47 protein-coding genes, 6 tRNA genes and 1 rRNA gene (1 of these 54 running past the window's edge) are annotated in these 57,671 nt (G+C 49.6%); 7 read left to right on the top strand and 47 right to left on the bottom strand.

Annotated features, from left to right (window positions below; translation table 11 throughout):
• The 12 genes from LIZ87_RS07125 to LIZ87_RS07070 all read right to left on the bottom strand — a co-directional run.
• On the bottom strand, positions 1-431 hold the 5' portion of the coding sequence (locus tag LIZ87_RS07125) for a MerR family transcriptional regulator (RefSeq protein ID WP_227146017.1). The gene continues 463 nt to the left of window position 1, outside the view; 431 of the gene's 894 nt are visible here — the first part of the coding sequence; the start codon lies at positions 429-431; its stop codon lies off the left edge, out of view.
• A 226-nt stretch (positions 432-657) separates the two neighbouring features.
• Positions 658-1,797 carry an NAD(P)H-dependent flavin oxidoreductase gene (locus LIZ87_RS07120; RefSeq protein ID WP_178316277.1) on the bottom strand — a complete coding sequence of 380 codons (1,140 nt, stop codon included), beginning with the start codon at positions 1,795-1,797 and terminating at the stop codon, positions 658-660.
• Complete coding sequence (locus LIZ87_RS07115) at positions 1,797-3,659, bottom strand: acetyl-CoA carboxylase carboxyltransferase subunit alpha (protein ID WP_178316276.1); 1,863 nt, start codon at positions 3,657-3,659, stop codon at positions 1,797-1,799. The genes LIZ87_RS07120 and LIZ87_RS07115 overlap by 1 nt, the downstream gene beginning before the upstream one ends.
• Before the next feature lie 37 nt (positions 3,660-3,696).
• Entirely contained in the window at positions 3,697-5,049 is a 1,353-nt protein-coding gene (locus LIZ87_RS07110; RefSeq protein WP_178316275.1) for an acetyl-CoA carboxylase biotin carboxylase subunit, read from the bottom strand.
• 9 nt (positions 5,050-5,058) lie between these two features.
• Entirely contained in the window at positions 5,059-5,484 is a 426-nt protein-coding gene (gene fabZ / locus LIZ87_RS07105; RefSeq protein ID WP_178316274.1) for a 3-hydroxyacyl-ACP dehydratase FabZ, read from the bottom strand.
• 29 nt (positions 5,485-5,513) lie between these two features.
• On the bottom strand, positions 5,514-6,050 hold the full coding sequence (gene accB, locus LIZ87_RS07100; RefSeq protein ID WP_178316279.1) for an acetyl-CoA carboxylase biotin carboxyl carrier protein: 537 nt from the start codon (positions 6,048-6,050) through the stop codon (positions 5,514-5,516).
• 89 nt (positions 6,051-6,139) lie between these two features.
• The gene (gene fabF / locus LIZ87_RS07095) at positions 6,140-7,375 is read right to left on the bottom strand and encodes a beta-ketoacyl-ACP synthase II (RefSeq protein WP_178316273.1); all 1,236 of its coding nucleotides are present in this window, start codon (positions 7,373-7,375) and stop codon (positions 6,140-6,142) included.
• Positions 7,376-7,419: 44 nt separating this feature from the next.
• Positions 7,420-8,160, bottom strand: a complete 741-nt coding sequence (gene fabG, locus LIZ87_RS07090) for a 3-oxoacyl-[acyl-carrier-protein] reductase (RefSeq protein WP_178316272.1) — start codon at positions 8,158-8,160, stop codon at positions 7,420-7,422.
• Between the two features lie 52 nt (positions 8,161-8,212).
• Positions 8,213-9,136: an ACP S-malonyltransferase gene (fabD, locus tag LIZ87_RS07085; RefSeq protein ID WP_178316271.1), complete on the bottom strand. Its 924-nt coding sequence runs from the start codon at positions 9,134-9,136 to the stop codon at positions 8,213-8,215.
• A 21-nt stretch (positions 9,137-9,157) separates the two neighbouring features.
• Entirely contained in the window at positions 9,158-10,084 is a 927-nt protein-coding gene (fabK, locus tag LIZ87_RS07080; RefSeq protein WP_178316270.1) for an enoyl-[acyl-carrier-protein] reductase FabK, read from the bottom strand.
• A 124-nt stretch (positions 10,085-10,208) separates the two neighbouring features.
• On the bottom strand, positions 10,209-10,442 hold the full coding sequence (gene acpP, locus LIZ87_RS07075) for an acyl carrier protein (protein ID WP_178316269.1): 234 nt from the start codon (positions 10,440-10,442) through the stop codon (positions 10,209-10,211).
• 85 nt (positions 10,443-10,527) lie between these two features.
• Positions 10,528-11,490 carry a beta-ketoacyl-ACP synthase III gene (locus LIZ87_RS07070; protein WP_227146015.1) on the bottom strand — a complete coding sequence of 321 codons (963 nt, stop codon included), beginning with the start codon at positions 11,488-11,490 and terminating at the stop codon, positions 10,528-10,530.
• Between the two features lie 232 nt (positions 11,491-11,722).
• Here LIZ87_RS07070 and LIZ87_RS07065 point away from each other — a divergent pair, with 232 nt between their 5' ends.
• Entirely contained in the window at positions 11,723-11,986 is a 264-nt protein-coding gene (locus tag LIZ87_RS07065; protein WP_178315827.1) for an AbrB/MazE/SpoVT family DNA-binding domain-containing protein, read from the top strand.
• 169 nt (positions 11,987-12,155) lie between these two features.
• Here the strand turns inward: LIZ87_RS07065 and rsmI are convergent, their stop codons facing one another.
• From rsmI to LIZ87_RS07030, 7 genes are all read right to left on the bottom strand, one after another.
• The gene (gene rsmI, locus LIZ87_RS07060; RefSeq protein WP_178315826.1) at positions 12,156-13,001 is read right to left on the bottom strand and encodes a 16S rRNA (cytidine(1402)-2'-O)-methyltransferase; all 846 of its coding nucleotides are present in this window, start codon (positions 12,999-13,001) and stop codon (positions 12,156-12,158) included.
• 46 nt (positions 13,002-13,047) lie between these two features.
• A complete protein-coding gene (locus LIZ87_RS07055) occupies positions 13,048-13,845 on the bottom strand; it encodes a tRNA1(Val) (adenine(37)-N6)-methyltransferase (protein ID WP_178315828.1) in 798 nt (265 codons plus the stop codon).
• 76 nt (positions 13,846-13,921) lie between these two features.
• Positions 13,922-14,854, bottom strand: coding sequence for a PSP1 domain-containing protein (locus LIZ87_RS07050; protein ID WP_227146013.1), 933 nt, complete (start codon positions 14,852-14,854; stop codon positions 13,922-13,924).
• A gap of 98 nt (positions 14,855-14,952) precedes the next feature.
• Positions 14,953-15,942, bottom strand: a complete 990-nt coding sequence (holB, locus tag LIZ87_RS07045) for a DNA polymerase III subunit delta' (protein ID WP_178315824.1) — start codon at positions 15,940-15,942, stop codon at positions 14,953-14,955.
• Positions 15,943-16,067: 125 nt separating this feature from the next.
• On the bottom strand, positions 16,068-16,832 hold the full coding sequence (locus LIZ87_RS07040) for a response regulator transcription factor (RefSeq protein WP_178315823.1): 765 nt from the start codon (positions 16,830-16,832) through the stop codon (positions 16,068-16,070).
• 40 nt (positions 16,833-16,872) lie between these two features.
• Positions 16,873-18,591 carry a histidine kinase gene (locus LIZ87_RS07035; protein WP_178315822.1) on the bottom strand — a complete coding sequence of 573 codons (1,719 nt, stop codon included), beginning with the start codon at positions 18,589-18,591 and terminating at the stop codon, positions 16,873-16,875.
• Positions 18,588-19,658: an extracellular solute-binding protein gene (locus tag LIZ87_RS07030; protein ID WP_227146011.1), complete on the bottom strand. Its 1,071-nt coding sequence runs from the start codon at positions 19,656-19,658 to the stop codon at positions 18,588-18,590. Before LIZ87_RS07030 ends, LIZ87_RS07035 begins: the two co-directional genes overlap by 4 nt.
• Positions 19,659-19,852: 194 nt before the next feature.
• Between LIZ87_RS07030 and LIZ87_RS07025 the strand changes: the two genes are divergently transcribed.
• Positions 19,853-20,707 (top strand): hypothetical protein, encoded by an 855-nt coding sequence (locus tag LIZ87_RS07025; protein ID WP_227146009.1) that lies wholly within the window; start codon positions 19,853-19,855, stop codon positions 20,705-20,707.
• A gap of 15 nt (positions 20,708-20,722) precedes the next feature.
• Here LIZ87_RS07025 and LIZ87_RS07020 read toward each other — a convergent pair whose 3' ends face one another.
• The 4 genes from LIZ87_RS07020 to LIZ87_RS07005 all read right to left on the bottom strand — a co-directional run bounded on the left by LIZ87_RS07020 (position 20,723) and on the right by LIZ87_RS07005 (position 26,262).
• Positions 20,723-22,162 (bottom strand): phosphoglucomutase/phosphomannomutase family protein, encoded by a 1,440-nt coding sequence (locus LIZ87_RS07020; RefSeq protein ID WP_178316237.1) that lies wholly within the window; start codon positions 22,160-22,162, stop codon positions 20,723-20,725.
• A 95-nt stretch (positions 22,163-22,257) separates the two neighbouring features.
• Positions 22,258-23,910, bottom strand: coding sequence for an ABC transporter permease (locus LIZ87_RS07015; protein WP_178316236.1), 1,653 nt, complete (start codon positions 23,908-23,910; stop codon positions 22,258-22,260).
• Positions 23,904-24,983: an ABC transporter ATP-binding protein gene (locus tag LIZ87_RS07010; RefSeq protein WP_178316235.1), complete on the bottom strand. Its 1,080-nt coding sequence runs from the start codon at positions 24,981-24,983 to the stop codon at positions 23,904-23,906. The genes LIZ87_RS07015 and LIZ87_RS07010 overlap by 7 nt, the downstream gene beginning before the upstream one ends.
• Positions 24,984-25,128: 145 nt before the next feature.
• Positions 25,129-26,262 carry an ABC transporter substrate-binding protein gene (locus LIZ87_RS07005; RefSeq protein ID WP_227146007.1) on the bottom strand — a complete coding sequence of 378 codons (1,134 nt, stop codon included), beginning with the start codon at positions 26,260-26,262 and terminating at the stop codon, positions 25,129-25,131.
• Positions 26,263-26,528: 266 nt separating this feature from the next.
• On the opposite strand from LIZ87_RS07005, the gene LIZ87_RS07000 reads away from it, so the two are divergent.
• A complete protein-coding gene (locus LIZ87_RS07000; RefSeq protein WP_227146005.1) occupies positions 26,529-28,661 on the top strand; it encodes a glycogen debranching protein in 2,133 nt (710 codons plus the stop codon).
• 119 nt (positions 28,662-28,780) lie between these two features.
• Here the strand turns inward: LIZ87_RS07000 and LIZ87_RS06995 are convergent, their stop codons facing one another.
• From LIZ87_RS06995 to LIZ87_RS06985, 3 genes are all read right to left on the bottom strand, one after another.
• On the bottom strand, positions 28,781-29,368 hold the full coding sequence (locus LIZ87_RS06995) for a guanylate kinase (protein ID WP_178316232.1): 588 nt from the start codon (positions 29,366-29,368) through the stop codon (positions 28,781-28,783).
• A gap of 32 nt (positions 29,369-29,400) precedes the next feature.
• Positions 29,401-30,915 carry an aminotransferase class I/II-fold pyridoxal phosphate-dependent enzyme gene (locus LIZ87_RS06990; protein ID WP_227146093.1) on the bottom strand — a complete coding sequence of 505 codons (1,515 nt, stop codon included), beginning with the start codon at positions 30,913-30,915 and terminating at the stop codon, positions 29,401-29,403.
• 138 nt (positions 30,916-31,053) lie between these two features.
• The gene (locus tag LIZ87_RS06985; RefSeq protein WP_227146003.1) at positions 31,054-31,704 is read right to left on the bottom strand and encodes a GntR family transcriptional regulator; all 651 of its coding nucleotides are present in this window, start codon (positions 31,702-31,704) and stop codon (positions 31,054-31,056) included.
• Positions 31,705-32,058: 354 nt separating this feature from the next.
• Here LIZ87_RS06985 and LIZ87_RS06980 point away from each other — a divergent pair, with 354 nt between their 5' ends.
• Positions 32,059-33,576, top strand: a complete 1,518-nt coding sequence (locus LIZ87_RS06980; RefSeq protein ID WP_227146002.1) for an alanine/glycine:cation symporter family protein — start codon at positions 32,059-32,061, stop codon at positions 33,574-33,576.
• A gap of 45 nt (positions 33,577-33,621) precedes the next feature.
• A complete protein-coding gene (locus LIZ87_RS06975) occupies positions 33,622-35,028 on the top strand; it encodes a tyrosine phenol-lyase (RefSeq protein WP_227146000.1) in 1,407 nt (468 codons plus the stop codon).
• Between the two features lie 84 nt (positions 35,029-35,112).
• On the opposite strand, the gene LIZ87_RS06970 is transcribed toward LIZ87_RS06975, so the two are convergent.
• From LIZ87_RS06970 to thrS, 13 genes are all read right to left on the bottom strand, one after another.
• Positions 35,113-35,580, bottom strand: coding sequence for a RidA family protein (locus LIZ87_RS06970; protein ID WP_178315584.1), 468 nt, complete (start codon positions 35,578-35,580; stop codon positions 35,113-35,115).
• A gap of 27 nt (positions 35,581-35,607) precedes the next feature.
• Positions 35,608-36,513: a lipoate--protein ligase gene (locus LIZ87_RS06965; RefSeq protein ID WP_227145998.1), complete on the bottom strand. Its 906-nt coding sequence runs from the start codon at positions 36,511-36,513 to the stop codon at positions 35,608-35,610.
• 4 nt (positions 36,514-36,517) lie between these two features.
• Positions 36,518-38,179 (bottom strand): dihydrolipoyl dehydrogenase, encoded by a 1,662-nt coding sequence (lpdA, locus tag LIZ87_RS06960; RefSeq protein WP_227145997.1) that lies wholly within the window; start codon positions 38,177-38,179, stop codon positions 36,518-36,520.
• Positions 38,180-38,200: 21 nt separating this feature from the next.
• The gene (locus LIZ87_RS06955; protein ID WP_227145995.1) at positions 38,201-38,644 is read right to left on the bottom strand and encodes an OsmC family protein; all 444 of its coding nucleotides are present in this window, start codon (positions 38,642-38,644) and stop codon (positions 38,201-38,203) included.
• Positions 38,645-38,658: 14 nt separating this feature from the next.
• The gene (locus LIZ87_RS06950; protein WP_178315575.1) at positions 38,659-39,042 is read right to left on the bottom strand and encodes a cupin domain-containing protein; all 384 of its coding nucleotides are present in this window, start codon (positions 39,040-39,042) and stop codon (positions 38,659-38,661) included.
• 9 nt (positions 39,043-39,051) lie between these two features.
• Complete coding sequence (locus LIZ87_RS06945; protein WP_227145993.1) at positions 39,052-40,218, bottom strand: aminotransferase class V-fold PLP-dependent enzyme; 1,167 nt, start codon at positions 40,216-40,218, stop codon at positions 39,052-39,054.
• Between the two features lie 18 nt (positions 40,219-40,236).
• Positions 40,237-41,487: a dicarboxylate/amino acid:cation symporter gene (locus tag LIZ87_RS06940; RefSeq protein WP_178316631.1), complete on the bottom strand. Its 1,251-nt coding sequence runs from the start codon at positions 41,485-41,487 to the stop codon at positions 40,237-40,239.
• 311 nt (positions 41,488-41,798) lie between these two features.
• On the bottom strand, positions 41,799-43,880 hold the full coding sequence (locus LIZ87_RS06935) for a sigma-54 interaction domain-containing protein (RefSeq protein ID WP_227145991.1): 2,082 nt from the start codon (positions 43,878-43,880) through the stop codon (positions 41,799-41,801).
• Between the two features lie 401 nt (positions 43,881-44,281).
• Complete coding sequence (locus LIZ87_RS06930; protein ID WP_178316628.1) at positions 44,282-45,574, bottom strand: TRAP transporter large permease; 1,293 nt, start codon at positions 45,572-45,574, stop codon at positions 44,282-44,284.
• Positions 45,574-46,056 (bottom strand): TRAP transporter small permease, encoded by a 483-nt coding sequence (locus tag LIZ87_RS06925; protein WP_178316627.1) that lies wholly within the window; start codon positions 46,054-46,056, stop codon positions 45,574-45,576. Before LIZ87_RS06925 ends, LIZ87_RS06930 begins: the two co-directional genes overlap by 1 nt.
• 116 nt (positions 46,057-46,172) lie before the next feature.
• Entirely contained in the window at positions 46,173-47,246 is a 1,074-nt protein-coding gene (locus LIZ87_RS06920) for a C4-dicarboxylate TRAP transporter substrate-binding protein (RefSeq protein WP_227145989.1), read from the bottom strand.
• Between the two features lie 298 nt (positions 47,247-47,544).
• Positions 47,545-48,630 (bottom strand): type I phosphomannose isomerase catalytic subunit, encoded by a 1,086-nt coding sequence (locus tag LIZ87_RS06915; protein ID WP_178316969.1) that lies wholly within the window; start codon positions 48,628-48,630, stop codon positions 47,545-47,547.
• Positions 48,631-48,883: 253 nt separating this feature from the next.
• A complete protein-coding gene (gene thrS / locus LIZ87_RS06910; RefSeq protein ID WP_178316970.1) occupies positions 48,884-50,638 on the bottom strand; it encodes a threonine--tRNA ligase in 1,755 nt (584 codons plus the stop codon).
• A gap of 480 nt (positions 50,639-51,118) precedes the next feature.
• On the opposite strand from thrS, the gene LIZ87_RS06905 reads away from it, so the two are divergent.
• Together LIZ87_RS06905 and LIZ87_RS06900 are read left to right on the top strand one after the other, a co-directional pair.
• Positions 51,119-51,541, top strand: a complete 423-nt coding sequence (locus tag LIZ87_RS06905; RefSeq protein WP_227145987.1) for a DUF3842 family protein — start codon at positions 51,119-51,121, stop codon at positions 51,539-51,541.
• Positions 51,528-51,770 (top strand): hypothetical protein, encoded by a 243-nt coding sequence (locus tag LIZ87_RS06900; protein ID WP_227145985.1) that lies wholly within the window; start codon positions 51,528-51,530, stop codon positions 51,768-51,770. Before LIZ87_RS06905 ends, LIZ87_RS06900 begins: the two co-directional genes overlap by 14 nt.
• 241 nt (positions 51,771-52,011) lie before the next feature.
• Here LIZ87_RS06900 and LIZ87_RS06895 read toward each other — a convergent pair whose 3' ends face one another.
• The 8 genes from LIZ87_RS06895 to LIZ87_RS06860 all read right to left on the bottom strand — a co-directional run bounded on the left by LIZ87_RS06895 (position 52,012) and on the right by LIZ87_RS06860 (position 57,525).
• On the bottom strand, positions 52,012-53,865 hold the full coding sequence (locus LIZ87_RS06895) for a DUF5050 domain-containing protein (protein ID WP_227145983.1): 1,854 nt from the start codon (positions 53,863-53,865) through the stop codon (positions 52,012-52,014).
• A gap of 82 nt (positions 53,866-53,947) precedes the next feature.
• Positions 53,948-54,020 (bottom strand) — tRNA-Lys (locus tag LIZ87_RS06890).
• A 13-nt stretch (positions 54,021-54,033) separates the two neighbouring features.
• A tRNA-Phe gene (locus tag LIZ87_RS06885) sits at positions 54,034-54,106 on the bottom strand.
• A gap of 31 nt (positions 54,107-54,137) precedes the next feature.
• Positions 54,138-54,211 (bottom strand) — tRNA-Met (locus LIZ87_RS06880).
• Positions 54,212-54,263: 52 nt separating this feature from the next.
• A tRNA-Tyr gene (locus tag LIZ87_RS06875) sits at positions 54,264-54,345 on the bottom strand.
• A gap of 42 nt (positions 54,346-54,387) precedes the next feature.
• Positions 54,388-54,460, bottom strand: a tRNA-Val gene (locus LIZ87_RS06870).
• A 38-nt stretch (positions 54,461-54,498) separates the two neighbouring features.
• Positions 54,499-54,572, bottom strand: a tRNA-Asp gene (locus LIZ87_RS06865).
• 62 nt (positions 54,573-54,634) lie between these two features.
• Positions 54,635-57,525 (bottom strand): 23S ribosomal RNA (locus LIZ87_RS06860).
• Positions 57,526-57,671: the final 146 nt, after the last annotated feature.

The raw sequence follows: 57,671 nt of genomic DNA, 5'->3' as shown, positions 1-57,671 counted from the left end.
AGATAGCATTTTCCCGCGGTTCTTTCCACCTGCTCTATATCGCGGCTTACCAGCTTCAGCCTAAGGATCGCCCGCCTATGCTGCCTGATCGCCGCCTCCTCCTCTGCAATACGCCTGGAAAGATGGTCCTGTATGCCTTGGCTCCTTCCTTTTATCAGGCCTTCTATTTCTTCCAGACTGGTATTCATTTTTCTGTGATAGATGATATACATCAGTCTGTAAATATCATTTTCAGAATAATAGCGGTATCCATTTTCCTTTTTCTTCGCAGTGATGATCCCCTTTTTCTCATAAAACCGCAGGGTATCCCTGCTTAAGCCCACCATACGGGCCACATCCCCGATCAGGTATTCTGCCTTTTCCTCCTGCATAAGCTTCCCACCTGAAGCAGCTCCCATAATGACACTTCCTTTTCCATATGCTTTTACCACATCATCTTAATTCCATCTCTCCAAAGAGTCAATGGACCGCAGGAAGCTGACAGGGAATCGTAATAAAAAAGAAAGGTAAGTTATCCACAATCAAAATCTTGTATTTTCCCGATTTCAAACCGCATATCTTGTGTGGACGGTGGATAATGTGGATAACTTTGTGGATAAGCATGTTAATAATATGGGGAAAAAGAATCCGTCGGCATACACCGGCGGATTTTGTTTTCTATATTCCCATCAAGGCATCCATCACCTCATCCACAGTCTCCATCCGCTCCGCCCTGTAGGCATTGCTTCCGCAGAACAGCAGGGCGTTATCCACATCGCCTGTGGCCGCATTTACAAGGGCCTGGGTGATGCAGTAGGGGATGGTGCGGATATCGCATTTTTCCAGGCACTGGAAGCAGGACTTGATGGCTGGGCGTATCCCTTCCTTTATCTGACTTAAGAAGGGGTTTAAGATCGCCCTTCCCGGCATTCCAACCGGACTCTGGGTGATGACGATATCCTCCTTGCAGGCCTTGATGTAGGACTCCTTGTAGGCCTCTGAAGCATCGCACTCCTTCGTTGTCACAAAGCGGGTGGCTACCTGGACGCCCTCGGCCCCCAGCTCAAGCTGGTGGAGTACATCCTCGTGGGTGTAAATACCTCCGGCTGTCACCACCGGGATATGCTTTCCATATTTTTCCCCATACTCCTTTACCACCTGGATAATCTTCTTTATCTCTTCATCGTATTCATCCTTGTGGTAGGTAGCGGGCACATCCTCTGTGTCAGCACCGTAGGCTGTCAGCTGCTCCTTGGAAAAGCCTAAATGGCCTCCGGCTAAGGGGCCCTCTATTACGACCAGGTCCGGTGCAGTATGGGCCTTTCTGTCCCACATGCGGCAGATAACAGATGCGGACTTTGCAGATGATACAATGGGAGCCATCTTGATGCGGCGCTTGGGAAGAGGAAGGCCGGCTGCCTTCATCTCCTCGTAGGCTGCTTTCACATGATCCGGCAGGGAAACAGGAAGCCCGGCTCCTGAGATAATGATATCTGCACCAGCCTTAACAGCCTCCTTCACCCACATATCGTAGTGCCTGGAGGCAACCATGATATTAAACCCGATGGCCCCTTCCGGCGAGATCTCCCTGGCTGCCTTCATCTCCCTGCGGATGGCTCTTAAATTGGCTTCCACAAAGTTGGTGGTAAAATCCGGCTCCATGAACCCGATCTGGGCAGAGGAGATGATTCCCATTCCCCCTGCCTTTGCAACTGCGCCAGCCAGCTTGTGAAGGCTGATGCCTACGCCCATTCCACCCTGGATGATGGGCTTTACTATCTCTAAATCACCTATGACCAATGGTTTTAATTTGTTCATCACATTCTCCTGAATCTCTCATATCTGTGCTCTGCCAATTCTTCCTTTGTCATAGCAAGATAGGTTTCAAAGAACTCTGCCATGGCGTTGTCCATATATTCTGTAAGTCGGTAGAGATTATCTGTGCAGGCAGGCTCCTCCTCAGGCACGATCCGTTCGATCAGGCCCAGTTTCTTTAGATCTCCTGCCGTTACCTTCATTACTTTTGCAGCCTCAGGGGCCTTTTTGCTGTCCTTATAAAGAATGGAAGCAAAGCCCTCCGGTGAAAGGATGGAGTAGATCGCATTTTCCAGCATCCAAACCTCGTCTGCCACAGCCATTGCCAGGGCTCCGCCGCTTCCGCCCTCACCGATGACAACAGACAGCACAGGAACACTCAGATCTGACATTTCAAACAGGTTTCTTGCAATAGCCTCTCCCTGGCCCCTCTCCTCAGCCTCCAAGCCGCAGAAGGCTCCAGGGGTATCCACAAAGCAGATAACGGGGCGTCCGAAGGTCTCCGCCTGCTTCATCAGGCGCAGGGCCTTGCGGTAGCCGTCCGGGGAAGGCATACCGAAATTGCGTTTGATATTGTCCTTTGTATTCTTTCCCTTCTGCTGCCCAATGACAGTGACAGGCATGCCGTGGAACATGGCGATACCGCCTACAATGGCTCCATCGTCCTTAAAGTATCTGTCTCCGTGGAACTCGATAAATTCGTCAAAGATCGCTTCGATGTAATCTGTGGCAACGGGGCGGTCCGCCTTTCTGGACAGAAGGACGGTGTCCCAGGCTGTTTTCTCTGCCGTGCCCTGAGGAACCGGTGCTTCCCCGGAAGTCTCTGTCCCTCCGGCTTCTGCGGCAGCTCCATTCTCTGACATATCTGCCCCGGCAGCTTCTTCCATCGTCCTGGTCTCCCGGACTTCTCCTGACGGCATCGCCTCCGCCGTTCCCAGGCCCTCCCGCCTGGCCTTCAGGGCCTCGGCAAAGTCCTCCGGCATTTTCCGCTCCACATTCATCTTGTGGCTGCGGTGCATATACAATATCTGGCCTATTACCCGCTTCTGGTCACGGCGCTCCACGATCTTATCCACAAAACCATGCTCCAGCAGAAACTCCGCTCTCTGGAACCCCTCCGGCAGCTTCTGACCAATGGTCTGCTCGATCACCCTGGGGCCTGCAAAGCCGATCAGGGCATGGGGCTCTGCCAGGATAATATCTCCCAGCATGGCAAAGCTGGCAGTGACGCCTCCCGTAGTGGGGTCTGTGAGAACGCTGATAAACAGCTGCCCGGCCTCGTGGTGACGCTTTAAGGCAGCGGAGGTCTTTGCCATCTGCATCAGGGAAACGATCCCCTCCTGCATCCTGGCTCCGCCGGAACAGGCAAAAAGGATAACGGGAAGCTTCTCCCTTGTTGCCCGCTCCACGGCCTCTGTGATCTTCTCTCCGACCACATGGCCCATACTGCTCATGATAAAGCGTGCATCGCAGACGCCAATGACCGCAGGATTACCTTCGATCTTTCCCTTTCCGGTGACAATGGCCTCATTCAGATGGCTTTTTTCCCTTGCGGCCATTACCTTTTTCTCATATCCCGGGAAATCCAGCGGATTGGAGAAGTTCATTTCCTTATTCCACTCCTCAAAGGTCCCCTCATCCACCAGCATCTCGATCCGGCGGTAGGCATGGACACGGAAATAACCATCGCATTTTGGGCAGACGTAATAGTTGTTCATTACGTCCTCCACGTATATGGGCTGGCCGCATTTGTTGCACTTGCGCCACATTCCCTGTGGGATCGCCGGTTCCTCCCCGGCTTTGGTCTGGGGCCTGAACTTTGTATCGATTTTTGTATACGTTTTCTTGAACATGTTACGCAGCATAAATCATTTCCTTTCCCTTGCTCATCCGCCTTGCTTGCTACTTTACATAATCCGGAAAATATTTCTCAATAAATCCCGTATCCGTGTCGCCCTTCTGGAAGGCCTCATTTTCCAGGATCTCATACTGGAAGTCAATGTTTGTCTCGATCCCCTCGATGATGACCTCGCCCAATGCACTGCGCATTTTGGCGATGGCTCCTTCCCTGTCCTTGTCATGGACAATGAGCTTCATCAGCATGGAATCGTAATTGGCAGGAACCTTATAGTCCCCGTAAATATGGCTGTCCACACGGACACCGTTGCCTCCCGGGATATGCACCGTGGTGATCCGTCCGGGACAGGGCATGAAATTCTTTGCCGGATTCTCCGCATTGATGCGGCACTCTATGGCATGGCCCTGGATCTTTACATCCTCCTGGGTAACGCTTAAGGGCTCCCCGGCTGCCACACGGATCTGCTCCTTGATCAGGTCAAGGCCTGTCACCATCTCGGTTACCGGATGCTCTACCTGGATCCTCGTGTTCATTTCCATAAAATAGAAATGCTTATCCTTATCTAATAAAAACTCAATGGTGCCTGCATTTTCATATCCAACGGCCTTGGCCGCACGAACGGCAGTCTCGCCCATCTGCTTTCTTAACTCCGGGGAGATAACCTCGCAGGGAGCCTCCTCCAATACCTTCTGGTGGCGCCTCTGGATGGAGCAGTCCCTCTCTCCTAAGTGGACCACATTGCCATATTTGTCTGCCATGATCTGAAATTCCACATGGCGTGGCGTTTCAATGTATTTCTCGATATACATGGTATCATCGGAAAAGCCCTTGACAGATTCCATCTGGGCTGCATTGAAGTGCTCGGTAAAATCCTCCCTGCTCCTTGAAATGCGCATGCCCTTTCCGCCGCCTCCGGAGGAAGCCTTGATCATGACCGGGAAGCCGATCTCCTCTGCCATGGCAAGTCCGTCCTCTGCTGTATGTACCGGCTCCTTGCTGCCCGGCACCACGGGAACGCCTGCCTCCATCATGGTCTTCCTGGCCTCTGATTTATTGCCCATCTTTGCAATAATATCAGCGGAAGGACCGATAAAGGTGATATTGCACTCTGCGCACAGCTTTGCAAAACGTGTATTTTCAGAAAGAAAGCCAAATCCCGGATGGATGGCATCCGCCTTCACAGCTACCGTGGCTGCCAGGATACGCTCCATGTTCAGGTAACTCTGGGAAGAAGCCGCAGGACCGATACAGATTGCCTCATCTGCCAGCAGAGTGTGAAGGCAGTCCTTGTCTGCCTCAGAATATACTGCCACTGTCTGGATGCCCATCTCACGGCAGGCCCTGATGATGCGGACAGCGATTTCTCCTCTGTTGGCGATCAAAATCTTGTTAAACATCCTTTTCTCCTAACCGATCATAAAAGTCAGCTCCGCAGAAACTGCCAGCTTTCCGTCAACCGTAGCGGTAGCCTTTCCAACGCCTACCGGTCCCTTCTGCTTGATGATCTCACATTCCAGCTTTAAACGCTCGCCCGGAACGACCTTGTGTTTGAATTTTGCCTTGTCAATGCCGCCGAAGTAAGCGATCTTTCCCTGAAAGCCCTCCTGGGAAAGGATGGCCACTGCCCCTGTCTGGGCAAGAGCTTCAATGATCAGCACTCCCGGCATTACGGGCTCCTGTGGAAAATGACCCTTGAAAAAGGACTCGTCAAAGGTCACACATTTATAACCCACAGCCCTCACTCCCGGCTCCAGCTCTTCAATGCAGTCCACTAAGAGGAACGGATGCCTGTGGGGGATGATTTCCTGGATTTCCTTTACTCCCATTAACATAGCTTTTCTCCTTTCTCGTCCGAGAGCGCCTATTTGATCCTGAACAGCGGCTGGCCGTATTCCACCACATCCTCGTTATTCACAAGGATTGCCTCGATCACACCGTCATATTCACTCTCGATCTCATTCATCAGCTTCATAGCCTCGATGATTCCCAAAACCTGGCCCTTCTTTACGGTATCTCCTACCTTTACAAAGCTCTCCGCATCCGGTGAGGAGGAGGAATAGAAGGTTCCCACCAGCGGGGATACGATCACCTTGTCAGAGCCAATGTCCGCGGCGGCTCCTGAGGAAGCTGCCTGGTCCTCAGCTGCTCCTGCCTCCTGAGGTACTGCCTGCATAAGCTGGGCTGCGCCGGAAGCCCCCTGGGCCGCCATACCGGCTGCCGCCTGCATAAGCTGGGCCGCAACCGCAGAGTCCATGGACGGAGCTGCCGCTGCAACGATCTTCGTCTTCTCCTTCTCCCTCTTTAAAGAAAGCTTTGTATCGCCTTCCTCCAGCTCAAAGCTGGTAAGGGTGGAGTCAGAAACTGCCTGAATCAGTGTCATGATCTCATCTATATTCATTGCGTTTTCCTTTCTTTCTATATCCAACTAAGGCTCCTGCTCTCCAGGCCTTTCTGCCCATGGCAGGCTCCCTGGAGGGTATCCCTCACTTACGCAAACTTTTTCACCACCAGGCTGGCATTGTGTCCGCCAAAGCCCAGGGAATTGCTGATGGCATAATTTACATCCATAGAAACACCCTCGCCCGGCGTGTAATCCAGATCGCACTCCTCATCCGGGATCTCCAGACCAGCAGTTGCATGGACATATCCGTCCTGAATGGACTTTACGCAGGTAATGAACTCCACACCGCCTGCTGCGCCCAGAAGATGGCCGATCATGGATTTGGTGGAGTTGATCTTTACTTCCTTTGCGTGCTCGCCCAGAGCCAGCTTGATGGCCTTTGTCTCAAACAGGTCATTGTGATGTGTGCTGGTGCCGTGTGCATTTACATAATCAATGGCCTCAGGCTCGATGCCCGCATCCTTAATGGCAAATTCCATGGCCTTTGCTGCGCCGCTTCCGTCCTCTGCCGGGGAGGTGATGTGGTATGCATCGCAGGTTGCGCCGTAGCCGGCCACTTCTGCCAGGATCTTAGCCCCTCTGGCCTGTGCATGCTCTAAGGACTCCAGGACAACAACGCCAGCTCCCTCGCCCATGATGAAGCCGTTTCTCTCCTTATCAAAAGGAATCGATGCGCGCTTTGGATCGTCTGTGGTGTTCAGGGCGGTCAGGGCCGTAAAGCCTGCCACACCGATAGGTGTAATGCTGGCCTCTGTTCCTCCTGCTACCATCACGTCAGCCTCGCCGTACTGGATGGAACGGAAGGCCTCACCGATGGAGTGTGTTCCTGTTGCGCAGGCCGTTACCACATTGAAGCATTTTCCCTTTAAGCCAAACTGGATGGCAACGTTCCCTGCTGCCATGTTGGAGATCATAAGAGGCACCAGAAGGGGATTTACACGGCTTGGGCCCTTGTCCAAAAGCTTCTTCTCATCGCGCTCTATGGCCTGAAGGGAACCGATGCCGGAGCCTACGCACACGCCTACGCGGTAGGGATCCTCCTTCTCCATATCAATGCCAGCCTGCTTTAATGCCTGGGAGGCTGCTGCCACTGCAAACTGAGAAAATGCCTCCATACGGCGTGCTGCCTTTGGATCCATGTACTGCTTGGGATCAAAATCCTTTACTTCTGCAGCCAGCTTGCATTTATAATCCGTGGTATCAAAATAGGTGATGGGGCCAATTCCCACAGTCTTATTTTTAAGGGACTGCCAGAAGCTCTCCACGTCATTGCCAATAGGAGTGATGGCACCCATGCCAGTTACAACTACTCTTGTTCTCATATATCTTCTCTCCTGCTTTGTTCTTCCAATTATTTCCATGTCTGCTACATTGCCATTCCGCCGTCCACGCTGATCACCTGGCCTGTGATATATCTGGCCTCGTCAGATGCCAGGAATGCTACGGTGTTAGCGATGTCCTCCGGCTCTCCGAAGGTCTTCATGGGAATGCCTGCAATGATGGCTTCCTTGATGCTGTCCTTTAACACATCGGTCATGTCAGTCTTGATAAAGCCCGGGGCAACTGCATTGACCGTAATGCCCCTGCTCGCCATCTCTCTTGCAACGCCCTTTGTGATGCCGATGACTCCGGCCTTTGCCGCACAGTAGTTGGCCTGTCCTGCATTTCCCAGAACGCCGGATACGGAGGAGATGTTGATGATCCTTCCTGCTCTCTGCTTTACCATCTGGCGGGATACATGCTTGATGCAGTTAAATACGCCCTTTAAGTTGGTCTGGATGACTGCGTCAAAGTCCTCCTCTGACATCTTCATCACAAGGCCGTCTCTGGTGATCCCTGCATTGTTCACAAGAATGTCCAGCCTTCCGTATCTGGAAATGACATCCTCCATCATTTTCCCGCAGCTCTCATACTCAGAAACATTGCACTGCAGGGCCTCTGCCTTGCCTCCGGCTGCTTCGATCTCCTTTACCACTTCCTCTGCCTTTGCAGCAGAGCCATTATAATTTACAATTACTACTGCGCCCTTTGCTCCCAATGTCAGGGCGATCTGGCGTCCGATTCCGCGGCTTGCGCCTGTTACCAGTGCAATCTTTCCTTCCAGCATAGGTTTCTCCTTTTCTACTAATGGGTTATGGCTGCGCAAGTGCTTCTGCCTCTCAGGCCTTAAGCGCCTCCGTTACCTTTTCAATGTCTTCCAGCTTTTCTACATTCAGTGTCTTCACAGAGCGGTCGATCTTTCTCATGAAGCCGGCCAGTGTCTTGCCTGGTCCGATCTCGATGAACGTGTCAACGCCGTCTGCCAGCATGGCCTCCACACTCTGCTGCCATCTCACAGAGGAGGATACCTGCTTTGTCAGAAGCTCCTTTACCTGGGAAGCCTCTGTCACATACTGTGCGGTCACATTTGCCACATAAGGGATGACAGGCTCATGGATCTCTACCTGGGAGAGCACCTCTCCCAGCTTCTGTCCTGCTCCTGTTAAAAGGCCGGAATGGAATGGGCCGCTTACGTTTAACATAAGGGCTCTCTTAGCACCTGCCTCCTTTAGCTTCCCGCAGGCCTCCTCCACAGCTGCCTTTTTGCCGGAGATCACAATCTGTCCGGGGCAGTTGTAGTTGGCCACCCACACGCCCTCCATGGGACCTGTGATCTCCTCGATCTTTGCTGCATCCAGAGCCAGAATGGCGGCCATAGCGCCCTCTCCCACCGGAACAGCCTCCTGCATCAGGATGCCTCTCTGGCGGACCGTGGTAATGGCGTTCTCCTCACTCATGACGCCTGCTGCTGCCAGGGCGCAGTACTCGCCCAGGCTTAAGCCTGCTGCCACATCAGGCTTTACGCCCTTTTCCTCAAGCACCTTCATCATGGCAATGCTGGTCGTCACCATAGCTGCCTGTGTGTATTCTGTAATGTCCAGCCTGTCATTTTCCTCAAAGCAGAGCTCCGGCATGGAAAATCCCAGAAGCTCTGATGCCTTGTCAAATACGGCCTTCGCTGTCTCAGACTGCTCATAGAAATCCTTTCCCATGCCGCAGACCTGAGCTCCCTGGCCCGGAAAAATAAATGCGATCTTGCTCATATCCTCGTCCTCCCGGCTTTCCTAATTCCAATGCATAAGCTTTGTTGCCTGTTCCATCATTTCCTCGATCATTTCTTTGCAGGTCTGCTCCTTGGAAACCATACCTGCGATCTGTCCTGCCATGACGGTGCCGTTCTTCACATCGCCCTCCTGGACTGCCTTGCGCAGGGCTCCTAAGGTCAGGTACTCCAGCTCCTCAAAGGATTTTCCTTCCTGCTCCAGCTTGATGTACTCTCTTGTCATCTGGTTCCTCAAGCAGCGGACCGGATGGCCATGAGACATTCCTGTTACCGTGGAATCAATGTCCTTTGCCTTAATAATGCGGTCCTTGTAGTTCTGGTGCACGATGGACTCTTTGGAAACCACAAAGCGGGTTCCCATCTGCACGGCCTCTGCACCCAGCATGAAAGCTGCCGCAATGCCTCTGCCGTCTCCGATGCCGCCTGCTGCGATCACCGGGATGGACACTGCATCTGCTACCTGGGGAACTAAGGACATGGTGGTCTGCTCACCGATATGCCCGCCGGACTCCATTCCCTCTGCCACTACTGCGTCAGCGCCGTACTTTTCCATGCGGCGTGCCAGGGCTACGGAGGCAACCACCGGAATTACCCTGATCCCGGCAGCCTTCCACATGTCCATGTATTTCTCAGGGTTTCCGGCTCCGGTAGTAACTACCTTTATGCCTTCCTCCACAACGACCTTTGCCACATCCTCGGCATAGGGACTTAAGAGCATGACATTGACGCCAAATGGCTTCTTTGTAAGCTCTCTTGCCTTGCGGATCTCCTCGCGCACCACTTCACCGGGTGCATTGGCTCCGCCGATCAGACCCAGTCCTCCTGCTTCCGATACTGCAGCAGCCAGGTTATGCTCTGCCACCCAGGCCATGCCGCCCTGAATAATCGGGTATTCAATTCCCAACATTTCTGTTACTCTTGTTTTCATTGCTGTCCTTCCTCCGGTTTTTACATAGCCTGGGGCCTGTATTGCTTTCCTGCCCTCTATAGAGTAAACAGCGTGCTTCAGATATCCACACGCCGTCCTCTTTCCGTATCTATGCTTTTCTTTCTTATGCCTCTACGCCCTTGTCCTTTAAGTAGTTCATAACTGCTCCAACAGTTGTGAGCTGCTCTAAGTCCTCAGCCGGGATCTCTACGGAATACTCATCCTCCAGAGCCATAACTAACTCAAAGAGGTCTAAGGAATCTGCTCCTAAATCTTCCTTGAAGGAAGAAGCCTCTGTAATGGTCTCTGCGTCAACGCTTAACTGGTCTGCAATGATTTCCTGCATTTTTTCTAACATGATCTTTTCTCCTTTTTCATTTCCATTTTTTATTTAAATTATGATTTTATTATAATGCTCTAAAGTCAGTGCTTTCGGGCATTGCCTACCACTCAATAAGGGCTGCTCCCCAGGTCAGTCCTGCGCCAAAGCCTGCAAGAATGATCTTGTCTCCACGCTTCAATTTTCCGCTCCTGTTCAGCTCATCCAGAAGCAGCGGTACCGAAGCGCCGGAGGTGTTTCCGTAATGCTCCATATTGGCCGGGAATCTGTCCATGCTCACCTTCATCCGCTTTGCAATGGACTCGATGATCCGGTAGTTGGCCTGGTGGATCACGTAGTAGTCAATGTCGTCCTTGTCTGTCCCTGTCTCCTCCAGTACCTGGATGATGCACTCCGGAACCTTTTTTACTGCAAACTTGAAGACCTCCTGGCCTTCCATGGTCATATAGCCCAGCTCCGGCTTTTTGCCTAACAGGAAGTTTCCGTTGGATCGTGCGCCGCAGGTGAGTACATTTCCCTTCTGTCCATTGGAATGCATATTCAGTCCCAGAACGCCGGTCTCATCTGCTCTCACGACCACTGCCCCCGCTCCGTCCCCAAAGAGAACGCAGGTGCTTCTGTCTGTCCAGTCTATTAATTTACTTAATACATCTGCTCCTATGACAAGGGCCGTCTTATAAATTCCGGCACGGATAAATGCATGGGCCGTGTTTAATGCAAACACGAAGCCTGTACAGGCTGCGCTGATATCATAGCAGGCTGCATTCACTGCACCTGTCTTTTCCTGAACCTCGCAGGCTCCATTGGGGAAGCAGTAATCCGGAGATGAGGTTGCCAGTAAAATGAGGTCAATCTCTTCGGGACTGATGCCTGCCTGCTCGATCGCCCTTGCTGCTGCGGCCGCCGCCATATCAGATGTTCTGTCATCCGTTGCAATCCTTCTCTCACCGATCCCGGACCGGCTGCGTATCCAATCATCGCTGGTTTCTACGATCTTTGAGAGATCATCATTGGTTACAATATGCTCCGGCACATAAGAGCCGGTTCCTATGATTCTTGTTGTCATTTTCTTTTCCTATCCCGAACTTTGTCCTTACTGCAAAAATACTTTGAACTTCAAAGTAATACTACAGGAAACCGTATTATTTGTCAATACTTAATTTTCCTGTTTCAATTAAGAAATTTACTAAAGCCTGATTTATCTTACCGTTTCTGCATTTTACAGATATTGACATCGGATTTTCTTTTTGGTAATTTTTTATTGTAAGGGTGTAAAATTTTTACAAGGGGGTATTGCGATGAAAACCACAGGTGTAATCCGTAAGCTGGATGAGCTGGGCAGAATCACGCTTCCTATTGAGCTGAGAAGGAGTCTTGATCTGGATGTAAAGGATGGCCTTGAGATCACAGTTCAGAACGACTGCATTATTCTTAAGAAAGCGGAATGCGCAGACATCTTCACTGGCAGCACCGAAGACCTTTTGGAATACGAAGGAAAGAAAGTTTCCAAAGCGTCTGTACTGGCACTGGCGAAGCTCGCCGGGCTCAATGTAACTGAGTAACGATTGACTCCATTACATGGGAAAAACCTGGAGGCAATGGCTCCGGGTTTTTTCTTACATACCATATTCCAATTTTTCCCTTTTCTTCCAATGGTTCCCGGTTTTTTCGCAGTCCCAATCTGTAATACTCCCTAAAATTGCAGTATACCGATCTTAAATCCGGCTTTTCTCACAGCAGCTGCTGATACACGTCCCGCTTGCTGATCCCCCGGTCCTTCGCCACCGACTTCATGGCTTCCTTTTTATCCTGGCCCTGGGACAAATAGTATTCCATGTGCTCCTCTATGGTCATCTCCTCCCAGACCTTTCTCTGCTCCTCTCTCAGCTCCTCTGGGGATCTTCCTTCTATGACAATGACGCACTCGCCCTTTGGCTCCTCTGTATCGTAAAAGGCCAGGGCTTCCTCAAAGGTGGTACGGAAGGCTGTCTCATAGCGTTTTGTGAGCTCCCTGCAGATGGAGATCCTGCGGTTTCCCAGAGCTTCGTTCAGGTCTCTCAGCGTGCTTACAAGGTGATGGGGCGCTTCGTATATGATAATGGTCCTCGTCTCATCCTTCAGCTCCTCCAATATGCGCAGGCGCTCCTTCTTGTCCCCCTTTTCTGTGGGAAGAAATGCCTCAAAGGCAAAGCGCCTGGTAGAAAGCCCGGACATGGTGAGCGCGGTGATACAGGCTGCAGGGCCCGGCAGGGATGTGACCTCGATACCGGCCTCCACGCACTGCCGGACAAGCTCCTCCCCAGGATCGGAGATGCCGGGAGTGCCTGCATCGGTGATCAGGGCAATATTGGTGCCTTCTTCCATTTTCTCCACAAGGTATCTGGCCTTGTCTACCTTATTGTATTCGTGGTAGCTGGTCATGGGTGTATTGATCTCAAAATGATTCAGGAGCTTGATGCTGTGGCGCGTGTCCTCTGCCGCAATGAGATCCACCTCTTTTAATGTCCGCAGCACACGGAAGGTAATATCCTCCAGATTCCCAATGGGTGTCGCACACAGATATAATTTTCCTGCCATGTTGTCTCCTTTTCCTTCTGTTTTTCCCTGTTTTCCGGCCCCCATTTTAATATCCATAGGTCGTCCGGATCTCCTCCGAATACTCCCCATTCTCATTAAATACCACCACAGGAGCTTCCATCTTAAGAAGAGGTCCGCCTCCCCTCACTGCCTCTATAAGAACCATGTTTGCCTCACGGTTCACATAAGGGTGGACCATCTTCATCCGCTTTGGTTCCAGTCCATGGCTCTTCATGGTCTGTATGATCTCTATAAGCCGCCTGGGTCTGTGGACCATGTAGAAACGGCCTCCCGGCTTTAACAGCCTGGTGCCCTCCCGCACCACATCCTCCAAAGTACACTTGACCTCGTGGCGGGCAATGGCTTTGGCATCCTCCGGGTTCTTAATTCCATGAGCATCGTTCATATAAGGCGGATTGCTTGTGACTGCATCAAAAGAAGCCAGGGCAAATAAGCTGCTGGCCTCTTTGATATCCCCTGTGACAATGGAAACCTTGTCCTCCAGATGGTTGTAGGCCACGCTGCGCCTGGCCATATCTGCGGATTCCTCCTGGATCTCCAGTCCGGTGAAATGCTCCCCTTCTGTCTTCGCAGTGAGAAGGATGGGAATGATGCCTGTTCCCGTACCCAGATCCAGAACTTTTTCCCCCTTTTTCACCACCGCAAAGCCGGATAACAGCACCGCATCCATGCCAAAGCAGAAAGCGCCCTTTCTCTGGATAATGCCTAAGCCGTTGCGCTGAAGATCATCGATCCGCTCATCCTCCCTGAGAAGGATGGGTCCTGCCTGCCTCCACTCATGGCCGCCTCTGTCATGCGGAGCCTGACTCTCTGCCTCCAACATCCTGTTCCTGAAAGTCCTGGAATCCCTTTCCAAACGATCCCTATCCCAGGCAGATCCGCCCTGGAGCATTTCTTCCCTACTTGTCATTGAGCTTCGACTTTCCTTCCTTCTTTTCCAGGGCTTCCAGCTGCTTTAACTCTGCATCCGGGGCCTCGGGCTGGTTCTGTCTGTCTCCGCCCTTGCCCTTTTTCTTCCTGGGCTTGAATTTTAACTGATCTGCCTTATATTCGCGGATTTCCTTTTCATCCTTATCTACCACAACGATCACCTTCACCAGCTGGCGGAGCACATTGACGCTGTGCACCTCTCCCTTTAAGCCATCGCTTGTAGTGACATAATCCCCTACGCCCGGAAGCTTGCTGTTTAATACCTCGTAGGTCTCCTCCTCGTTCTTTAAGCAGCACATGAGCCTGCCGCAGACACCGGATATCTTTGTGGGATTTAAGGACAGGTTCTGTTCCTTTGCCATTTTGATGGAGACCGGGATGAACTCAGACAAATACGAATGGCAGCACAGCGCCCTTCCGCAGATACCAATACCTCCCATGATCTTTGTTTCATCCCTGACACCAACCTGGCGCAGCTCGATCCTTGTCTTAAACACGCTGGCCAGATCCTTTACCAGCTCTCTGAAATCGATCCTGCCGTCTGCTGTAAAGTAGAACAGGACCTTATTGTTGTCAAATGTATATTCCGCATCGATCAGCTTCATCTCCAGGTTGTGCTTCTTTATCTTCTCCTGGCAGATCTTAAATGCATCCTTTTCCTTCTCTTTATTCCTGGCCTCCACGGCCTCGTCCTCCGGTGTAGCCATGCGGATCACCGGCTTTAACGGCGGTACTACCTTTGAGTCATCCACATCCCTGTTTCCCAGTACCACGTATCCGTACTCAATGCCTCTGGCTGTCTCCACGATCACATGGTCGCCGATTTTGATATTCCGGCCTGCCGGATCAAAATAATAGATCTTTCCTGCGGTGCGGAAACGCACCCCGATCACTGTTATCATTTCCATTCTCCTTCCCACTCCAGGTGCCCGGCTCTCCTTAAAACCCCGGACTCCCATCTATCCATCTCATTTTTCTTTTGCCTGTGCTGCTTATACCTTTAATTCTCCTTCATTGTCAAAAGCATAAGCTCCATTGCCAGCTCCATATTAACATTGGCGTCCAGGCGGATCCTCGCCTTATCGATCGCCTTTAAAATCGTATCCAGTCCATCGTACCCGCTTAAGGTACCCATGGATTTGATCGTAGAAAATTCATCCTTGAAGATCAAAAGGTTGATGTCCTTTGTGGTCTTGTACATCAGCACATCCCTGTACCACATCTGCATGAAATCCAGGCATTCATAAATGTCCAGGTTATCCTCCTTCAGCCTGCGGATATCATCTAGCAGCTCCGAGATATCCGCATCCTTCACATGCTTCAGAAGATGAAGGACCTCCTCATACATGAGCTTGAAATCCTCTGCCTGGGCCAGATGAATGGCTTTGCCAAGATTGCCTCTGGCAAAGGCGGTATAAATATCTGCCTGACTCTCCTCCACCTTCAAAGACTGCACCAGGTATTCCTTTACAACGGAATCCCTCAGAGGCTTCAGCTTCAGCTGCACGCATCTGGAGAGGATGGTCGGCAGGAAGACATCCTGATTCGTTGTCAAAAGCAGGATCACCGCATAGGAGGGTGGCTCCTCAATGGTCTTCAGCAGCGCATTCTGTGCCTGGACCGTCATTTTCTCTGCTTCATCCACAATATAGATCTTGTAATAGCTGCTGTAGGGCCGTACCATAATAGTATCATTGATCTGCTCCCTGATATCATCCACGCCAATGCTGGCAGGCTTCTCATGGGTCACATGGATCAGGTCCGGATGGTTCCCCGACAGCACCTGCCTGCAGGCATGACACTGCATACAGGGATCTGTGGTGCTCTTCTCACAAAGAAGGCTTAAGGCAAACGCATGCGCCAGGGACTTGCGGCCCATACCAGCCTCTCCGCTGAGTATATAGGCATGGGAAATCTTTCCTGTCTGCACTGCATTCTGAAAATGCTCCTTTATCTGGTCATGTCCCAGTATTTCTTTAAAACCCAGCATATCAAAGCCCCCTTTTCATCGCTGTCTGTTTCTGCTTTTCTATTCCAAAAAGGCATGTTTTCCACAGGTAAGTATAACATAAGTTAAATTTTGTGTATACCCTTAACTTTTCTTGTTGCTCTCTCCTACCGGCACCTGTCCTGATACTCTGACGGGGAAATGCCCACGATCTTTTTAAACTGGGCACTGAAATAAGCCGTATCGGAATACCCCACCTTATCAGCCACCTCGTAGACCTTTACCCTGCAGTCCTTCAACAGGTTCATGGCCTGCTGCATCCGGTAATAGGTCAGATAGCTGGTAAACGTATAATCCGTCTCCTTTTTGAAAACACGGCTCAGATATCCCTCGCTGATTTCCAGGCTGCCTGCCACTGTGCTGATGGTGATATCCTCATGGTAATGGGCCTGTATGTACTGGATGGCCTCCTCCACATATTTATTCTTTGCTTTTTTCTCTGAATGGAACCGCAGCACAGGCGCTGCCGCTTCATTTTCCCTGTTCCCCGCAGGGCGCTCCTCCAGCTTATTTTTAATATGTTCTATTGCCTGCTCCAGATCTCCATCCTTTAAGGGCTTTAACAGATAATCGCTGACTCCCAGCCTTAAGGCGCTCTGGGCATATTTAAAATCACTGTAGGCTGTAAGGATGATGAACCTGGCCCGGCAGCCCTGCTCTCTAAGCTTTGCGATCATTTCTACCCCGTCCATCCTGGGCATTTTCACGTCTGTTACAATGATATCCGGCGACAGCCTCTTTACCAGCTCTGCCCCTTCCTCCCCGTTGGCTGCCTCTCCAACGATCACGCAATCCAGGGCCTGCCAGTTGATCGTCAGGATAATCCCCCTGCGCACCATGGTTTCATCTTCAATTACGATTACTTTGTACATATGCTGCCTCCTTTTTCCGTCTCAAAGCTCCCGTTTTATCCTACACATCCGTTATCTCCCTCTGGGCCGGAAGCCGCAGAGTGATCGTGGTCCCCTCATAGGCCTCGTCCGCTGTCATTCCATACTCCTCGCCATAATAAAGCTTCAGGATATAGATCACATTGTAAAGTCCCAGATGGCCATCCCTTTTAGGCGGATTTGGACTGTTGATCCATTCGATCATTTCCTTTCCCATGCCTCTGCCGTCATCTGTGACAGAAATGCTCAAAATGCCTTCCTTTTGTGCTGCATAAATACAGATATATCCGTTATCACAGCCGTCAAGGCCATGGATGATGGCATTCTCCACCAGGGGCTGAAGGATCATTTTGGGCACCATGCACTCCTCCAGCTGATCCGGTATCTCCGCCTCGTATAAAAACCGCCCGGTAAAACGGATCTTCTGTATCTGGATATAGCTTTCAATGGTCTCAAGCTCCTCCCGCAGGGTGATAAAGGGCTGGCTGGAAATGCTCTTTCGCAGGATCACCGCCAGATTTTCTGCCAAAATAGCAATCTCCGGGATCTGGTTGATCCTGGCATTCCACCTGATGGTATCCAGTGTGTTATATAGAAAATGAGGATTTAACTGGGTCTGGTACAGCTTTAAGGTAGCCTGGTTCAGATCCTTTTGCTTTTGGACCGTATCCTCCAGATATTTCTGCAGGTCCTCTGTCATCTGGTTAAAGCGCTCGGTCAGCCTTCCCAGCTCATCTCTCCGTTTTGTGTAGATACGGATGGACAGATCTCCCTTTTTCACCTTTTCCATGGCCTTGTCAAGCAGGCTCACCGGCTGGGCAATGCTCCTTGTCAGGGCGCCTGATATCATCACGCACAGGGCCAGGCTCAGGGCAGAAAGGGCAAAGCTTACCGTGCCCATGGTCCGGACAGCCGGAGCACTGATGGGGGCTTCCCTGCGCAGGATCACATAAAAGCCATGGGAGGGCTCTCTGGTCCACAGATACTGAGGAGCTTCCCCCTGATTTCCGTTATCCTCCTGCATTTGAGCTGTGTGTAAAATAATATCCTGTATCTGCTTTTCCCCATACTCTGCCCTGGAGCAGTAGAAGGGCTGCTGGTGGGAATCCAAAAGGACCAGGGTATCACCGGAGGAATAAAAGCCATTTAACAGATTGTCAAAATTATCTCTTGTAAAATCCAGCACCACATAGCCGGTTCTCGCCCCACGGAAATTCTCCAGGGAATAGGCCCCCTGCATAAGGACCGATCTGTCGGTAATAGACAAATAGGGATCTGTCCTGTAATAGGTAATGCCCGTATTGTGGGACGCCTTTTTGAGAAGTCCCCAGCTTAAGGGCAGGGAGTTGTTCCACGGATTGCTGTTGGTGGTAAATTTTAACCGTCCTCCGGCATCATAGAGGCTGAACTGGGCATTTCCATATATTTCCTGAACCGCCTGGTATAAGGACAGGTACAGATCCTTATGGCGCTCTACCGTATTATTATCGATCATCACATAGGCAGCCGAACCATCCTCTGTCAGTGTGTCACAGGCTCTCTCACAGTTCTCTAACAGGGCGGTCAGGCGGGCGCTTATCTCCTCCAGCTGGAGTTTTCCCTCAATTGCGCTCTGCCTGTTTAAGGAGGCTGTGAACAGACGCATCATGACAAGGCTGGAGCAGAGAAGGGGTACCAGCGCCACCAGAAGGCAGGCAAGAAATACTCTGGATTTGAAGGAGAGATTCTGGATCCATTTCATGGCGTTTCCTCCTTGTCCTGGGTTTTTGAGGAAAGGATGCGGTTCCATTCTTCGGACACCATGGCCTTTTTCTCCGACATTTCCTGCAGATCCATCTCGATCAACGGAAGACGGCTGATGGGAGACAGACCGGGAAGAGGAGGCACATCGGAGCGTACGGAACGGCGGTTTAAGTCAGATACCAGTATCCTCTGAACGTCCATACTGATGGTAAAATCCAGAAATTCCTCTGCAGCATCCCTGTGTGCGCAGTCCTTAAGGATCGCAGTCCCGTCCGGGATAGCGGTGATCCCCTCCTTTGGATAGATATAATCAATATCTGCTCCCTCTGTGCGAAGCGCCTGGGCGGATTCCTCCATGGTAACTCCCAGGGAATACCTGCCGTCCAGGATCCCCTCATTTACCTCGGAAAGACTCCTCAAGGTATGATAATCCAGATTTTCCATCAGCTGTTTCAGATACTCCAGGCTGTCATCACAGGTGTATACTGCCGCTACCAGGGCAGCCGAATAGATGTCCGACTGGCCCGGATCCATAAATGCCACACGTCCCTTCCACCTTGGCTCCAAAAGGCTTCCCCATCCTGTGGGAAGCTCCCGGTAGGTCACAACATTGGTGTTGTACATGATCACCAGTGGGAGTGCGGAAAAACTGGTCCAGCTGCTGTCACTGCACTGAAAGGCCTCTGTAATACAGCCTGCCTCCGGGCTTTCATATGGCTGCCAGTAATCCCTGGACTGCTCCAGTGTCTCGATCCCGACTCCAAACACCAGATCCCAGGAAGCCTCGTCCCTCTTTTCGCTCCCTTTCCCATTGTCTCCCTTATCCGTCTCTTCTCCCAGCCTGCGAAGCATGTCCTCTGAGGAACCGTTCTCCACACGGACCTTCAGATTGGTCCTCTCCTCAAATTCCTTGATCACCGGTTCATAGACAGCCTCATCCTGAGCCGTAAAGATCACCAGATCCGCCTCCGCCGGCATAGGCACCGTATCCGCCTGCGGTCCGCAGGAAACCAGAAGCAGGATGGGAGCCCATAGGGCTGTCCTCCATCCTGCCTTTATAACCATATATTTTATCCATCTGAGATTATCTGCCAAGCTTCCCCTTCTCTCTGTCCATGTGCCTTCCAGCGTTTGTTCTTTCAACCGTTTCTTCCATTATAATTTTTTTTACTCTCCCAGACAATAGGATTCCTGCATTTTCATTCCAAAATCAACCAAAACATGATACAATACGCAAAAAAGGAAAGTAGGACAACGCTATGACTCCAAGTATCATCGAACAATTCATCCAATCCAAAAAGGGAAATCCGGCCCTCTGTGAGGACGGGCTCTTTGTCGGGGAGCATTTTATTGCAGTGGTGGACGGAGTCACAGGAAAGGGTATCGTACCCTGGAACTGGGATGAGGACGGGGATGGCAGAAATGCAGAGACGGGCATTACCAGCGGCCGCTTTGCAAGAAATGTCCTTCTCTCCGCCTTAAAGCGCCTTCCCATGGACATAGACTCTGCCTCTGCCATCACCTTTTTAAACAACAGCCTGACCCAGGCCATAGGATCCCGTATGAAAAGCTTAATAGACTGCCTTGAGGAGCGCCCTCAGGCTGTTATCATTCTTTACAGCGCATTTTACCGGGAGATCTGGGCCTTTGGGGACTGCCAGTGCATGATCAACGATACAGTCTTTACCCACAGCAAAAAGATCGACAGCCTTATGGCACAGGCCCGCTGCCTCTACAATGAGATTGAGCTGATACTGGGCACTTCCATCGCAGATCTGGAAAAAAATGACAGCGGCCGTCAGGCCATTCTCCCTCTTCTGCGCCGCCAGCTAAGCCTTGCAAACGCCGCTTCCCCCTATGGCTATGACGTGCTGGACGGCTTTTCTATCCACCCCGAGCGCACCGTCATCCACCAGGTATCCCCCGGCGCCCAGGTAATCCTTGCCAGTGACGGCTATCCCGCCTTAAAGCCCACCCTGGCAGAGAGCGAGGAGGCCCTTAAAATGCTCATAGAAAAGGACCCCCTGTGCATCCATGAAAATAAGGGCACAAAGGGTCTTCAGAACGGCTGTCTGAGCTTTGATGACAGAACCTATATACGGTTTATGGCCTAAAGATTAGAAACCAGCTCACACCCCCAAAAACTCCTCAAACACCCTGCACACTTCCACAGCCTCTTCCTCCTTCTCCATCTCACAGAAGATCCGAAGCAGGGGCTCTGTACCGGAGAATCTTGCGATGGCCCAGCCTCCATTCTCAAAATACACCTTGCAGCCATCCATATAGGATACCCGTTCCACCTCAAAGGGCAGCTTTGGCAGCTTCTTCTCCACCAGCAATATCTTCTGTATTTTCTCCTTTTCCTCAGGAGTAAACCGGTAGTCCCTCTCCTCCATATGGATCTCCCCGTATTCCCTGCGGATGTCCTCTGCGATCTCTGAAAGCTTTTTCCCGGACACAGCGATCATCTCCACCAGCAGGGAAGCTGCGTAGATGCCGTCCTTGCCGTTGATATGGCCCTTTACGGTCAGTCCGCCGGAGGACTCTCCGCCAATGATGGCCCCTGTCTCCTGCATTTTTGCAGAAATATGCTTAAAGCCCACCGGAACCTCAAAGCACTGCTGCCCAAAGCTCTCCGCCACCTTGTCAAGCACATGGGTAGTAGCCAGGTTTCTCACCGCCGGGCCTCTCCAGCCCTTATATTTTAAGAGGTAATAATACAGCATCACCAGGATATCATTTGCATGGAGGTAACGCCCCTTGTCATCGATCACACCCAGCCTGTCCGCATCCCCGTCCGTGGCAATGCCGATATCGCAGTACCGGTCCAGCACATAGTTCTGGAGATTGCGCAGGGTATTCTCTGTAGGCGCAGGCATTTTCCCGCCAAAAAGCGTATCATGCTCTGAATTGATGGTCTCCACAGTGCAGCGCGCAATAGACAATATGGTGTTAAGGGCTGTCAGGCTGACACCGTACATGGGATCAATGGCAATGCGCAGGTCCCGCTCCCTGATGACATCCATATTGATCACGGAAATAATATTGTCCAGATATTCATTCATGGGATTGATCTCCGCCACCATTCCGGCCTTCACAAGCTCTGTATAGGAGGGCGGAGGCATCTGCCCATCCTCTTTGTCCGAGGGCGTATACTGCTTTTCCGCCTCCAGAAGGTATCCCTCGATCTGGGCTGTCTGCCTCTCGTCCGCGTCCCGTCCTCCATGGGTAAACACTTTGATCCCATTATAAATAGCCGGGTTATGGCTGGCTGTCACCATCATACCGTAATCCAGCCCGTGCTTCATCACATAGAACATAATGAGAGGCGTCGGTGAGCTGCGGTTGATAAACAGCACCCGTATGCCCTGGCTTCCAAATATCTGGCAGGCCCAGATCACAGCCTCCTTTGACAGAAACCTTCTGTCATAGCCAATGACAATCCCCTTGTCTGCTTTCCCTTCCGCCTTCATTTTGAGGCACAGGGCCAGGGAAAGCTTCTGTATATTCTCCTTCGTAAAGCCCTCGCCGATAATGGCCCTCCAGCCACCAGTTCCAAATTTTACCATTTTCTGTCTCCTTCTTATCCACATTTTTTCAGAAAAAGCCCTAAGCCATCCACATTTATCCGCAGACCGCTTCGGGCTTATTCACATTTCACATCTTATACAATAGAAACCTTCCCCTTGCTGACCTTTAAGAAGATCAAAAGTGAGATCACCGTGCTGACCGTCAGGATCGACGCCAGCGCAGCCGCCGTGCCAAAGCTGTTTCTCACAACCTCTGTATAGATAGCCACAGAGATAGTACTTGTCTTTCCTCCATAGAGCATAACGCTGGAGGACAGCTCATTGATACAGGTGATCCAGCTTAAGATCGCTCCTGACAGGACACCGGGGGCCATAAGCCTTGCCGTCACCTTCACAAAGGTCTTCATGGGAGAAACGCCCAGGCTGATGGAGGCCTCCTCCACGCTGGGATCCATCTGCTGCAAAAAGGCACTTCCCGACCGCACCGTATAGGGCAGCTTTCTTACTACAAAGGCAATGATCATGATCACAGCCGTACCAGTTAAGATCACCGGCTCCTTGTTAAATGCAACGATCAGGCTGATACCGAGAACAGCGCCCGGGATCACAAAGGGGAACATGATGAGAAGATCCATCAGCTGCCCTGCGATTCCCTTCTGCCTTACAACGATATAGGAGATCAGCATGCCCAGGATGATGATAAACACGATTGCAACCGTAGAGAATACAAAGGTATTCCTGATATTGGTCCACAGGCGGTTAAAAATGGTGACATAGCTGTCGATGCTGAAGCCCTTCTTAAAGCCTGTGAAATCGCTCTTGATAAAGCTGCTCACTACCACCACGATCTGGGGCAGGATACCGATAAATGTCACCAGCATTACCGGAAAGGTCACAAGAAAACGCCTGAAACCGTGAAGCTCTTCCTCCTTCGGAGGACGCATAGCTGTCATCACATAATTCTTTCTGGTGACAAAATATTTCTGGAGAATAAGCACGGTGGTGGAACAGAACACCACCACTACTGACAGTGCGCTTGCCAGATGGGCGTTTCCTCCGATCTCACTCATATATTCGTTGTAGACCAGGACGGGAAGAACCATATAGCCCTCGCCGATCAGCATGGGAGTACCGAAGTCTGCCAGGCTCGTCATAAATACCATGATGGCTCCGGCTGCAATGGAGGGAAGGACGACCGGGAGCGTGATGGTCCACAGCCTGCGCAGCTTATTGCTTCCCAAGTTCTCTGCAGCCTCCTCCAGGCTGGAGTCAATGCTTCCCATAGCTCCTGAGGTATACAGGTACACATAGGGGAACAGCTTAAAGGTAAATACCAGGATGATCCCCAGCTTTCCGTAAATGCTGGGAAGATGGATGCCGACGGTTGCAAACAGCTTTGTCACAAAGCCGGAGCGTCCAAACAGCATGATCCAGCTGTAGGCCCCGATAAAAGGCGGGCTCATAAGGCTCATGATGATAAAAATGTGGATAAATTTCTTTCCTAACACATTATACCTGGACATCACATAGGCAATGGGAACGCCCACCACCAGCGTAGTACAGGTTGTCACAATGGATATGAACAGGCTGCGCCCCAGAGCAGAATAATAATATTTCTTTGTAAAGAAACGGATATAGTTCTCTAAAGTGAAACCATCCACCTTGCTGGAGAAAAAGCTTCTGGTGATCAGGGTGCAGAAGGGGTAGATCAGGAATATCAGCATAAAGCCCACGACCCCTACCTTGACCCAGAACCAGAAGTCCAGCTTCCTTCCTGACTTTACCATGAGATCACCTCCTGGGTAGCGGCATCATAGACCCCAACTGCATTGATATCAAAGTTTACCTTAACCTCCTGTCCATCCGGCCGCAGCTCATGGATATCCTTTGTATACTCATTAAGCTGTATGGTCTGGCCGTTATTCAGCTCAATCTCATATTCAATGAAATCCCCCAGGAAGGTAGAAATCGTGATCCGTCCGGGAAGCCCATTCTTCTCGTCAAAAAACAGCTGCTCCGGCCTTGCCGAGATGATGCCTTTTCCCTTAAAGGGAGCCTTCAGGCGGCAGGTGATGCTGCACTCATCCTTGATATTGAGAACAGCTTCATTCGGATCCTTCCCATCCACATCACATTCCACAAAATTGGAAACACCAATAAAGCCTGCAACAAAGGTATTCTCAGGATTCTTATAGATCTCCTCAGGAGTACCCACCTGCATGATATTGCCCTCCTTCATGACAGCGATCCTGTCAGAGATCGCCAGTGCCTCCTCCTGATCATGGGTTACATAGATCGTTGTAATTCCCAGCCTTCTCTGCAGCTTCTTGATGACTGTCCTCATCTGGACTCTCAGCTTTGCATCCAGGTTGGACAGAGGTTCATCCATGAGAAGCACACCTGGCTCAATGACAAAGGCGCGGGCCAATGCCACCCTCTGCTGCTGGCCGCCGGACAGCTCATTGGGCTTTCTGTCCTTCAGCTTACCGATCTGTACCAGCTCCAGGGCCTCCTCCACCTTTCCGGGGATCTGATCCTTCGGAACCTTCTTTGCCTTCAGTCCATAGGCGACATTCTCCGCCACTGTCAGGTGCGGGAAAATGGCATAATTCTGGAATACCATACCAATATCCCTCTTGTGGGCCTCCAGGTTGTTGATGACCTTGTCGTCAAAACAGATCTCGCCGCCATCCACCGTATTAAAGCCTGCGATCATACGCAGAAGAGTAGTCTTTCCACATCCGGAGGGACCCAGCAGCGTGAAAAATTCACCCGGCTTTATTTCCAGATCCACTCCGTTTAAGGCTGTAAAATCGCCGTATTTTTTCACGGCCTTCTTAATAATCACTGCATGACTCATGCTGAGAACCTCCTTGTCGTGAGCACTTAACGCCTGTCTTTTAGGCGCTTGCGTGCGATACTGCTAAATCTGAAAGACTGCCCGCCCACCGGGGCCAGGCAGTCTCACATCCGTTACCTATCTTTATCCTAATCCGTTCATCCGGTTAATCAACCATGATATCATTGAACTTCTCAATGATAGACTCCTTCTCATTTGCAGCCCAGTCAAAATCATAGTCAACTAATACAATGTCCTCCAGCTTCGCAAGTCCATCTGCGACCTCCATGTCGCTTCTTACCGGACGGCGGCCCCAGTTCTGGCTCTGCTCTGTCTGGCACTCCTTAGAAGTTACGAAATCGATGAACAGCTTTGCATTCTCCTCGTTGGGAGCACCCTTTACAAGAGCTACGCCATCCGGAACAGCACTTGTCCCATCCTTCGGATATACAAAGCCGACAGAAGGATCATCCTTGTACTGGATCGCAGCCTTCTCCAATGTCAGTCCTACGTAGAACTCGCCGTCAGCAACCATCTTGTGGCACTTACCGGAGGAGTCAACAATCTTTCCATCCAGATTGTCATATAACTGCTTGATGAAATCCCAGCCGTCTTCCTTGCCGCCATGTCCTAAGATCATGGTGCACAGCTGTGTATAAGCGGAGCCGGATTTAGAAGGCAGACAGAACGCGATCTTGCCCTTCCACTCTGGCTTTATCAGATCCTCCCATCCCTCTGGAATGCTTAAACCGTCCTTCTCGATCAGATCCTTGTTGTAGAAGATAACCATAGGCAGCGGGCTCTCGCCGATCCACATGTCATCCGGATCCTTGTAAGCCTCGCCAATGAACTCGTCATTTGCACAAACATAAGGTGCAAAATACTCTTTAAATGCTGCCAGGGAATCTGCGCCGCCGCCCCAGAGAACGTCTGCGATCGGGTTCGCTGACTCAGCTGCAATACGGTTGCAGAGCTCGCCGGTTCCTGCTGCAACGACCTCAACCTTTACGTTCGGATAAGTTTCCATGAACAGGTTCACGCCTGCGTTCAGAGGATCCGCATCATGTGGTGAATACACAACTACGGTTCCTGTGTAATCCTCCGGAGCCTTTTCACCTGCCGGAGCTTCGGAAGCTTCCTCCTTTGCTTCCTCTGCCTTTGTCTCAGCCGGAGCCTCTGTCTGGGCTGCTGTCTCAGAGGGAGCTGCGGCCTGGGTCTCTGCCGTCTTACCGCCGCCGCAGGCTGCCAGACTTAAGGCCATCATTGTTGCCAGTGAAGCTGCTACAAAACGTTTCTTCATATTACACCTCTCCTTTTTATAAATTATTTGTTTCCTATGGTCCTATTATATTCTTTCATTATATGTTTTTCCATTTAATATTCTTACATTTCTTGTGTTATTCTGAACTATTGCATAATTTTCTTTGCTTTATTCTCATTTTTATGTATATAATATACATAAATCTTCTGCATGTATCATTTGACGCATTTATGTAAAAAAAGTATAATATATCTGCTGGCTTCCAGCGATCACGCCCATTTTGGGCAGAACGGAGCTTTCTGAATATGAAATTTTACAGCCATAAATTAACCCTGGACTCTCCCATCTCTGTCAGCCCCATGGCAGAGATATCCGGCTTTCCGGTCCGTCCGGGAATGTTTGATATAAACGGCGCCTATGCACTGCAGTGCGGCGTTAACTTTACCATACACACCCACCACGGGACACACTGTGAGCTTCTCCTGTTCCACCGGGGCGAGGAGGAGCCCTATGCAGTCCTTCCTTTCCCTGATGCCTATAAGATCGGGGATGTCTATTCCATGATCGTCTTTGGCCTCAACATAGAGGACTTTGAATATGCCTACCGCATAGACGGCCCCTGCAATCCGGAAAAGGGCCTTATCTACGACAAGAAGGCCATCCTGCTGGATCCCTATGCCAGGGCGGTGGCCGGGCAGCACATATGGGGTGAGAAGATCACCGGAAGCTACCGGGCCAGAGTCGTAAAGGATATCTTTGACTGGGGGGACATGCCCCAGTCCACCCGTGAGATGAGCGACCTTGTCATCTATGAGCTTCACGTAAGGGGCTTTACCCGCCACAGCTCCTCCGGTGTCGAACACAAGGGTACCTTTGCCGGACTGATGGAAAAGATCCCCTACTTAAAAGAGCTGGGGATCAATGCGGTGGAGCTCATGCCGATCTTTGAATTTGACGAAACCATGAATGCCAGAGAGGTGGACGGCAAACAGCTTCTGGAATACTGGGGCTACAATACCGTAGGCTTTTTTGCACCCAACTCCAGCTATACTGCATCGGAGGAGTACAACCAGGAGGGAACGGAGCTGAAAAAGCTCATCAAGGCCCTTCATGAGAATGGGATAGAAGTCATACTGGATGTGGTATTCAACCACACGGCTGAAGGAAATGAAAAGGGGCGCACCTTCTCCTTCAAGGGCATTGACAATAACATCTATTACTTGCTGACACCCAATGGAAATTATTATAATTTCAGCGGCTGCGGCAATACCTTAAACTGCAATCACCCCATTGTCCAGCAGATGATCCTGGAATGCCTGCGCTACTGGACTGTCAGCTACCGTGTAGACGGCTTCCGCTTTGACCTGGCCAGCATTCTGGGAAGGAATGAGGACGGCTCTCCCATGAACAATCCTCCCCTCTTAAAAAGCCTTGCCTACGACCCCACTCTCAGCAATGTAAAGCTCATCGCCGAGGCCTGGGATGCAGGCGGCATGTACCAGGTAGGCAGCTTCCCTGCCAGCAGGCGCTGGGCTGAATGGAACGGGCGCTACCGCGATGCCTTGAGAGGCTTTTTAAAGGGCGACTGCTGGGAGTCCTGGAACGCGGCCTGGAGCATTTCAGGCTCAGGAGACCTGTACGGCGGCTATTATTCCAACGGGGACAGCAACTACGCAGGCTATAACTCCTGCGTTAATTTCCTTACCTGCCATGACGGCTTTACCCTTTACGACCTCTATTCTTACAATGAAAAACACAACCTGGCCAATGGCTGGAATAATACAGACGGCTCCAATGACAACCGCTGCTGGAACTGCGGGGAAGAAGGGGAGACAAATGACCCTGCGGTACTGAGCCTCCGCTTCCGCATGATCCGCAATGCCTGCGCCATCCTCATGTGCAGCCGCGGCACTCCCATGTTCTTAGCAGGAGATGAATTTGGCAATACCCAGCATGGCAACAACAACAGCTACTGCCAGGACAACGAGATCTCATGGCTTGACTGGCGCCTTCTGGAGAAAAATAAGGAACTGTTTGAATTTTTCAAGTTCATGATCCATTTCCGCTTCCGCCATCCCGTGATCCGCAAGGAGCTCCCAAATGCTGTCTGCGGCATGGATCTCATCCATACCCACAACATCCATGCAGAGGAGACCAATATCCCCAGAGATGCAAGGACCTTCTCTGTCAGCTTTGCCGGATATGACAGCAAGCATGGACATGATGACATCGTGTACATCTCTGTCAACACCTATTGGGAGAATGTCACCATCACTCTTCCGGACTTAAAGAGAAGAGGCCACTGGTATCTCAACGTCAACACCTATGGAGACGGGAAAGGCCGTTATTTCTATCCGGAAGGCCAGGAGACCCGCATAGACGGCTCCTTTACCATGCGCCCCCGGTCAGTGGCAGTCTTTACGGCAAACATGTTATAGCTTTGTGTTTCATGTTTTCGGCCCCGATCATTTCCACCCTAAAACCAGCAGGCAGCCAGATCACTTCTTCCGGCTGCCTGCTGGTTTTTTCTGTATTCTCTTTTCCAGTTTTCACCATGTCACTCACATAAGCGCCTGATCTCTTCCGTGATCTCCCGGATACATTCCTCCAGGACCACATTCTCATACTGCCTTCCAATGCCGCACCGCTCCAGATTTTCCCGGCAGAAATCCTGTTCATCTGCAAGATATCTTCTGCACATCTCGGCATATTTTGGCTGCTTCTGCCTTTTCTCCCGCTCCAGCGCCCGGCCAAGCCTGAGACCATCCTCCACGTGGATATATATGGGAACCATAGCCTCTCTGCCATAGTATTCCATAAGCCTTTCATAGGATTCCAACGTTCCCATCATCAGATAGCTTCCTCTGCCCAGGTCAATTTGACCATCGTCCACTGTAAAATAGCTCCATGGCCCATATACCGTGTCATAGGTCCTGCACTCGATCAGCCGGTTTTCCCTCCTGCATTTTTCCAAAAATTTCCTGTCAGTAAAATAATACTCCACACCATCCTGCTCCCCGTCCCTGACCGGGCGGGTGGTATACATTCTCACTGTCTGAAGGCCGGGAAGCCTGCGCACCAGCTCCTTATAAATCGTATCCTTTCCTGAGGCGCTCTTTCCCATTACATAAAATATCTTTCCCATTGCGATCTCCATCTTCCTCTTTGCGGGGAGCTTTATCCTTTTTCCACCACCTGTATCCGCTCAAGGCTTTCATCCAAAAGACCCTGAACAGGCAGCCCCTTCTTTTTATAGTCTTGTATCACTGCCAGAACCTTTCTGCTGATCCATTCGCCGGGAGCCAGGATCGGGATACCCGGAGGATACACATAGACAAACTCACCGGAAATGCAGCCTCTGCTGTCATCAAGCTTCACTGCTCTCTTTTTCCCCTCCATGGCCTCTGTAATGGTCATGGCTGTGTCATTTACAATGCTGTATACGCTCTGCCCTGACACAGGCTGCTCTCCGCCTTCTTTTATCCTGCGGCTTTCTAAGGCCTCTGCCTGCTTTCCAATCTCCCCATCGATTGCAAGAAGCCCTTCTTCCAGCCTTTTTAATCCCTCATGGCTGTCCATCACTGTCGTGATGGCTGTCACATAATCGGCCCCGCACATCTCCATTTCCAGGTGATATTTCCTGCGGAGCATATCATCCAGCTCTGCCCCTGTGATCCCGGCCTCCCTGGTGGATACCACGATCTTGGAAATATCCATATCAAAGACACCTCCCTGCCCTGCCAGGCCCTCCGCCAGCTTCAAATGCTTCATTCCTTCCAGCCTCTTTCTCATCCCCTTAAGGACATCGGCATACTCCTGAAATCCTCCTGTCGCCCTGCTCCTTTCTTCCATACGGAAAATGCTGTTTTCAATACTTGACATGAGCACATAGGAAGGGCTGCTGCTCTGTACCATGTGAAGATACCGCTCCACAGCCTCCTCATTTCCATAAAAGCCTCCGTCCGGCCTGTTATATTTCATATGGAGAAGGGCTGTCTGCGTCAGGCTGGGCAGAGTCTTATGGACACTCTGGATCACAATATCGGCTCCCAGCTCTAAGGCCGATACCGGAAAATACCTGCTGTAACGAAAGTGTGCTCCATGGGCTTCATCCACGATCAGAGGAAGACCTGCTCTGTGGACCACCCTGGCAATCGCCTCGATATCCGATACGATTCCGTCATAGGTAGGGGATACAATGAGAACTGCCTGGGTATCCATATACCTTTTCAGAAGTCTTTCCACATCCTCTGCCCGGATACCTCCCTGTATCCCCAATCCTTTTATCTCTTGTGGATAAATATAGGAGGCAGTTAACTGGCTTAAATATACTCCATTGTAAACAGATTTATGGCAGTTCCTGCTCATAAGCAGGCGGCCGCCGCGCTCCACACAGCCGCAGACAGCCGACAGTATACCGCTGCTGCTTCCATTTACCAGATAAAAGGTTTTATCTGCCCCGTAGACCCCGGCTGCCCATTCCATGGATTCTTTTAGGATTCCTTCCGGATGATGGAGATTATCAAAGCCGTCGATCTCCGTGATATCGATCAAAAACGGATCAGGGAACGCTATCCCTCTTAAAGCCTCCGGCTCCCCCTTCAGACGCTTATGCCCAGGCATATGAAAGGGATACATATCCGTATCCTGATATGCCCTCAGCCTGTTTATCAAAAGCTCCTCTTCTCTCATCTTCTCTCCTCCCGGATCTGCGCTTTCCATCTATTATACATGAAAATCCCTTGTCTGTGCTTAGAACATTTAAAAAAGCGCTTTTCCCAGCCTTCAAACTGCAAAAAAGCGCCTTCCTATACTTCTCATACCGGAAAATCACTTCTCCGGCTTCTCATAATATCCCATGATCCGGTAAAATCCTCCCTGGTAATGCTCCTCCATCAGCTTTCTCGCCAGAGAATAGTTTTTCACCGCATAGGCCTCTGTGATCTCCTTGTGCTGGTTGATCGAGTCTGTCTTGTCATCCAGAGTGCGGATGGCATAGCGTATCAGCATAAAACGTATCAGATTGTACCGCTTATAAGTCTCCTTTAGAAAACGGTTTCCGCAATAGTCAAAAAATGTCTTGTGAAACCGGAAATCCGCGTCAAAGTAAGCGTTATCATCCTCTGCCTGCTCCATCTTTTCCTGATACTGGTAGAGATCCTTTGTCACCAGCTTCGGATCCCCCTTGCGTGCAGAGAGCATGAGCGCCTGGCAGGACAGGCTCCCTATAAAATCATTGATCTCCTCTGCATCCTCCAGATCAAAATCGATCAGTCTTGCTCCTGTCTTCGTTACCTCTTTGATAAGTCCGTCCTGATAAAGTTTGTTAATAGCATCGCGGACCGGAGTGGAGGAAACCTGGAAGCGCTCCTGCAGTTCACGGTTTATAAGCTTATCACCAGCCACGATCTTACCCGCAAGGATATCTTCTTTCAATATGTTATATACCTGCTCGCTCAGTGTCAGCTTTACAATGTTCATGTCTCATCCTTATCCCTATGTTTGCTCACTCAATAGTCTCAATTATGCAGCCTAGCTCTCCCTGCTTGCCTAACCGTACTCTTAATTTTACTACATATTCCAAAAAAAAGCAAGAATTGTCTTGTTTTAGGTCAATAAGACTAGTATTTTCCAAAAACTAGAAACCCATTCTTCCCCTCTGTGAAAAAAAAATAAAAATTTATAAAAAGACTCTTGACTTTTGTAATTTTTGTTGTATTATATAATACATAAAGCATGATGCATCATGCATTACGTAACAATCCAATAACCTCGACAAGCAGTACCTATCCAAAACTACTGAAGGTCGTATCTTATGGAGGTGATATAAGGAGGATGGAGATATTTAGCAGATTTACAAATCTAATCGTGAAATTGGTTACATCACTAAATGATCTACTTTGGGGGGACTTATTTGTATTAGAGTTTTCCAATGGTGAAACGCAATTTGGGATCTCATTGCTGGTACTGATATTGATTCCGGCAGGATTCTACTTCACAGTAAAGACTCGTTTCTTACCATTCAGGCTGTTCCCGGAGATGATTCGTGCAACCTTGGACAAAAAGAGCAGTGATGATGAAAATTCCATTTCAGGACTACAAGCATTAATTATCGCTACTGCCACCCGCGTAGGAATGGGGAATCTGGCGGGCGTAGTAGCAGCCATATCCTTTGGAGGCGCAGGCGCCGTATTCTGGATGTGGCTCACCGCTCTGATTGGTTCGTCCAGTGCTTTTATCGAATCAACTCTGGCACAGATATATAAAGAAAAGGATCCATTATATGGAGGCTATCGGGGAGGCCCCGCATATTTCATGGACCGCATACGTCTGGTGACAAAGATCAAACGTGAGGATGCCTTTGTGAAGGACGTACATAAGGAAGCGGAGTATGTAGCGACTGACGGTCAGACCTACTACAGCAGAGGCTGCAAATACACATTATTAGGCATCGCGTTTGCCCTTTCCGGCCTGCTTTGCTGGGCAGGTATCAGCCAGGTAGTTGCAAACTCCGTTACCACAGCATTTAAGAACGCATTCGGCATACCGCAGATTGCCACCACCGTTGTACTGGTTGCCATCTCAGCAGCCATCGTACTCCGGAAGAATGCTACAGTGAAGATCCTGGATTTTATCGTTCCGATTATGGCCTGTGCCTACTTCGGCATCACATTGTTCATCATCATCAAGAACATTGCCCTTTTACCAGGCGTTTTCAAGGATATCTTCTCTCAGGCATTTGGATTTAAGGCAGTCGCAGGAGGCGGCCTGGGTGCAGTCGTTATGAACGGCGTAAAGCGCGGCCTGTTCTCCAACGAAGCAGGAAGCGGCTCCGCTCCCTGTGCAGCAGCTGCAGCAGAGGTAAGCCATCCTGCAAAGCAGGGACTTATCCAGTCCTTAGGCGTATTCATCGATACACTGGTGATCTGCAGCTGTTCCGCATTTATCATGCTGCTGGCTCCCAGCGAGGCAGTGGAAGGTCTTGTAGGAATGGATCTTCTCCAGGCAGCTATGAACCACCACATGGGCCAGTTCGGCGTTGTATTTATCGCCGTGATCCTGTTCCTGTTCAGCTTCTCCACCTTCATCGGCATTCTCTACTACGCCAGATGTAATGTGGCCTACGTATTTGGAGACAGCTGGACCGCCCAGACCTGTTATAAAATTTTCGCCCTGGTAATGCTCTTTGTAGGAGGCGTTGCCGCTTACACCTTCGTATGGGATTTGGGCGACTTAGGCGTAGGACTTATGACCATCTTCAATATGGTAGTTATCATTCCACTGTCCGGTCAGGCAATTGCAGCCCTGAAGGACTATGAAGCAAATTACATGATCAAAAAGAGTACAAAATAGCATCATAAAATGCAAAACAATAATCATTAAATCAAGGAGGATAATATGGATAAGAGAAATTTTGCACCGGAGCCTTATAAGATCAAAATGGTAGAGTTAATGGGCAACCTGAACAAAGAAGAGAGAAAAGAAGCAGTTAAGAGAGCTGGCTACAACACCTTCCTTATTAAGTCTGAAGAGTGCTTTATCGACCTTTTAACAGACTCCGGCACAAATGCAATGAGCGACAGGCAGTGGGCAGGCCTTATGTTAGGCGACGAAGCTTACGGCGGATCCAGAAACTTCTATCATCTGGAAGAGACTGTACAGGAGCTGTTCGGCTTCAAGTACGTAGTTCCTACTCACCAGGGACGCGGCGCTGAGAACATTCTGTCCTCTCTGACCATTAAGCCAGGCGACTATGTACCGGGCAACATGTATTTCACAACCACACGCTTCCATCAGGAGCGCAACGGAGCTACCTTCCGCGATGTTGTTATTGACGAAGCTCATGATCCAAGCGCAGTTCTGGACTTCAAGGGCAATGTTGACTTAAATAAGTTCCAGGCTCTGATTGATGAGGTTGGCGCTGACAGGATCCCTTATATCTGCCTTGCAGTTACTGTAAACCTGGCAGGCGGACAGCCCGTTTCCATGGCTAACATCAAGGCTGTTGCTGAACTGGCTCACAAGCACGGCATCAAGGTGATGTACGATGCTACAAGATGCGTAGAGAACGCATACTTCATCAAGACAAGAGAAAAAGGCTACGAGGACAAGACCATCAAAGAGATCGTTCGTGAAATGTTCTCCTACGGCGATGGCTGCACAATGTCCGGTAAGAAGGACTGCTTAACCAATATCGGCGGCTTCCTCTGCATGAATGACAAGGATCTGTACGTTCGCGCCTGCGGCATGGTAGTACAGTTTGAGGGTATGCCAACCTACGGCGGCATGGCAGGAAGAGATATGGAAGCTATGGCGATCGGCCTCAGAGAAGCTATGGATTACAACTACATCAGCCACCGCGTAAATCAGATCCGTTATCTGGGCGAGAAGCTGGATGCAGCAGGCGTTCCAATGGTAAAACCATACGGCGGCCATGCAATCTTCGTAGATGCACGCGCATTCTTAGATCACTTAGATCAGAAGACAGACTTCCCGGCACAGGCTCTGGCAGCAGCTGTTTATGAGTACTCCGGCGTAAGAACCATGGAGCGCGGCATCATCTCCGCCGGAAGAGATGTGAAAACTGGTGAGGATCACGTTCCGAAGTTAGAGACCATCCGTCTGACCATTCCGAGAAGAGTTTATACCTATGCTCACCTTGACTACGTAGCTGACGCTATCATCCAGCTGTATCAGAGAAGACATGACATCAGCGGCCTTAAGTGGGTATATGAGCCAGAAGTTCTCCGCTTCTTCACCGGCCGCTTCGAGCCGAAGAATGGCGAGCTGATCAAGGGCTTCTAATTCATACCAGCCAGTCCATATAAGTCCATATAGATAAAGGGAAACTGCTGCACCAGCCCAGGTGCAGCAGCTTCCCTGCATTTATCAATCCTTCAGCTCAACGATGCATTCGATTTCCACCGGAATATTCCACGGAAGAGCTGCCACGCCAATGGCAGATCTGGCCGGAAGTCCGGCCTCCTCCCCAAATACATCCTTTAACAGCTGAGATGCCCCATTGATCACCTGGGGATGCTCATAAAAATCAGGTGCAGATGCCACAAAGCCTAAAATCTTTACAAACTTTTTGATCCTGTTGAGATCGCCCAGCTCATGATGCAGATTGGAAATGATATTCACCATACATCTTCTGGCAGCCTCCTGGCCTTCTGCGATGGTATACTCTGATCCCAGCTTTCCGCACATGTTTTCATCTACAGAATTGTGGGGAGCTGTTCCTGATACATACAACAGGTGATCGCCATAAGGCTGTATACTGCTGTAAATACCGCCCTTTGGAGTTGGCCCTAAAAGAGATACTCCCAATTCTTCTAATTTCTTGTAAACATCCATGTTATTTTTCCTCCTTTTTTTCGTTCATTAGCTATTTAAGTGCCTGCGCACCTGTTCCTCTTCAAAAAGACAGCCGATCAGGCCCTGCTCCAGCTTATGAAGCTCCAAACCTTCCAGGGAATCAGAAGAAAGAGCTGCCTCTGCGATCAGCCCATTCTCCACACGGACCTTCAGCCTGAAAATGCCCTTTGCAGCAGCAATATCCATTGAGGCCTCATAGGAGGGGCATTTCCCCAGATTCCACTCCGGGTCCCTATACTTCGCGCTGGAAGAAGGCAGCCGTTCCTTAAAATCCCATATTTCCACAGCTGCCGGTCCAAAGCTTTCCCTATAGCATTTTATCAGGCTGTCTGCTACTGCCTCTGCCGTAATAGCAGGACATATGCTCTTTAAATTAACCACCCTGCTCCTTACGGAAGAGATCCCCTTTGCATCCAGCTTAAGCCTGGAGGGCGTTAAGGCCTTTTCCATAACCTCCATGTCCAGATCGATCATGATCGTCCCATGATGATAAGAAAAACCATCCTCTGAGTAATATGCCTGTCCGGAAAATTTTCTTCCATCATAGAGAAGATCATTCCTTCCGGAAAAGCAGCATTGGATCCCCAGTGACAAAAGCGCCTGGCTGATCAGCCTTGTCTGGCTTTTTGCATCCATTTCCTCTTCCCTGCACAGAAAGGTGTAATTTAAGTTTCCCAGGTCATGATAAACTGCTCCTCCTCCTGATAAGCGGCGGGCCAGCTTCATTTTTTTCCTGCTCATATATCCCGGATCACATTCCATATAGGGATTCTGGTTCCTGCCGATCACCACCGTATTCTGGTTCTGCCACAGATAAAGCCATGTGCCCTCATGGGGAGTAAACAAAAGCTCCTCCTCCAGCGCCAGATTAAGATAGGGATCTGTTTCTTTGGAGACAATGATTCTTCCCATAACGCTATCTCTGATAGTGGAGAGCGCCAATGGATAAGCCCAGATCAGCCTCGTAGATGGCCTCTGAGGTCGTTGGGTGGGCAAATACCATATCTGCCAATTCTTCATCTGTCATTTTCCTGCTGACTGCAGCAGTAATAGTGCTTATCAGTGCAGATGCATCCGGTCCCACAACAGCGCCTCCTATGATCCTTCCATCCTTTTCAGAACGTATCAGCTTCACAAAGCCTTCTGTCTCTCCCATGATCTTTGCCTTGCCATTGGCCGCAAAAGGAAACCGGCTGACCTTTACAGAAAGTCCCTGTTCCCTGCATTCCTTCTCTGTCTTCCCTACACATGCCGCTTCCGGATGGGTGAAGATCACGCTGGGGATCTGATCATAATCCATGGGATGGCCTTTCCCGCAGATATCATCCACCGCAATGATCCCCTGATGGGAGGCTTCATGTGCCAATGCCAGCTTTCCGGTAATGTCCCCGATCCCATAGATGCCCGGAACATTTGTCCTCATTCTGTCATCGATCTCCACTGCGCCTCTCTCTGTAAGAGTTATCCCTGCGTTTTCAAGACCCAGTCCGTCTGTAACAGGCCTGCGCCCGGTAGCAGTCAGAACGGCCTCCACGGCGATCAAATGCATCTGTCCCTCTGTCTGAAAAGAAATCACAGAATGACCGGAATCTGTCCCTGATACGGCTGTCACCCTTGCTCCTGTATAGAGATGTATTCCCTGACGGACTGCCTCTGCCGCGATCGTCTGAACGACGTCCGGATCAACATTACCTAATATCTGGTCCAGATATTCGATCACATACACCTCTGAACCCATATTTCGGTAGAGAAATGCAAACTCCATGCCGATCACGCCGCCTCCGATAATGGCAATGGAGCCCGGAAATACTCCCGCACCCAAGGCCTCCTCACTGTCCATCACGGCTGCACCTGTTTTTTTGCTGTCTGTCACAAAGCCGGGGATCACGGGGCGGGATCCTGCTGCAAGAATAGCATGTTTAAATAAGATTTCTCTTTCTCCGTCCTCCAGCTCCACAACTGCGCTGCGGTCTCCTGTTAATTTTGCACTTCCCTTCAATATAGCAACTCCTGCACTTTGAAGAAGCCCTTCCACGCCATTTCTTAAATCCTCGCAGATCCTGTCCTTCCGTTCAAATATGGCCTTTGTATCTGCCGCAGCAGAAGATACATGAATGCCAAAGGAATCAGCCTCCTTTATGGACCGATAGAGTCTGGCTGACTGGAGCAGCGCTTTTGTGGGAATACATCCGCAGTTGAGGCAGGTGCCTCCCAACAGGCTCTTTTCCGCTAAGGCTACCGACAATCCCTGCTTAGCGGCATACAGCGCAGCTACATAACCTCCCGGCCCTCCTCCTATAACAAATAGATCTGCTGTAAGAGGTTCTTTTTCCACTCCGCTGTCTGCTGCAAGCTCCTCAAAAAGAAACATATTCTGGCCGGAACGGATATTTTCTCCCGGACTGCACAGCACTTCTGTTATCAGTCCATCCGCCGGGGCTTTCACCGGACGGTTTCCCTTGCCTGTCTCCACCTGTGCAAGAATCTGTCCGGCCCTCACAGATTGCCCAGGCCGGACTTCAACGGAGCCAATGATGGCAGGCGCTTTTCCCATAACGGGGCCCATTTTAATTTCCATTCACAATGCTCCTTTTATTCTCTACTCCTGTACCAGTTTCGGAGGCGCAAGCTCTACTCCATGGCCTACGCTGTCTCCCACAGGACACTGCTTTTCTACCATTTTAATGAGCTGTAACAGCTGAACCTTTGGAGCGCTGCTCTTTATATGAAAGACAGAGCGGATGCGCTGGAATCCGGGACGGACCGAAGGGTCTGCACCTGAAAAGCCATCGGAATCCATATCTCCCTCAACCTCTACAGAAAGCTCATCGATCTGAATGCCATAAAAATCTGCATAGATCATGGCTGTTATGGTCTGGCAGGCTCCGATGCTTCCCAAAAGCAGCTCCACAGGATTCATTCCTTTATTATCACCGCCATTTTCCTCCGGCTCATCGATCACCAGGGAAAAATCCCTGGCTTTTACCTGAACCTGAAGATTTTCTTTGTGATCTGCTGTTGCACGGTATGTTTTAAGTGCCATGCTTTCCCTCCTTTTTAACAGCCTCTGGTCAATGCAAGTGGATCCGTATCTCCTTCCACTGTAACCGTACACAGGCTTATCAGATCCTCGGTTTCTGAGGTATTCCAGAATGAATGAGGAACTTCAGATGGTACAAATACCCATGTTCCTGCTTCGATATCATAGGTGGTGTCTCCAATCTGGAATTTTCCATGTCCTCCTATGCATACAAACCAGTGTACCCATGGATGATGGTTATTGGCAGCCATCCCTCCCGGCTTTAAGGTAAAGCATCTCATGACATGGGTATCCCAGAAACGCTCCGGTCCAAACACAATCCTCTTTTCTCCGGCCAGCATATGGGCTCCCGGATCGATCATCGGAAGATCACTTATTTTTCCACATAAAACTTCACTCATAATCCCTATTTACCTCCTGGTTTCTTCTAAACGTTTTTTTAAATAATCCATCAGACGGTCAATATCATTCCTGTTGTTATAATAATGAATACCTATACGCATTTTGTTCTTTCCCTGCACTCTTATGCGCACTCCGGCCCTCCTGGCATCCGCATCCGTGATCTTAAGCTCCTCCGGATAAGTGATGGAGGTAAGGCTGGAACGGTGTTCCATATCATGTTCAAATGCAATAGAAAGGCCGGGAACCTCCTTTACCCTCTGATACAGATACTCTGAAAGCTCCAATATATAATTCTGGATATCCTCTGCTCCCAGGCGCATATAGGTATGTATCACCTCTGTCAGTCCGTAAAGCCCGGGTGCGGGCAGGCCTCCATTCTCAAAACGGCAGGCAGTCTCGCTCATAATAAGATCAAAGGGACCGCCATTGATTCTGTCGCTGACATTTGCCCATCCCATTTCTGTCTGAACAAGAGAAGGCATAAAGGAGGGAGCAATATAGGCAAAGCCCAATCCCTGGATACCCTGAAGCCATTTGTAGACAGAGGTTGTCAGAAAATCAATTTCCATTTCCTGAACATTGATCTTCATTGCCCCGCAGGACTGGGTCGCATCCACTCCAAATGGAATGTGATGCTCCCTGCACCAGTGTCCAATGGCCTTAAGATCATGGCGGTAGCCGGTCCCACTATCCACATGGCATACGGTCAGGGCCTTGGTGCGCTCATCTGCCAGGGCAAAGAGGGATTCCGGTGTGATCTCGCCATCCACTGTCTTTGCCACCCGAAGCTCGATGCCCAACGTTTTCTCCAGATTAAGCCACTGGTAAGTCATAGCGGGAAACGCCGTTTCATACAGAATGACATTATCCCCCTTCTCCAGCTTCAGTCCATTGCAGAAAATATTAAACAGGGTGGAAGAATTCTGCCCGAAGGCAATGGTCTTCCCATTTTCCGCGCCGATCATTTCTGCGATCTCATCTCTGACAATGTCCGCAAATTCCCATTGCTCATGATAATAGTCAATATCCATCCCCAGATCTGTCCGCTCCTGAAGATAGGTGCAAATTGCATCACAGGCATATTGGGGAATTGCACCTGTCGTAGAGGTGTCCAGGTAAGCATAACGCTCCAGCACCGGATAATGGCGCCGTTCCAAATTAAATTTATTACTCATGGCAAATCCCTTTCAAGCTTATAATTTTACTTCTCCAGATGCCAATCTCTTTTCAAGCCAGTCTTTTCCCTCGATCAGCCTTGTTACCATCATGGAAGCAATGGTATCACCAGTTGCATTGATGCATGTACCCGGAGGGTCTACCAGGAAACCGATCGTTGCCAGCAGCGGAAATGCTTCTGCCGGGAAGCCGTACAGGCTTACGATCAGCATCTCACCGATCAGGCCGCCTCCCGGAACACCTGACATCACCACGCCTGACATTACAGCGATCAGCATGGCAGAAACAAAGGTTCCAATACCGGTAAATGGCTTTCCATAGAGTCCAAAGAGGAAGGCGATCTTTAATATACTGGAAAATACAGTGCCGTCCATATGCATGGTAGCTCCGATAGGAAGGATGATCTCCCGGATATCCTTTGGCACGCCGATATTTTTTGCAGCCTCCAGGTTCACCGGAAGAGTTGCCACAGAGCTCTGAGTTGCAATAGAGGTGGCAGTTGGAGGAAGAATATATTTATACATTACCTTTATGCCCTTCTTTCCTGCTGCCCAGTAAGCATACAGGGTAAAGAACACAAGGAAGTAAAAAATACACATTGGATAATAAACCAGCATTGCACGTCCATATGCGCCTAAAAGCTGTGGGCCGAACTCGCCTACCAGGTTAGCAAAGTAAGCTGCCAGACCAATAGGTGCATATTTCATAATAATATCAATAACCTTCATCATAACATCGGAAAGATTATTGAGAAGCTTTCCTACATAGCTCTCCTCACCGCCGCAGTAGCTTACGCAGAAGCCGAACAGAATGGAGAATACGATCAGCGGAAGCATATTTTTTCGGGATAAAAGAGCGGAAAAATCATTGACTGTAATTGCATTTACAATGGCATCTGACAGCTTCACTGCCTCCAGCTCCTCTGCCGCCTCCACTGCGATCTCAACGCCCTTTGCAGGCGGGAAAATGGTGACAGCACCAATGATCAGGACACCTGCGATCACGCCTGTGACAACAAATACAAGGAGCATATTCCCCAGAATGCTTCCCAGGCGCTTCATATTCATCATATTTCCTACAGCGCTGGCAATGGTGGTAAATACCAGAGGAACAATGGCGGTGAACATCAGGTTCAGGAAAATATCGCCGAAAGGCTTTAAAACCGTCGCCTTTTCGCCCATAACTACACCAATGATGGAACCAATAATAATAGATCCAACTAAAAGGATCGGAAAACGGTAGTTTTCCCATACGGACTTCTGCTTTATCTGACTACTCATACAAACCTCCTATTAATAAAATAGTTTACCAGAAACGCAATCTTTATCATCCGGATGAATAAAAAGGTTCTGATCGTGTAATTACACGATTATTAATCGCAAAAGTCGTGCCAAATTTAGGAAATAATAAAAAAACAGCAAAAAAGCAGTTAAAAAATCATAAAATCAAAATTTTTTAACTGCTTCTCTTCAAAAAATGATGGTATTTACCTATAAATTTAAGGTCTTAACGGATATTTATCAAAAAAAGAAATTAATATGGTCGATTAATTGGACGATATTTCATCCAATTAATCAAATCAACGCCCATTTTCCAGGAACATGATCCCTCTTTCTGTGATCCTGGTGCCTCCCCGGCCCTTAGAAACCTTCACATATCCCATACGTTCCAGGGAAGCCAATATCTCACGCACCTCATATTGACTTAAGAGAATATGCGCTTTTTTTGCCTCCTGTACCAGATACTCCCTGCCTATGGTGACACCGGATCTGGCTCCCGCAGCCAGGGTATCCAGGATAAAGCAGTATTCCGTATACCGCTTTCCCGCCGCCTCACGCAGGGTCATGGCTTCCACTCTCTCCTCATACGATCTGTGAACTGCTGTATGGTTTTTTACTGCAGGCTGCTCATAAAAACCAGGAGGAAGATCCTCCTCTTCGATCACCGGCTTATCCAAATAAGAAAAATACTCTGCATAGTTGCGCAGCTCCCGTATATTTCCCCTCCAGGAATGGCTCAGAAGCGCCTTTTCCACCTTAGGCGAAACAGAAAAGCTGCTGTCTAATTCTCTTTTAAACACCTCCAGAAGAGGCAGGATATCTTCTTTTCGTTCTCTCAATGGCGGCAGATTGATCGGAAGCGTATTCAGACGGTAATATAGATCCTGACGGAAATTTCCCTCCTCCATAAGCGTTTTCAGATTTTCATTGCTTGCTGCAATAATACGCACATCCACGCTGATCAGACGGTTATCTCCGATCCGCATGACCTCGTGCTCCTGTATGACCCTCAGAAGCTTTATCTGCAGCAGCTGGCTCATTCCCTCCACCTCGTCTAAAAAGAGGGTCCCTGTGTGGGCAAACTCAAACAGTCCCATTTTTCCGCCCTTTTTTGCCCCGGTAAATGCTCCGTCCACATAGCCGAACAGCTCGCTTTCCAGAAGATTTTCCGGCAGGGCTGCACAGTTGATCGCCACAAAGGGAAAATTTCTGCGCTCAGAGGCATTATGGATCGCATGGGCAAACAGCTCTTTCCCGGTTCCGCTCTCACCAGTGATCAGAATGGAGGACTTTGTGCCGGCCATCTTTCTTGCAATATCCTTGACCTTCAGAATAGCCGGGCTGCTTCCGATGATATCGTCAAAGGTATATTTCGCCTTATGCCCCTTATCCATCAGCTGGATACGCAGCTTGTGCTGGCGCGCCTCCTCCTCGCCAAAATGCTGGAACATGGCGATGGCTCCTATATGGCTCCTTTTTCTCATAATAGGGACAACGCTTGTATTGATAGGAATCCCATGAAACCGGATGAGCCTGTCATTGATCGTGCGGGAATTCATACGGCACTCTGAAAAGGGAAGGAAGGGGACCACTGCTTCCGCTTTTCTCCCAATGGCATCCTCCAGGGAAAATCCAATTATTTTTTCTGCCTTTTTGTTGTAGACAAAAATGTCGTCATTTTCATTGATCCCAATAATCCCGATATCAAGAATATCGATCAGGCTCTGAAAGCTGGATTCCAGGCGGAAGGAACGTCCCATAAGCTCATCAAAGCTGTAACTGTTGGAGGCAATGGAGGAGAGATAGGTGTGTATGTGGGGATCCTCCAGCATATCATAGAACTTCAGCTTCAAAAGGACCTCCACTACGGTATTGCAGTCTATGACCCTCTGTCCCAGATTGATCACTGTCTTGATCTCCTCCGGCACATATTTCTCTTCATCAGGCGTCACAGCCAGAGAGATTCCCTCCAGCGCACTTTTATCAGCCCCCGGATACCAGGGCCTGAAATGAAGATGATTTACCCCCAGCTGATTTAAGCTGGTGATACATTCCTGGGACATTTTCTCACTGAAATTGACAAACAGAACCTTCGTGCCTGCCGGGATTTCATTCAGCCGTTCCAGAGTTTTCTGGGAAAAGGTTACAAAAAACAGGACAACATCCGAATCCTCCGGAAGCTGTTCCCTCAGGTTCGGAAGATGCTCTGCCGCATCTGTTGTAATACAGTACAGATCCGCACCGGGAAGCCCCTTTTCCTGAACCTCGCTGACAGAAGAGCTTGTTACAGTAATCTTATCTGCAAACAGGGACTGGAGCACAGATGTATGATAAACAGACGCTCCTTTATCACAGGTGATCACAATAATTGACTTTTTCATAGAAATACCCTTTCTCTGGTAAAGCTGACTGATAATTAATAGAATTATACGATTCTGTATGGAGAAATGCAAGACTTCGACTGCTTGAGCTTCTGAAATTTGCGCTCTGGGCGGGGGGAGGGAGGCCGATGCTCCGGTTTCGGACATAAGAAGCACTAAGCCCCCTGATTTTTCCTAAAAGCCAGAGAGGCATCAAAGCAACTCGCTGCGCTCAAACAATCATTGATGCCTCTCGGAACAGAAAAACCAGCGGACCAAGTGCTTCTAATGTCCTGCAAAGTCGCTCCGGCCTCCCTCCCGCCGCCCAGAGCGCAAATTTCAGAAGCTTAACCTCCATACATATGTAAAAAGAGCCATATACTGACAGCTCTTTCAGTATACAGCTCATTTTTTCTATTACATTAAACTGCGCTTACCCCATACACCAGATTCGGCAGGAACAATACCAGCTTCGGGAAGAAGATGCAGATTGCCAGTGTGGCAAAGATTGCAATGAACAGCGGTATGGAATACTTCGTCGTCTCTTCTACCGGGCAGTCCATGATGTTGGAGCAGGTGTAAAGTGCAACGCCTACAGGCGGTGTGGAGCAGCCCATGGTAACTACGGTCATCATGATGATACCAAAGTGAACCGGATCAATGCCGTACTGTGTGATGATCGGGATCAGGATAGGAGTAACGATCAGGGTGATAACCGTTGTCTCCATGAACATTCCGAATACGATCAGCATAACAATGATCAGGAACAGAAGGATGATCTTGTTGCTGGTAAGGCCTACTAACATGGTAGTAAGTGTCTTTGGCAGCTGATCAAATACAACGCCGTAGCTGAAGATACCGGAGAAAGCCAGGATCATGGTGATAACAGAAAGATCCTTTACGCTGTCAACAACGCACTTCTTGAAGCTCTCCATATCCAGCTCCTTATAGATGAACACACCTACAAACAGAGCGTAGAACACTGCAAATGCACCGGACTCAGATGGTGTCATTACGCCGAAACGGATCAGCACGATCAGAAGAACCGGGAACATCAAAGCCCAGATACTCTCAATACAGGACTTGATGACTACAGGAAGTGGTGATGGCTTATCGTGATCCGGCTTATATCCGTAGTGGCGGGCAGACCAGGAGGTCGCGATCATCATGAATGCACACATGATAAAGCCCGGAAGGAAACCGGCTACGAACAGACGGCCAATGGATACCTCACCCACTGTTCCATAGAGGATCAGTCCCATGGAAGGAGGAATCGTTGCAACGATCAATCCTGACAAGCAGTTGATGGCTGCTGCCCAGCCGGGAGCATAACCTCTCTTTGTCATCTCAGGTCCCAGGATACGGCACTCCATTGCTGCGTCAGCAACTGCAGAACCGGATACGCCGCCCATCAGGGTGGACAGTACCACGGATACCTGTCCGATGGAGCCATACATATGTCCTGTCAGGACATTTGCCAGCTTTACAAGCCTGGAGGTGATACCTGTATTGTTCATAAGGTTGCCGGCAAAGATAAACAGAGGGATTGCCAGCATGGTAAATGACTGTGTCGTGGAAAGTGACTTCTGTACCAGGATCGTCCACGGGATCTCAGGACGCATAAGGAAGAATGAGAATCCTGAAACAGCGATCGCAAATGCAACAGGCATGCCTAAAAACAGCAGCACTAAAAAGAAACCAATAGCACTTAACATTATACTGCCCCCCATTCTTTCATTGGTCTTCTGATATCATTCCAAAATTTTCCGATCATGCTCAAAAACATGAAAAATGAACCAACAGGCACTGCGAGAGTACACCATGCATAGCTCAGCTTCAATGTGTTAAAGGTTCTGTTCCAGCTCTGTGATACAAGCATAAAACCATATACGATCAGGATCAGCAGGAAGGTGAGCATCATCACATCAAAGATCAGCATCAATACCTTCTGAATAAACTTTGGCAGCTTATTGGCAAGCATGTCAATGCGGATCAGGCTGTTATTCTTGATGATGATATCAGCCCCAATAAATGTCAGCCAGCCAAATGCCAGCAGGGATACATCCTGTGCCCAGTTGATCGGCATACCGATGGTTCTTGCCACTGCAGACAAAAATACCAGGATTGCGATCATAACCAGCATAATACCAGCCAGAAGCTCCTCCACCTTTAAAATCATGTCTGAAATTTTCTTCATTCTAAGCTTCCTTTCTATAACAAACAACAAAAGCTCTTATCTTATTCTCTTGACAAGGCCCGGAGTCTGGCTCCGGGCCTTGTGTAAGAAACTTCCATGCAAATCCGGCACAATCCTTAGTTTGTCTTGCCGATCTCCTTGTAAAGCTGTGCTCTTAATTCCGCATAGCCCAGCTTCTCATATACTGGCTCTACTGCCTCCTTGAAAGGTGTTACATCCGGCTCTATGATCGTCATGCCGGCCTCTGCCATCTTCTTCTCTGCGTCCTCTACCTCTGACATTACATCTGCTGCTGTGGTCTTTCCTACCTCTGTTGCTGTCTCTACTAACAGAGTCTGAAGATCCTCCGGCAGGCTCTTGAACCAGCTCTCTCCGCAGATCAGGCCCTGCATTAACTGGAAATGGCCTGTCTTTGACTGATAGGAGCATACCTCATAGATCCTGGATGGATAGCTGGATGTATTCTGTACCTCGCAGCCCTCCAGTGCCTTTGACTGGATTCCGTTGTATACTTCTCCCCAGGACATGGAGATCGGAGTTGCTCCCATTGCGGAGATGGTCTCTGTACATACCTCCTGGCCGATGGTTCTGATACGCAGGCCCTTTAAGTCATCCGGTGTGTTGATCGGCTTGTTTGTCATGAATTCACGCGGTCCGTCATAGAATGTGAAGGACAGGATACGGATGCCATGATCGTTGGAAAGGGTATCGCACCAGCCCTTGAAGGTATCTGTCTGGGTGATCTTATAGCACTCGTCATAATTGTCTGCAAAGTAGCCCATCATCAGGATGGAGAAATCCTTTACATACTGGCCCATACGGGAAGCGTCTGTATTTACTGCTACGTTTGCGCCCTGGATAGCCTGCTCTAATACGTCCTCGTCCGTTCCTAACTGTCCTGCCGGGAATACGGTTACCTTTAATCTGCCGCCAGACTTCTCATTTAACTCATCAGCCAGCTTCTGATAGTTTCTTGTGATCAGAGCCTGCTCTGTCTGGGAAGTGGAGATCTTCAGCTCATATACCTGGTCTGGCGCTGCCTCTGCTGCTGCGCTGTCTCCACCCTCTGCTGCCTGTGTTGCTGCGGGAGCTGCTGCCTTTGTTGTTCCCATACCCGGCATACCGCTGCAGGCGGTAAGAGCCATCATTGCCATTGCCAGTAATCCTGCTGCTACATGTGTCTTCTTCATACAAATATCCTCTCCTTCAATATGATCTTATACAAGAATTTCCCTCTTTTTACAGGAAATCCTCATTAACAAGGAAAGTATAAACGTTTACATATTCTTTATCAATATATTTACACAAACCTTAGCAACACTATAACATTTCATTAACATGACTCTAACAATATTTTAGCGCCTCCTTAACATTTACATTTTTTATAAAAAAAGAAAGCCGGATAGAAAAACTGTCCGACTTTCTCAGGCTATAAACAAATTATGCTTTCTGCAATGGGATTTCAAGGGCAAAGCTCTCGAACTGGAATCATGATTCCATATCCTTTCCCGGATATACGATTCCCAATTCTGTTCCCTCGTCCGTAGCAATTTCATATGATTCCACTGCTGCCGCGATCACAAAGCTGTCTCCCCTTTTCAGCCTGATTTCTTCCTCTCCGGCCTTCATGACGCAGGAGCCGCTGCACACAACCCCCAGGGTAAACATATGGTTATGGCTGATCTCTGCCTGACCATCTACCTTCAGCTTCTCCACAAAGAAGCATGGCGTCAGCTTTTCATCTACCAGGCGCAGGCGCTCAAATCCTTCCCTTTTTTCAAGAACAGTGGGGGTGATCCTGCATTTTTCAATAATATCCTCTTTGGAGTACTCTTTATAATCAAAGATATCCAGACAGAAGTCAAGGCCTCTGCCCATAAAGCGTCCCTCCTCAGGAACAATGATCCCCTCACGCTCAAATTCGCATCTCACAACAAGGTCAGAGGGCTCCATGATCTCCAGCATTGTGATTCCTTCGCCGATGGCATGAGGCATTCCTCCTGGGATGTACCACACCTCACCTGGCTTTACGGGGATCTTCTCAAAGCATCCGTCCATTTTTTCCTTATCCTGGACCTCAACAATGTGCTTCCATTCCTCTTTGGTGGGTGCATGCTGGAAGCCCAGCCTGATATAGGGATCGATCCCATCCCTTGCACCCAGGATAAAGTAACATTCCAGCTTTCCGTAAGGCTTTCCCATTACTTCATTTGCAAATTTTGTGGAAGGATGAGCCTGTACATGAAGTCTCATGGCAGAGTCCAATATCTTGAGCAGGAAGCTCAGCTGCCAGGAGCCGTCCTTATGGATGCTCTCCCCCAGATAATACGCTCTCTCCCTATCCACAATATCTCTCAAAAATTCCTTCCCATTCTCTGTCTCAATGGCAATGAGCCCTTCATGTGGAATAACCTCCATGCCTGGGTTCGTTGCCTCCACCATAGAACCAACCCATTCCTCCGGCATATTATTATCCACACAGACAGTTTCCCCATGAAGGGCATCGATCCCCGCACCTCCCAGGTAATTTCTTCTGACGCGGTTTCTCGGAAGCTTTATCAGTCCCTTTTTCATTTTATCTACCTCTCCTTTGCATGATCATAGAGCCTTTTTGAGGGTAGTATATCATTGTGATCATGCGATTTCAATACAGAATTTTTATCTGCATTCTTTTTATCTGTAAATCAGAAGCTCATAGATATAAAAAAGAATTTTGTTTGCGGACTTCTCCTCCTGCGGCGGGCCGATTTAGCGACATAATTCCGATCCGCCGCAGTGCGATCCTGCCAGTCGGGCGAAAGCCTCTTTTTCGCTTGAAAATAAAAATTTATTTTTCTCTTGAAGCAATCATTTTCTTCACATCTGCGATGAAATCGTCCAGTCCGGCAGCGCCCAGATCGCCCTTATCGCGGCTTCTCACGGTAATCGCGCCCTCTGCGGCCTCCTTCTCACCCAGCACCAGCATGTAGGGAACCTTCTCAAGCTGTGCCTGGCGGATCTTGTAGCCCACCTTTTCATCCTTGTGATCCAGCTCGGTACGGATTCCCGCAGCCTTTAACTTCTCATATACGCCTGTAGCATACTCCATAGACTTCTCAGATACTGGGATCACCTTCACCTGAACAGGAGCCAGCCATACAGGGAACTTTCCTGCAAAATGCTCGATCAGGATACCGATGAAACGCTCAATGGAGCCAAAGCATACGCGGTGGATCATGATCGGGCGCTTCTTTGTGCCGTCCTCGGCCACATACTCTGCCTCAAAGCGCTGCGGAAGCTGGAAATCAAGCTGGATCGTTCCACACTGCCAGGTACGTCCGATGGAATCCCTCAGATGGAAGTCGATCTTCGGGCCATAAAATGCGCCGTCGCCTTCATTGACAATATACTTTAAGCCCATTTCCTCCAGTGCATTGCGCAGGCCGTTTGTTGCCATCTCCCAATCCTCGTCAGATCCCATAGAATCCTCCGGCCTTGTGGACAGCTCTACAAAATATTCAAATCCAAATTGGGTATATACCTCATTGATCAGCCTTGTTACACCCTTGATCTCATCTGTGATCTGCTCCTGAGTCATGAAAATGTGGGCATCATCCTGATTGAAACAGCGCACGCGCATCAGGCCGTGAAGCTGTCCGCTCTTTTCATGGCGATGAACCAGTCCGATCTCACCCACTCTTAAAGGAAGGTCACGATAAGAACGCGGCTGAGACTTATATACCAGCATACCGCCGGGACAGTTCATTGGCTTGATTGCATAATCCTCATCGTCAATGACCGTAGTATACATATTAGCCTTGTAGTGATCCCAGTGTCCGGAGGTCTCCCAGAGCTTACGGCTTAAGATAACAGGAGTCGATACCTCCTGATATCCCTCTCTCAGATGGATCTCACGCCAGTAATCGATCAGCGTATTCTTTAAGGTCATTCCCTTTGGAAGGAAGAATGGGAAGCCTGGTCCCTCCTCTGCAAACATAAACAGGCCTAATTCCTTGCCCAGCTTTCTGTGGTCACGCTTCTTAGCCTCCTCCATCATGGTGAGGTAAGCTTCCATATCTGCCTTATTTGCAAATGCAGTGCCATAGATCCTGGTAAGCATCTTGTTCTTCTCGCTGCCTCTCCAGTAAGCACCTGCGATACTTGTCAGCTTAAATGCCTTTACACCCTTTGTATACATGATATGAGGGCCTGCACACAGGTCAGTGAATTCGCCCTGTGTATAGAAGCTGATGGTCTCCTCCTCCGGCAGATCCTCGATCAGCTCTACCTTGTATGGCTCCTCCTTCTCTTTCATGAACTGGATTGCCTCATTCCTCGGCAGCACAAATGGTTTTACAGGCAGGTTCTCCTTTACGATCTTAGCCATCTCTGCCTCTAATTTCTCCAGATCTTCAGGAGTAAAGCCTCCCTCTCTGTCAAAGTCATAGTAAAAGCCATCGTCAATGGCTGGTCCGATCGCCAGCTTTGTCTCGGGATACAGCCTCTTTACTGCCTGTGCCAGCACATGGGAGGCTGTATGGCGGATGACTCTTAACTCATCCTCTGCTTCCTGGACGCTTCCATCTGGTAAAATCATTTTCATGGTGATAAACACTCCTTTCTTTTCTGTGTTTGGTATCTTCTGGAATATGTCTTTATTGGTCTATGAAATAAAAAACCCCCGGACATATTCCTATGTCCAAGGGTGCATATACACGGTTCCACCTTGATTTTCACTCATTTATCCCTTAACGCGGGGCACGTCGGCATTTCATCTCAAAAGATTAAGATATCCCTGCCGCAGCTCAGGACTGGTCTTCATAAACACTCTGCATACAGCCCTTCCACCTGCCGGCTGCTCTCTGGATGCTTCCTGTTCACTACTGGTTCCTTCAGCGCTTTTCGCATTTCTGCTAACTCTGATTATAACATTTGCCCCCAATTTGTCAATACCCTTGTAACAGTTCAGATTTCCCCGCCGTCTGAACTGTTACATACCCTTACGCTTTTGTGGATAACCTTTACTTTCCATTCCGATTTTGTTAATATATCAGGTAGAATGATAGAAAAAGAAGGTAGTTACATGAAGATTGTCATTATCGACGGCCAGGGCGGCCGCATGGGAAAGGCCGTGATCGAACAGCTCCACAGGCGCTATCCGGAACTTGAGACATATGCCATCGGCACCAACAGCATTGCCACATCCGCCATGCTAAAGGCGGGCGCATCCTACGGTGCCACTGGTGAAAATCCTGTTATCGTCAATGCCCAGGATGCAGACATGATCATAGGCCCTATCGGCATTGTCATGGCAAATGCTCTTTTAGGGGAGATCACTCCTGCCATGGCAGCTGCCATCGGCACCAGCCGGGCCTATAAAATACTGATCCCGGTAAACCGCTGCAATCATTTTATTGTTGGGATCCAGGAAAATTCTCTGTCCGAATACATTAACATGGTCTGTGAAGAGGTTGGAAAGGAAGTGGGAAAATATGAGAACCGTTGAATTTAAAATGGAACGCCAGGGCCTTGTAAATGTGGGCGATCAGGTAAAGATCATTGAGCGCGAGGGCACAAGCAGCTACAGCTATATTATAGACCCGGCTGTAGCCATGTCCGGCTGCTTTGCTGCCAGGGACCGCATCAAATCAGAATACGGCATTGTAAAGGATATCCGTGAAAATGCAAGAGGTTTTTATGTGGTCGTGGATTTTGACGAGGATATGCCGAAATAGACATATTTTGAACAAAGTGGGCAAGCCCGCCTCAACTCCCCACTCCTCAATCCCCAGGGGCTTTGCCTGCTTTGCGCGCTACCGCGCGTGCTCTGCTTTTTAGAGCACATTTTCCTTCGCACGGCGTGTGCATCCTGCCGATCGGGCTTTTTGTTACATAGGAGGCTATGGAGGAGTTTCCTATGTAACGTAAAAAGCTGTTCTTCCAGCGATCGTATATCACTGGAAGGACAGCTTTTTCTCAACCTATAGGAATGATCTCCACCTCATCTGACGGCCGTGTAGTGGGAACAGGCACCGTGGGAGCCAATGTGGAAGGTACCGGCGTATTGGGAGCCGGTATTGTAGGCGCCGGGACAGTAGACGATGGAGCAGAAGGAACTGCCGTAGTAGGTGCCGGCTCAATGGGAGAGATGGGCGCTACCGTTCCTGTAGCAGCAGAGGTCTCCTCTCTGTTTGTTCCCTCTGTCACAGGATCCACATCAGATCCGATAGGCTTTATAACAGCATCTGTTTCCTCCTCCTTTTCTTCAGAGGCAAATTCGATTGATGTCTTATTGGATGCAGACAGCTTCACGGCCTTTGACCAGAGAACACTGGTGATCCCCCTGGATTGGCTCCACTCACAGTCATGCCAGAGGCAGTAGACCTCCCCGTCCTTTGCCATAACCAGCTCCAGCATATCATTTCCAGCCACATATTTTCCCGTTCTGGCCTCCCCGTCATGGAGCTTTAATATAGTTCCATCTTTCTTTATCACAACCACAGAGCCATAAGCCTGTTTCCAGGGAGCGGGATGGTATTCTCCATAGATTTCCCCTTCCTCTTCAAAGTAATACATGGTTTCTACCGTACCTAAAAATCTCTGGCTCACAGCCGTCTTCTGGCTTCCATCCAATCCGGCCTTAAATATCTGACTATACCATTCACCGCTTGTAGCCTTGTCCACATAAGCGCTGTAAAAAATAGAATTATCCACAATACAGTAGCTCTGTACACCATAATTTTCGTGGATAACGGTTTTATCCCCTGAAGCTGTCTTACTGCAGACAGCGCTCTTGGTACCGCTTCCGCTCAGGTAATAGGTGACACCGTTTGCCACAGGCTGTCCATGCTTTACCGCTGTGATCTTCCCGTCCTCATCAAATCGGTAGATCCTATCCCCCATTGTTATGCTGCCTCCGGTACTGGCGGAGGGAGGATTTCCTATTGCATCTACCAGATAACAGCTGTCATCCTTTATGATCACAGAATACTGCTCTCCTCCTACAGGCATCTCCGTTCCCGATGTGGCAGAATATATCTTACCGTTCTGAGAGTAATAAATAATACCATTTAAGAAGAAATAACCGCCCACATCCTCAGCAATGATCTCTTTCGTCTTCTGGCCTGGTATCATCCTTACAAGAGTGTCACACAGCTCCTTCTCAGCCTCTGTGAGTAAGGCTGTGCTGCTTTCCTTGACTTTTGGAAGATAATATACGTAATCACCTTCTGCTCTCATAGAATTGCGCGTAGTTCTCTCCGGGGCATCTGCATCTCCCAGAGGAAGAACCTTATTTTCCACTGTTCTTCTGTAGAGAATGGTCTTAAATATTCCTTCCTCCTCATCATCCAGATAACACCAGAAGGCATTTGTCCTAACAAGACTGTCCAGATTTTCCCCCGTATTGTCAGGAACATAGCTCAGATCTACCTGAATATCCTTTAAATATCCCTTTGTATCATGGAAGGTATACATTTGGCCCTCATGCTCCCACTGGCCTGTCATCATGATCCCTTTATCATCAAAATAATACAGGAAACCTTCGACCTCCAGCCACTGGCTGACAGCATATTTTCCTGTCTCTTTGTCGATCAGGTACTTCCAGCCTTCGTCCGTCTCATTCCAGCCTTCCGTTTCCTTCTTTTCAATCTCAATAGCTTCTGTGGAGGTTTCCTCCTCTGTTATGGCTTCCAATTTTTTATAATCTGACTGTATCTTTCCAAAAATCGTCACCACAACATAGATCGCCGTCACCATAACAACTGCTGCAACCAAAATCAAAAATACTGTTTTTATGGCTGAATCATCATTTCTGCGTTTTTTGCTCATAAGCATTTCCTCCATATAATTTCTTGTAAAGAAAAACAGCGGTTTTCCCTGCATCAACAAGAAAACCGCTATTTAAAGTTCATGAGCGTGCCGGGATTCGAACCCGGGACAACTTGATTAAAAGTCAAGTGCTCTACCGACTGAGCTACACGCCCCTATTTAATTCAATGCCCAAAGTCGGAATCGAACCAACGACACGAGGATTTTCAGTCCTCTGCTCTACCAACTGAGCTATCTGGGCTTATCTTTTGCATAATTTATTGCAAAAAAAATTGCGGGGGCAGGATTTGAACCTACGACCTTCGGGTTATGAGCCCGACGAGCTTCCAGACTGCTCCACCCCGCGCTAGGATTTAATTATAAAACTTATAAAATGTTTTGTCAACAAACATTTTAAATGGGCGAAGGTGGATTCGAACCACCGAAGGCATTGCCAGCAGATTTACAGTCTGTCCCCTTTGGCCACTCGGGAATTCGCCCATATTGATAGTATATACAGTTTTCTGTAAGAAATACATGGAATGGGGCCTACAGGGCTCGAACCTGTGACCCTCTGCTTGTAAGGCAGATGCTCTCCCAGCTGAGCTAAGACCCCAAATTGCATATAAATTGTCTTGCATGTAAACATGCAAACGACCCGGAACGGGTTCGAACCGTCGACCTCCGCCGTGACAGGGCGGCGCTCTAACCAGCTGAGCCACCGGGCCATTTAAGGCATATACATACCTTCAAAACCACATATTGAACTTTCCGATTTCAACCTAACCTTTTGGATAAGCCCTCGACCGATTAGTATTGGTCAGCTCCATGCATTACTGCACTTCCACCTCCAACCTATCTACCTCGTCGTCTTCAAGGGGTCTTACTCGCTTCTGCGATGGGATATCTCATCTTGAGGGGGGCTTCACGCTTAGATGCCTTCAGCGTTTATCCCGTCCGGGCTTGGCTACTCTGCCATAGGCTTGGTAACCTAACAGATACACCAGCGGCCCGTCCATCCCGGTCCTCTCGTACTAAGGACAGCTCCTCTCAAATATCCTTCGCCCGCGCCGGATAGGGACCGAACTGTCTCACGACGTTCTGAACCCAGCTCGCGTACCGCTTTAATGGGCGAACAGCCCAACCCTTGGGACCTGCTACAGCCCCAGGATGCGATGAGCCGACATCGAGGTGCCAAACCACTCCGTCGATGTGAACTCTTGGGAGTGATAAGCCTGTTATCCCCAGGGTAGCTTTTATCCGTTGAGCGATGGCAATCCCACTTTCATACCACCGGATCACTAAGTCCTAGTTTCCTACCTGCTCGACCCGTCGGTCTCGCAGTCAAGCTCCCTTATGCCTTTGCACTCTTTGGATGGTTTCCAACCATCCTGAGGGAACCTTTGAGCGCCTCCGATACCCTTTCGGAGGCGACCGCCCCAGTCAAACTCCCCACCTGACATTGTCCCCCGCCCAGGTCATGGGCGCAGGTTAGAAACCCAATACCGCAAGGGTGGTATCCCAACAGCGGCTCCGCAAAGACTGGCGTCCTTGCTTCTTTGCCTCCCACCTATCCTGTACATGCAGTACCGAATCCCAGTATCAAGCTGGAGTAAAGCTCCATGGGGTCTTTCCGTCCTGGCGCAGGTAACCAGCATCTTCACTGGTATTTCAATTTCACCGGGTGCATTGTCGAGACAGCGCTCAAATCATTACGCCTTTCGTGCGGGTCGGAACTTACCCGACAAGGAATTTCGCTACCTTAGGACCGTTATAGTTACGGCCGCCGTTTACTGGGGCTTCAATTCAGAGCTTCGCGTTTCCGCTAACCCCTCCTCTTAACCTTCCAGCACCGGGCAGGCGTCAGCCCATATACCTCACCTTACGGTTTTGCATAGACCTGTGTTTTTGCTAAACAGTTGCTTGAGCCTATTCTCTGCGGCCTGATTTCTCAGGCACCCTTTCTCCCGAAGTTACAGGGTCATTTTGCCGAGTTCCTTAACAATGCTTCTCCCGCCGGCCTTAGGATTCTCTCCTCATCCACCTGTGTCGGTTTACGGTACGGGCACATATCACACTATAGCGGCTTTTCTTGGCAGCCCGGATCTCACACTTCGCTACTTTTGTTCGCTTCGCATCACGCATTCGGATTACCGGACGGATTTGCCATTCCGGCTCCTATCTTCGCTTGCCCTGGTCTTCCCATTCCCAGGATGTGATACCTTTCTGCGTCCCCACAGTTCTGATGATATGCGGTACAGGAATTTCAACCTGTTGTCCATCGGCTACGCCTCTCGGCCTCGCCTTAGGCCCCGACTTACCCAGAGCAGATCAGCTTTACTCTGGAAACCTTAGATATTCGGCCTGGAGGATTCCCACCTCCATCTCGCTACTCATTCCGGCATTCTCTCTTCTTAGCGCTCCACAGCTCCTTATCGGTACTGCTTCGCTGCGCTAAGAATGCTCCTCTACCAACCCCTTGGGGTTCCTAAGCTTCGGTGTTGTGTTTTAGCCCCGGACATTTTCGGCGCAGGACCTCTCGACTAGTGAGCTATTACGCACTCTTTGAATGTGTGGCTGCTTCTAAGCCAACATCCTAGTTGTCTCTGAAATCCCACATCCTTTTCCACTTAACACACACTTGGGGACCTTAGCTGTAGGTCTGGGCTCTTTCCCTTTTGACTACCCAACTTATCTCGTGCAGTCTGACTCCCGTACATCATTTATTCGGCATTCGGAGTTTGATATCCCTTGGTAAGCTTTGACGCCCCCTTAGGAATTCAGTGCTCTACCTCCGCTAAACTAATACGAGGCTAGCCCTAAAGCTATTTCGAGGAGAACCAGCTATCTCCGGGTTCGATTGGAATTTCTCCCCTATCCACACCTCATTCCCACCCTTTTCAACGGATGTGGATCCGGACCTCCACGGAATTTTACTTCCGCTTCATCCTGGACATGGATAGGTCACCCGGTTTCGGGTCTGCCTTCGCTGACTTGACGCCCATTTGAGACTTGGTTTCCCTTCGGCTCCGAGCCTATAGCTCTTAACCTCGCCAGCAACGGCAACTCGCCGGACCGTTCTACAAAAAGTACGCGGTTGCACCTTAACGTGCTTCCACAGCTTGTAAACACAGGGTTTCAGGTTCTTTTTCACTCCCCTCCCGGGGTCCTTTTCACCTTTCCTTCACAGTACTATGCGCTATCGGTCACTAAGGAGTATTTAGCCTTGGGGGGTGGTCCCCCCGACTTCCCGCAAGGTTCCACGTGTCTCGCGGTACTCTGGATCCTGCCGCTGCCTATCGCTTTCATGTACGAGACTTTCACTCTCTACGGTCTGACTTCCCAGACAGTTCCATTAACGATTCGGCTCACTTTTGCAGTCCGTAACCCCAGCGTGCACGCACGCTGGTTTAGGCTCCTCCGGTTTCGCTCGCCGCTACTCCCGGAATCGATGTTTCTTTCTCTTCCTCCGGCTACTTAGATGTTTCAGTTCACCGGGTTCCCTCTGTATGGCTATGGATTTACCATACAGTGGCTGAGGGCTTCTCAGCCAGGTTTCCCCATTCAGATATCTCCGGATCAATGGATATTTGCTCCTCCCCGAAGCTTTTCGCAGCTTATCACGTCTTTCATCGGCTCTTAGTGCCAAGGCATCCACCCTGCGCTCTTTATAGCTTAACCAAAATGACTTTCATCTGCGGGTGCGGATTACTCATCTGGGATGCATAGCGTTGCATCCTCTGGTTTTAGGTTTGTTTTGTTTGTTCCATACAATCGCTTGTATGGCCTCGGATGTCTTGATATTCGATTTGAATATTCAATTCTTT

This window comes from Lacrimispora sp. 210928-DFI.3.58 (genome assembly GCF_020554865.1).
Lineage (GTDB): Bacteria > Bacillota > Clostridia > Lachnospirales > Lachnospiraceae > Enterocloster.
The sequence above is the reverse complement of the archived record's forward strand: the minus strand, read 5'-3'. Positions and strand labels throughout refer to the sequence as shown.

Excerpts from the sequence above, each read along its gene's own strand:
- LIZ87_RS07120 (WP_178316277.1), bottom strand. The coding sequence starts at position 1,797 with ATGAACAAATTAAAACCATTGGTCATAGGTGATTTAGAGATAGTAAAG.
- LIZ87_RS07115 (WP_178316276.1), bottom strand. The coding sequence starts at position 3,659 with ATGCTGCGTAACATGTTCAAGAAAACGTATACAAAAATCGATACAAAG.
- LIZ87_RS07110 (WP_178316275.1), bottom strand. The coding sequence starts at position 5,049 with ATGTTTAACAAGATTTTGATCGCCAACAGAGGAGAAATCGCTGTCCGC.
- fabZ (WP_178316274.1), bottom strand. The coding sequence starts at position 5,484 with ATGTTAATGGGAGTAAAGGAAATCCAGGAAATCATCCCCCACAGGCAT.
- accB (WP_178316279.1), bottom strand. The coding sequence starts at position 6,050 with ATGAATATAGATGAGATCATGACACTGATTCAGGCAGTTTCTGACTCC.
- fabF (WP_178316273.1), bottom strand. The coding sequence starts at position 7,375 with ATGAGAACAAGAGTAGTTGTAACTGGCATGGGTGCCATCACTCCTATT.
- fabG (WP_178316272.1), bottom strand. The coding sequence starts at position 8,160 with ATGCTGGAAGGAAAGATTGCACTGGTAACAGGCGCAAGCCGCGGAATC.
- fabD (WP_178316271.1), bottom strand. The coding sequence starts at position 9,136 with ATGAGCAAGATCGCATTTATTTTTCCGGGCCAGGGAGCTCAGGTCTGC.
- fabK (WP_178316270.1), bottom strand. The coding sequence starts at position 10,084 with ATGAAAACAAGAGTAACAGAAATGTTGGGAATTGAATACCCGATTATT.
- acpP (WP_178316269.1), bottom strand. The coding sequence starts at position 10,442 with ATGTTAGAAAAAATGCAGGAAATCATTGCAGACCAGTTAAGCGTTGAC.
- LIZ87_RS07070 (WP_227146015.1), bottom strand. The coding sequence starts at position 11,490 with ATGACAACAAGAATCATAGGAACCGGCTCTTATGTGCCGGAGCATATT.
- LIZ87_RS07065 (WP_178315827.1), top strand. The coding sequence starts at position 11,723 with ATGAAAACCACAGGTGTAATCCGTAAGCTGGATGAGCTGGGCAGAATC.
- rsmI (WP_178315826.1), bottom strand. The coding sequence starts at position 13,001 with ATGGCAGGAAAATTATATCTGTGTGCGACACCCATTGGGAATCTGGAG.
- LIZ87_RS07055 (WP_178315828.1), bottom strand. The coding sequence starts at position 13,845 with ATGTTGGAGGCAGAGAGTCAGGCTCCGCATGACAGAGGCGGCCATGAG.
- LIZ87_RS07050 (WP_227146013.1), bottom strand. The coding sequence starts at position 14,854 with ATGATAACAGTGATCGGGGTGCGTTTCCGCACCGCAGGAAAGATCTAT.
- holB (WP_178315824.1), bottom strand. The coding sequence starts at position 15,942 with ATGCTGGGTTTTAAAGAAATACTGGGACATGACCAGATAAAGGAGCAT.
- LIZ87_RS07040 (WP_178315823.1), bottom strand. The coding sequence starts at position 16,832 with ATGTACAAAGTAATCGTAATTGAAGATGAAACCATGGTGCGCAGGGGG.
- LIZ87_RS07035 (WP_178315822.1), bottom strand. The coding sequence starts at position 18,591 with ATGAAATGGATCCAGAATCTCTCCTTCAAATCCAGAGTATTTCTTGCC.
- LIZ87_RS07030 (WP_227146011.1), bottom strand. The coding sequence starts at position 19,658 with ATGGTTATAAAGGCAGGATGGAGGACAGCCCTATGGGCTCCCATCCTG.
- LIZ87_RS07025 (WP_227146009.1), top strand. The coding sequence starts at position 19,853 with ATGACTCCAAGTATCATCGAACAATTCATCCAATCCAAAAAGGGAAAT.
- LIZ87_RS07020 (WP_178316237.1), bottom strand. The coding sequence starts at position 22,162 with ATGGTAAAATTTGGAACTGGTGGCTGGAGGGCCATTATCGGCGAGGGC.
- LIZ87_RS07015 (WP_178316236.1), bottom strand. The coding sequence starts at position 23,910 with ATGGTAAAGTCAGGAAGGAAGCTGGACTTCTGGTTCTGGGTCAAGGTA.
- LIZ87_RS07010 (WP_178316235.1), bottom strand. The coding sequence starts at position 24,983 with ATGAGTCATGCAGTGATTATTAAGAAGGCCGTGAAAAAATACGGCGAT.
- LIZ87_RS07005 (WP_227146007.1), bottom strand. The coding sequence starts at position 26,262 with ATGAAGAAACGTTTTGTAGCAGCTTCACTGGCAACAATGATGGCCTTA.
- LIZ87_RS07000 (WP_227146005.1), top strand. The coding sequence starts at position 26,529 with ATGAAATTTTACAGCCATAAATTAACCCTGGACTCTCCCATCTCTGTC.
- LIZ87_RS06995 (WP_178316232.1), bottom strand. The coding sequence starts at position 29,368 with ATGGGAAAGATATTTTATGTAATGGGAAAGAGCGCCTCAGGAAAGGAT.
- LIZ87_RS06990 (WP_227146093.1), bottom strand. The coding sequence starts at position 30,915 with ATGAGAGAAGAGGAGCTTTTGATAAACAGGCTGAGGGCATATCAGGAT.
- LIZ87_RS06985 (WP_227146003.1), bottom strand. The coding sequence starts at position 31,704 with ATGAACATTGTAAAGCTGACACTGAGCGAGCAGGTATATAACATATTG.
- LIZ87_RS06980 (WP_227146002.1), top strand. The coding sequence starts at position 32,059 with ATGGAGATATTTAGCAGATTTACAAATCTAATCGTGAAATTGGTTACA.
- LIZ87_RS06975 (WP_227146000.1), top strand. The coding sequence starts at position 33,622 with ATGGATAAGAGAAATTTTGCACCGGAGCCTTATAAGATCAAAATGGTA.
- LIZ87_RS06970 (WP_178315584.1), bottom strand. The coding sequence starts at position 35,580 with ATGGATGTTTACAAGAAATTAGAAGAATTGGGAGTATCTCTTTTAGGG.
- LIZ87_RS06965 (WP_227145998.1), bottom strand. The coding sequence starts at position 36,513 with ATGGGAAGAATCATTGTCTCCAAAGAAACAGATCCCTATCTTAATCTG.
- lpdA (WP_227145997.1), bottom strand. The coding sequence starts at position 38,179 with ATGGAAATTAAAATGGGCCCCGTTATGGGAAAAGCGCCTGCCATCATT.
- LIZ87_RS06955 (WP_227145995.1), bottom strand. The coding sequence starts at position 38,644 with ATGGCACTTAAAACATACCGTGCAACAGCAGATCACAAAGAAAATCTT.
- LIZ87_RS06950 (WP_178315575.1), bottom strand. The coding sequence starts at position 39,042 with ATGAGTGAAGTTTTATGTGGAAAAATAAGTGATCTTCCGATGATCGAT.
- LIZ87_RS06945 (WP_227145993.1), bottom strand. The coding sequence starts at position 40,218 with ATGAGTAATAAATTTAATTTGGAACGGCGCCATTATCCGGTGCTGGAG.
- LIZ87_RS06935 (WP_227145991.1), bottom strand. The coding sequence starts at position 43,880 with ATGAAAAAGTCAATTATTGTGATCACCTGTGATAAAGGAGCGTCTGTT.
- LIZ87_RS06930 (WP_178316628.1), bottom strand. The coding sequence starts at position 45,574 with ATGTTAAGTGCTATTGGTTTCTTTTTAGTGCTGCTGTTTTTAGGCATG.
- LIZ87_RS06925 (WP_178316627.1), bottom strand. The coding sequence starts at position 46,056 with ATGAAGAAAATTTCAGACATGATTTTAAAGGTGGAGGAGCTTCTGGCT.
- LIZ87_RS06920 (WP_227145989.1), bottom strand. The coding sequence starts at position 47,246 with ATGAAGAAGACACATGTAGCAGCAGGATTACTGGCAATGGCAATGATG.
- LIZ87_RS06915 (WP_178316969.1), bottom strand. The coding sequence starts at position 48,630 with ATGAAAAAGGGACTGATAAAGCTTCCGAGAAACCGCGTCAGAAGAAAT.
- thrS (WP_178316970.1), bottom strand. The coding sequence starts at position 50,638 with ATGAAAATGATTTTACCAGATGGAAGCGTCCAGGAAGCAGAGGATGAG.
- LIZ87_RS06905 (WP_227145987.1), top strand. The coding sequence starts at position 51,119 with ATGAAGATTGTCATTATCGACGGCCAGGGCGGCCGCATGGGAAAGGCC.
- LIZ87_RS06900 (WP_227145985.1), top strand. The coding sequence starts at position 51,528 with ATGAGAACCGTTGAATTTAAAATGGAACGCCAGGGCCTTGTAAATGTG.
- LIZ87_RS06895 (WP_227145983.1), bottom strand. The coding sequence starts at position 53,865 with ATGAGCAAAAAACGCAGAAATGATGATTCAGCCATAAAAACAGTATTT.